The organism is uncultured Rhodoblastus sp., assembly GCF_903903185.1.
In the GTDB taxonomy this organism is placed as follows: Bacteria; Pseudomonadota; Alphaproteobacteria; order Rhizobiales; family Beijerinckiaceae; genus Rhodoblastus.
In genome coordinates this window covers 1-57,671 of record NZ_CAIUXT010000136.1, presented here as the reverse complement: position 1 = coordinate 57,671, position 57,671 = coordinate 1, and the positions used below count along the sequence as shown (strand labels likewise).

The following is a 57,671-nucleotide window of genomic DNA, read 5'->3' as shown; positions in this document are numbered from 1 at the left end:
CTGGCGATGATGTGGGGCATATTCGTCGCCACTTATTCCTCGATTTTCATCTGCTCGCCGACCTTGATCTATCTCGGCCTGCGCAATGAAAACCGCGCCGCCTCCGACGAAGTCACGGGGCTGGGCGGCAAATCCGGCGCGCGGCCGCTTTCGGGCGCCTGAATTGGCGGAAGGGCGCAGATACGAGGGCTTTACCCCTGGCCTTCACCCGATCGACGGCATCGCCGCCGGCGGCTTCCAGTTCGCCGGCATGACCCATCGCGGCTCGCTGCTGGCGCTGCCGGACGGCATCCACGCCTATGCGCCCGAAACTTTCGCAGCAGTGGACGAGGCGTCGCTCGCGCCTTTGTTCGCCTTGCCGCGCGGCAGCGTCGATTTATTGCTGTTTGGATGCGGCGCAATGCTGCTGCCGGTTCCGCCGGCTCTGCGCCAGCGTCTGCGGGCGCTCGGCATCGGCTGCGACCCGATGAGCACCGCCGCCGCCTGCCAGACCTATAATATCCTGCTGGGGGAAAAGCGCCCGGTCGGCGCGGTGCTGATCGCGGCGTGATGGCGCGCCATAGCTACAATGCGAGGTACTCGGGGACTGGATACGAATTGCGCGGCATCCATTCTTGTCGCGTCGGCCCGTCGCTGCGTCGCAATTCGTTTTCAGTCCCCGACTTCCGGGACGGTTTTAGCTAGACGATTTCGAGGCTCCGATCATCGTGAATACTAAGAAGCATGAATGGATCAAAAAACTTGCTGCGGGAAGCGCCGCAATCGCCGACATGAAACTTGCTTCAGACATCCCGGATGCTGCCCTGGATGCCGACGCGTTTTCTCTCGCCAACTGTGACGCTCATTGTCGCCTGATTGCCCGAGCGATCGGAGATTTGCTAAAGAGCAACTCCACGTCGAAATCTAATGCCCGAAATTTAATTCGCCGCCTGATCTCACGAGATACATATGGCGCTTTTGCAGAACTCGCTGCGTATGATTGGCTGGCCCAGTGTCCTCTGAAGTTCACAACGGAAGTCGCCATGACCTCAAGCGACGTTTTGGCCACCGAGGGATCGACCCTCGACGGTCGGATCGAATTTGGCAGCATGTATTTTGACATCAAAGCTTTTGGCTCCAACGGGAGATTGGCTCAACGTTTGAAGGAACGATTAGAAAAAGAAATTCCCGACGAGCAGGTTCTTATCGAGGAGTCGTGGGACCTATCCTTTGATATATTTAGTGATCTGATCGAAACGGCGCCGGATATTGCCAATGAACTCAGACAGAAAGGCATGGTGAGGAAAGGTCCGATGGTGATCCGACTGGATTCCGTGAAACCTGTGACGATCATTGGTCGCAACGTTGAGCCATATCGCCTCGCAAAAGCGAACGTTCACTACCCCTTTCGCGACGCTAAGCAATTCACCCGAAATAATCCGTTTATACTAATATTGGTGGTGCATCCTTGGTTCAACTACCTTTCAATTTACAACGATTTCGCCGGGATTGATACCGCTTTTACTCGCTCGCTTGCTCGCCGCGCCTTCATGCAATTTTCCCACGACTCAACGCCTCTTACTTCCATTGCTAAAAAGGTCCCAGCCGATGTGACCATTGGCGATGCCTCGCGTCTCTTATCGGCGATTTTTTTTGTTAACGTTTGGCCAAAAGATGCGGACTCAAGCATCAAATATGCTATGCCTTCATGGTTGTATTTGAACCCGCGAGCGACACATCGTTTGACGTATTGGCACGCAAAGTTTTTTTGCGCTCAGAATCCGAACGGAACTCAAATCGATGGCTTCGCTGACGATGACTACTAGCGCCGGACGGTGGCTTTGGGTTGGCGCAATCGCAGCAACTATAACCTTTACCGCAATCGCAAGCGGCTCCGAGAAAGCTGCTCCAGTATGGAAACAGCCCGCACCTGGAACCAAAGCATTTCTTGGTGATGATGGAGGGGGCGTCAATACGGCGACCGTATGCGACACTGCGGACCGGTACCGGGATTGGCTTAAATACGAGCATCCGCCCGGATGCCAGACCTTTCAGCACGATTTGCCTGTTGTTATAGAAGTCATCACTTATAATCCTGTTGAAGACAACAAGGGTGCAATGGGGCTTCCGATTGCGAAGGTACATATTCCAACAAAAAATTTTGTAGGATATATTCTATTACTTAGCCTCCACCCGCTGGTGCCAAAAGGAACAATCGTTAATTTCAAAAAAATCGGGAACGATACACTACGGTTGTTCCCGACGGCAAGAATAGGTTCGATTGATGCTGCGACAGGGTTGGATTTAGGAGAGCGCTGCTCGGCAAGCGTCATCAGCTACGACCCGTCTAAAGACCATGAACGGGATCTGCACGTGACAATTCTCGACGGCGTCCATGCTGGGCAAAGCGGCTGGATGAGTTCTTTTGGCGCGCACGGGGACGACGGGACTCTGGTTGACCAATTCTTCCAATCCGTACTTGACAACAATGCGCGTTGACGCCTGATCTTTAGAGTAGAGGAAATTCTGTGCGCGCCAATCCATCCCGGAAGTCGGGGACAGGAAACGAATCACGACCCGATCAAAGTCGCCAAAAAGGAAAACCGCAACGCGCCATGAGTATCCAGTCCCCGCCCTTCCTCGCGCCGTGGCTGCCGAAAGTCATCCGCCGCGTCGCATCACCTCCCACAAGGGGAGAAGGGATCATGCTAAATAGCGCCCGCCGGGGGGAGGGGCCGGCGGGCGCTGAGGCGTACGAGCGATTAACACGCCCGTACGTTGACCTCGGAAGGAACGGCCAAACCTTACGGCGCCTCTATAAACGATTAACGAACTATGATCGCCCCTGGATCAGGACGGAACCCAAAAATTTTGCAAAGCAGCATTGCGATTTTTGCAAAGCAGCATAGGCCTCAGGCCGCCGCTTCCCTTGACCCGGGCCGGCGCAGCAGAACCTCCTTCAAAAACTGTCCTGTATAGGAAGCGGGTTCGCGCACGATGGCCTCCGGAGGTCCTTCGGCGACAATGGTTCCGCCGCCGTCGCCGCCTTCCGGCCCCATGTCGATCACCCAGTCCGCCGTCTTCACCACTTCGAGATTATGCTCGATCACCACCACGCTGTTGCCCTGATCGACCAGTTCATGCAGCACTTCAAGAAGCTTTTTCACGTCGTGGAAATGCAAGCCGGTAGTCGGTTCGTCGAGAATATAGAGCGTGCGCCCCGTCGAGCGCCGCGACAATTCCTTCGACAATTTGACGCGCTGGGCTTCGCCGCCGGAAAGGGTCGTGGCCTGCTGGCCGACTTTTACATAACCCAGACCGACGCGCGAAAGCGTCTGCATCTTGTCGCGGATCGACGGCACCGCCTTGAACAGGTCGGCGGCCTCTTCGACCGTCATGTCGAGCACATCGGCGATGCTGCGGTCGCGATAGCGCACTTCCAGCGTTTCGCGGTCATAGCGCCGGCCCTTGCAGACGTCGCAGGTGACATAGACGTCGGGCAGAAAATGCATTTCGATCTTGATCACGCCGTCGCCCTGGCAGGCTTCGCAACGTCCGCCCTTGACGTTGAAGGAGAAGCGTCCCGGCCCGTAACCGCGCGCCTTGGCCTCCGGCAGGCCAGCGAACCAGTCGCGGATCGGCGTGAAGGCGCCGACATAGGTGGCGGGATTGGAGCGCGGTGTGCGGCCGATCGGCGACTGGTCGATGTCGATGACCTTGTCGATATGCTCCAGCCCTTCGAGCGTGTCGAAAGGCGCCGGATGCTCCAGCGCGCCATTGAGGCGCCGCGCCACCGCCTTGTAGAGCGTATCGACCACCAGCGTCGATTTGCCGCCGCCCGAAACGCCGGTGATGCAGGTGAACAGGCCGAGCGGCAAGTTCGCCGTGACGTTGCGCAGATTGTTGCCGCGCGCGCCCGTCAGCTTCAACATGCGGCGGGGGTCGGGTTTCCGGCGTTTTTTCGGCGCGGCTACGGCGAGACGGCCGGTCAGATAGGCCCCGGTCAGCGAATTTTCATTGGCCATGATGTCGGCCGGGGTTCCCTGCGCGACGATTTCGCCGCCATGGACGCCGGCCCCGGGGCCGACATCGACGACATAATCGGCGGTCAGGATGGCGTCCTCGTCATGCTCGACGACGATCACCGAATTGCCGAGGTCGCGCAGCCGCCGCAAGGTTTCGAGCAGGCGGAAATTATCGCGCTGGTGCAGGCCGATGGAGGGTTCGTCGAGCACATACAAAACCCCGGTCAGGCCCGAGCCGATCTGCGAGGCGAGGCGGATGCGCTGGCTTTCGCCGCCCGACAGGGTCCCCGAACCGCGCGCCAGCGTCAGATAGTCGAGCCCGACATCGACGAGAAACCGCAGTCTCTCGTCGATCTCGCGTAAAATGCGCGCCGAGATCTCGTTGCGCTTGGCGTCGAGCTTTTGCGGCAGGGCGACGAACCATTGTTGCGCCTCGCGCACCGAGAGTTCGGAAATTTGGCCGATATGGGAAAAGTCGATCTTGACCGCCAGCGCCTCGGGCTTGAGGCGAAAGCCCTTGCAGGCGGCGCAGGGGCTGGCCGACATGTAGCGCGAGATTTCCTCGCGCGCCCAATCGCTTTCGGTCTCGATATAACGCCGCTCCAGATTGCGGATCACCCCCTCGAACGGCTTTCTCACCTCATAGGCGCGGGTCCCGTCGGCATAGGTGAACAGCACGTCCCGGTCGCCGGAACCATAGAAAATGGCTTTGTGCGCCTCGGCGGAAAGCGCCGACCAGCGGTCCTCCATGCGGAACTTGAAGACCTTGCCAAGCGCTTCGAGCGTCTGCGCATAATAGGGCGAGGGCGACTTGGCCCAGGGCGCGATGGCGCCCTTGCGCAGGGTCAGTTCGGGATTGGGGACGATCAATTCGGGATCGACCTTCTGCTCGAAGCCGATGCCGCCGCATTTCGGGCAGGCGCCATGGGGATTATTGAACGAAAACAGCCGCGGTTCGATTTCCGAAATCGAAAACCCGGAGACCGGGCAGGAGAATTTCGACGAAAAAACGATGCGCTCGGGCGAAGCCGTTTTTTCGCCATCGCCATCCCGGACGCCTTCGGCGAATTCGACGATGGCCAAGCCATCGGCGAGATCGAGCGCGGTCTCGAAACTCTCCGCGAGACGCGCCGAAATATCGGCGCGCACGACGATGCGGTCGACCACCACCTCGATGTCATGCTTGAGCTTCTTGTCGAGCGCCGGCGCCTCGGCGATGTCGCAGAACTGGCCGTCGATCTTCAGCCGCTGGAAGCCGCGCTTGAGAAATTCCGCGATTTCCTTGCGATATTCGCCCTTTCGGCCGCGCACCACCGGGGCGAGCAGAAACAGCCGCGTGCGCTCGGGCAGGGCCAGCACCCGATCGACCATCTGGCTCACCGTCTGGCTCTCGATCGGCAGGCCGGTGGCGGGCGAATAGGGAATGCCGACGCGCGCCCAGAGCAGGCGCATGTAATCGTTGATTTCGGTGACGGTGCCGACGGTCGAGCGCGGGTTTTTCGACGTGGTCTTCTGTTCGATCGAAATGGCCGGCGACAGGCCGTCGATATGATCGACGTCGGGCTTTTGCATCATTTCGAGAAACTGCCGCGCATAGGCGGACAGGCTCTCGACATAGCGCCGCTGGCCCTCGGCATAAATGGTGTCGAAGGCGAGCGAGGATTTGCCCGAGCCGGACAGGCCTGTGAACACCACCAGCTTGTCGCGCGGAATGGTGAGATCGACATTCTTGAGATTATGTTCCCGGGCGCCGCGCAGCGAAATCACACGGCCCTCGCCGATGCGAAACGCCGCCTGTTCGGAGGTTTCGGCGCTTTGCGCCGGCTTTTGCGGGGAGGGGCCTTTGGCGGGCTTTTTCAACAGGGATTTCTTCGGCGCGGGCTTTTTGGGGGGATTCTTTTTGGCTACGGGCTTGGCTGAATCCATGGTCACATTCCAAAAAACGCGGGGCCGCCAAAAGCGCGCGGCCGGTCCGGCGGGGGCGACGTCCGCCTGTATTTAACGTCAGCGGCCAAAATTTCCACCTTTCGCAGGCTTGCACGATTCGCGCCGATAAGCTAGAACATAAATAGAACATCCTCGGCGCCGGGGATCGGGCCCGCGACGCTGTGGATAAGGACGGATAAGGACGCGCGGCCGGTTTCGCGGGCGTATAGGATGCGCCCGCAGGCGCTGAAAGATCGCGCGTTGATCCCCTCGTACTTGGAGACGCGATGCTTCGCATCGCTTCCTGACATGAGAGGATAAATGAAATCAGTCGAGTAGCCCCCATCCTGAGGAGCGCCGCTAGGCGCGTCTCGAAGGACGAGGGCGGTTCATGGCCGGTTCGTCCAATGGGCAAGCGCCCAATCGGCATACGGCGAATGGCCTTGAGGCCGCGAAACGGACAGGTAGCGAGGAAACCATGGCGGGAAGCGTCAATAAAGTCATTTTGATCGGCAATCTCGGCCGCGATCCGGAGGTCCGGCGTTTCCCATCGGGCGACGCGGTGGTGTCCTTTTCGGTCGCCACCACCGACAGCTGGCGCGACAAGGCCACCGGCGAGCGCAAGGAACGCACCGAATGGCATAATATTTCGATTTTCAACGAGAATTTGGGGAAAGTCGCGGAGCAATACCTCAAGAAGGGCGCCAAGGTCTATATCGAGGGGCAATTGCAGACGCGCGAATTCACCGACAAGGAAGGCCACCAGCGCAAAGCCACCGACGTCGTGCTGACCAAATTCCGCGGCGAGTTGGTGCTGCTCGACGGGCGCGGCGCGCGCGGCGACGACGCCGGCTTCGGCGGCGCCTCGTCGGGCGGCGGTTCCTTTGGCCGGCAATCGCCACTGGAGCGCGGACCCTCGGAGCGCAACGAAGGCGCCGGCGGCGGAAGGGCCTCGGACACAATCGACGACGATATTCCATTCTGAACGGATTCGAAGGAAAACTCTAGAGATTCCACAAGGGATCGCCGCCATCGCGGCGCGCCTTCGCTCCGGCGCAAATATCCCATCCGTCGAGCCAGGGCGTGATTTCTTTTTTCAGGTTGGCGGCAATGTCGCGCCGGTTGGCGTCGTTGAGCTGCGAAGCCGCGTCGACTGTCGCGGCGCCGAGGCCTCCGGTTGGGTGCAGCGCGTTATTGCCCTTCGCGGTCTTGTAATGCAGCATTTCGTGGATCACGAGCGACCCGATCACGTCGCCCTGGGTGAGCTTGGCGATGATCTCGCACTTGGCCGCCGCTCCGCCTTGTTCGAGTTTGGTAAATCCCCAATGGTCGGCGAGAAGGTTGTCCTTGGTCGGCGCGCCGGCGATCGAGTGAAATTCGATCGGCAGCAGATAGACCAGAAAGTCCAGCTTGCCGGGCGCGGGTTTGGCGGCAGTGGCGATGACGATATTCGACGTGTGCGGCGGGTCGCCTTGCTTGACGCTTTTGTTGGCAAAGGCGATGCAATCGTCGAAAAGCGCCTTCACCCGAGTTGTGAGATCCTTGGCGAAGGATCCGATTTTCGTCAGTTCGAAAACGTCGGCGATGTGGATCGTCACGTTGGCCATCGGGCGTCTCTGCTAAAGGGCGAGGCTTCCAGCGTCGATTGACAATCTGGCAGAAAAGTCCGAGCTTTGAAAGCTCCATAGCCGGGTTTTGACACGGGCCTTTCGATGCTGTCGCTGCCGATCCTGCGCAATCTCAGCGCCGCTTATGTCGCAACCCGCAGGCCCGACTGCATCGTGTCCGACTTTCCGGAATATGCGACTGAGGTCGCCGGCCTGTCGGCGCAGCAGACGGCGCAGATCCGCGATCTGGCGGGGCAGGTTTTCGCAAGCCTTTCGAGGCATCCGGCGGCGCGCGCCGTAGTGGTTCTCGGTCACGCCGATGTCGCGCTGCGCGTAAATCCGCCGCAGCGGGCGGCTTTCGAGATGGACGTCAGCGTCAAGCGCGCGCAATCGGGCAAGAAGCTGTTCGAGGCGGAACTGGTCCGAAAGGCCGGCGCCCGATCGGTGCTATATATGTTGCGCCTTGAGGCCTTCGGCATGGGGTCGGCCCATCGCCTCGTGCTCAATCCGCAAAACGAGGCCGACATGCGCCGGAACCGGCGTGTCGAGTTTTTCGTCCTGACCCAGCATGTCAGCGGACCGTCCTGCGACTGCTCCGACTGAGGCGGCCCCATTTTGCAGGCGACGGGCTCTGGCCGAATCGTTTCGCCGGAGCTAACATCCCGCCGTTACCGCGCATGGTCCAAAGCCTCGCCGTCTCAACGGCTGGATCGACCGCAGGCGCGGGCCCCCCGCCCAAATCGCGCATTCCAACCTTTCGCCAGCCTCAATCGACGACCCATCACAGGAGATTTTCATGAACAGAATTCTGCGCTCGGCGGCTCTGGCCGCGTCTCTGGCGCTCGCCGGCGTGGCGATGACCTCCGCCGCCGCTCTGGCCGAGAACGCCCGCGTCAATCTGACCATTTACAAGGCCGGATTCATCGTCGGCGCGTCGGGCGGCCGGGGTACGGTCACCTTCCGCGGCAAGACCTATCCGGTCAATATCGGCGGCGTCAGCCTTGGCGCGACGATTGGCGCCTCCAAGGCGCAACTGGTTGGAACCGCCCATAATCTTCGCACCATCCGCGACATAACCGGAGTTTATACCGCGGCGGGCGCCGGCCTGGCCCTGGCCGGCGGCGGCCGCGTCGCGCAGCTGCAAAACTCCAACGGCGTCGACTTGAAACTTCAGGGCAGGCAGATCGGCTTCATGTTTTCGATCGATCTGAGCGGGCTGCAACTGTCGCTGCGATAATTTCCGCGAACAGATCAATGGGACCAGCCATCGAATGGTTTTTCGGCCGCTGGATGGGCAAATCGCCGGGAGGCGACAGCGAAGGATCGTCGCGAGGCGGTCCTTTGCCGGGTTCGGACTGGTTCATCCCGTGGCGGCGCCTCCGGATCTATCCGATTTGGGAACTCCAGGGCCGCGCTTGTGAAACTTCGGCGGGCGCCCCCTTTGGCCTTTGGGGGTTGATTTTATGCGGGCTTGTTGGCGCCGCCTTCGAAATATCGCCGCAACCTATTGAAATAAAATAATAAAATGAAATCACTGCGGGCCCGGCGAAATTGGCGTTCCGCGCGAGAATCACCTAAGAAGAATAGACCTTTCCCCTGAGCGCAAGGGTCTGTTTTGGCCGATAATAATCAAGAACCGCCGGTTCCGCCCGCCTCCGACATTCGCCCGGTCTCCATCACCGACGAAATGAAGAGCTCCTATCTCGCTTATGCGATGAGCGTGATCGTGAGCCGCGCCCTGCCGGATGTGCGCGACGGCCTCAAGCCGGTGCATCGGCGCATTCTGTTTTCGGCGCAGGAAAACAATTTTCTGCCCGATCGGTCCTATGTGAAATCGGCGCGCATCGTCGGCGAGGTGATGGGCAAGTACCATCCCCATGGCGACGCCGCGATCTACGACGCGCTCGTGCGCATGGCCCAGCCCTTTTCGATGAGCCTGCCGCTGATCGACGGCCAGGGCAATTTCGGCTCGGTGGACGGCGACCGCGCCGCCGCCATGCGGTACACCGAATCGCGGCTGGCGCGGCCCTCGCTGGCGCTGATCGAGGACATCGATTCCGACACCGTCGATTTCCACCCCAATTACGACGGCAAGGAACGCGAGCCGGCAGTGCTGCCGGCGCGGTTCCCCAATCTTCTGGTCAATGGCGCGAGCGGCATCGCCGTCGGCATGGCGACCAATATTCCGCCGCATAATCTTGGCGAGATCATCGACGCCTGCGTCGCGCTGATCGACCGCCCGGACATGACGCTCTCCGAATTGATGGAAATCGTGCCGGGGCCGGATTTCCCCACCGGCGGCGCCATTTTAGGCCGCGCCGGCATAAGGCAGGCCTACGAGACCAGCCGCGGCTCGGTGCTGATGCGCGCCATCTCGACCATTGAGACGATCCGCAAGGACCGCGAAGCCATCATCTTCACCGAAATTCCCTATCAGGTGAACAAGGCGACCTTGATCGAGAAAATCGCCGAACTGGTGCGCGACAAGAAGATCGAGGGCATTTCCGATCTGCGCGACGAATCCGACCGCGAGGGCATGCGCATCGTCATCGAGATCAAGCGCGACGCCGTGGCCGATGTCGTGCTGAACCAGCTCTACCGCTTCACCGTCCTGCAAAGCTCGTTCGGCGTCAACATGATCGCGTTGAACGGCGGCCGGCCGGAAAGCCTGACGATCATGGACTGCCTCAAGGCGTTCATCGATTTCCGCGAGGAAGTGGTCAGCCGCCGCACCAAGTTCCTGCTCAACAAGGCGCGCGACGGCGCCCATATCCAGGTCGGCCTGGCCATCGCCGTCGCCAATATCGACGAAGTGATCCGGCTGATCCGCATCTCCCCCGACGCCGCCGCCGCCCGCGAGGCGCTGATGGAGCGGCTGTGGCCGGCGCGCGAAATGGCGCCTTTGGTGGCGCTGATCGCCGACCCGCGCCACGGCATCGACGCGGACGGCAATTGCCGCCTGTCCGAAGCCCAGGCCCGCGCCATTCTCGAATTGCGCCTGCAAAGGCTGACCGCGCTCGGCCGCGACGAAATCGCCGAAGCCCTCAACCGGCTGGCGGCGGAAATCGCCGAATATCTCGCCATTCTGGCGTCGCGCGAAAAATTGTTCGGCATCGTCAAGGACGAAATGCTGGCGGTCAAGACCGCCCATGCCGTCCCGCGCCGCACCCAGATCCTCGATGTCGAAGGCGACATGATGGACGAGGACCTGATCCAGCGCGAGGACATGGTCGTCACCGTTTCGCACGCCGGCTATATCAAGCGCGTGCCGCTCTCGACCTATCGCGCGCAACGGCGTGGCGGCAAGGGCCGCTCCGGCATGCAGACGCGCGAGGAGGATTTCGTCCAGCGGCTGTTCGTCGCCTCGACCCATGCGCCGGTTCTGTTCTTCTCCTCGCTCGGCCAGGTCTACAAGGAAAAGGTCTGGAGGCTGCCGCTCGCGGCGCCCCAGGCGCGCGGCAAGGCTTTGGTCAACATGCTGCCGCTGGAGCCCGGCGAGCGCATCACCTCGATCATGGCGCTGCCCGAGGACGAGGCGCTGTGGGAAGGGCTCGACGTGATGTTCGCGACGACGCGCGGCACGGTGCGGCGCAACAAGCTGTCGGATTTCACCCAGGTCAATCGCGCCGGCAAGATCGCGATGAAGCTCGATCCCGGCGAAGGCATTGTCGATGTGCAGATCTGCACCGACGCCGACGACGTGCTGCTGACCACCGCCAAGGGCCAGTGCATCCGCTTCGCCGTCACCGAAGTGCGGGTGTTCAAGGGCCGCGATTCGATGGGCGTGCGCGGCGTGACGCTGGCCGAAGCCGATGTGGTGATCGCCATGTCGGTGCTGTTCCATGTCGAGGCGAGCGGCGAGGAGCGCGCCGCCTTCGTCAAGATGCGGCGGGCGCAGGCTGGCGAGCCGGCGGAGCCGGAAGCCGCCGAAACGGAGGAAAGCGCGGAAAGCGCGGCGCTGTCGCCGGAGCGTTTCGAGGAACTTGCCGCGCACGAACAGCAAATCTTGACCATTTCGGTCAATGGCTACGGCAAGCGCTCGTCGTCCTATGAATATCGCGTCACCGGGCGCGGCGGCAAAGGCATCGTCGCCATGGCGGTCAATTCCCGCAACGGCGATCTGATCGCCTCCATGCCGGTCGAGGCGAACGACCAGATCATGCTGGTCACCGACGGCGGGCAGTTGATCCGCTGCCCGGTCGCCGGCATTCGCGTCATCGGACGCGGCTCGCAGGGCGTGATCGTGTTCAATACCGCCGAAACCGAAAAAGTGGTTTCGGTCGAACGGATCGGCGAGGACGAAAACGGCGAAGGCGACAACGGGGAAGAGACCAATACGGAAGAGTGAGCGCGGCTCCTTTCTCCCCGCATCCAGGGAGCGCCTGTCTTCCGCCGGGACGAAATCGAAGCGCGTGCGGCGCGACATCCTCCCAACGACATTGGCCGGATCGGCCAGCCGGAGGAGATTTGGCCGGCGCCTTCGCGTTCCTGGCCAGACAGGGCCGCTGGCGGTCACGCCTGAAAAACGGAGGAGAGGACCGATGAATCTTGAACTGGAAGGCAAGCGCGCGCTCGTGACCGGCTCCTCGGCCGGTATCGGCGAGGCCATCGCCAGGGCGATCGCCGCCGAGGGCGCGACCGCGATCGTGCATGGCCGCAATGCGGCGCGCGCCAATGCCGTGGGCGAGGCGATCCGCGCCGCGGGCGGCAAGGCGGATGTGGTGCTCGGCGACCTTTCGACCGAGGAAGGCGCAGCCGCGGTCGGACGCGAGGCGCTCGCGAGCGGCCCGGTCGATATTCTCGTCAACAACGCCGGCTCCTATGATCCGACCACCTGGGACGACGCCACCAGCGAGGCATGGATCAAGACCTACGAGTCGGATGTGGTCTCGGCGTTCCGCCTCACCCAGGCGCTCATGCCGGGGATGCGCGAGCGCGGCTGGGGCCGGATCATCTTCATCGGCTCGGCCTCGGGATGGCAACCCATGGCGACGCAGCCGCAATATTGCGCGGCCAAGGGGGCGATGCTGAGCATGACGGTGTCGCTTGCGCGCCATCTGCGCGGAACGGGCGTCACCTCCAACATCGTCACGCCCGGGCTGATCGACGTCCCCTCCAACCGCGCCTTCTGGACCGAGATGAACAAGACCCGCCACTTCGGCGACAGCTGGGAGGAAATCGAGAAGGCCGTGGTGGGCGAGCTGCTGCCAAACGATGTCGGATTGATGGGCAAACCCGAAGATCTCGGCGCGATCGTCGCCTTCCTCGCCAGCCCCCTGTCCCGCTTTGTCTCCGGCGCGAACTGGCGCGTCGATGGCGGCAGCACCCTGTCGATCAACTGACGGGCGCAGTTGGCTGAAGGAAGCCTTACAGGACGGATCGCCGCCTAAAATGAACGAAAAACCCCTGCCTTTCGATCCGCTCGATCCGGCTGCCGCCGAACGCCGCGCCGCCGCGCGGAAAAGGCTCGACGCCATCGATCCGGCGAAAAATCCCGGCGCCGGGCCGGACGATCCTTACCGGCGCGACTGGTTCGAGGCGGTCTATGCTTTGGCGCAGGGCGATCCGGCGCAAGTCCCGTGGGGCAATATGGCCGCCCATCCGCTGCTGCTCGACTGGCTGGCGCAACATCCGCGTCTTGACGGAATCGCGGCGCTCGATATCGGCTGCGGCCTCGGCGACAATGCGGCGGCGCTGGCGGGGCAGGGCGCGCGCGTCACCGGTTTCGATCTGGTGTCGCGCGCCGCCGACTGGGCGCGCGGGCGTTTTGAAAACATGGGCGTGCATTTTTGCGTCGCCGACCTGTTCGACCCGCCGCCGGAATGGAACGAGGCTTTCGATTTCGTCCATGAAACCTATACGTTGCAGGCGCTGCCGCCGCAGCTTCTCGATGGCGCGCAAAAATCCATCGCCGGGTTCGTCAAGCCGGGCGGACGTCTGCTGGTCATCGCGCGCGCCCGCGACGAGAGCCCGGCGCTTGAAGGCCCCCCCTGGCCGCTGACGCGCGAAAACATCGAGTCCTTGGCCGCCCACGGTCTGGCCTTGCAGACGCTGGAGGAGTTGCCACCGGCGGCGACGCCCCATCGCCACTGGCGGGCGCTGTTGTGCAAGAACCGGCCTTGACAGGCTACTGAAAAAGTCGCGCGTCAAGTGAACCAATGAAATCAATAGAATGCCCTCATCCGTGGGAGCGCCGCGAGGCGCGTCTCGAAGGACGCGGGCGGTTCACGGCTTTTGCGGCGACCTGTCAAGTTTCAGCCGGCGTTTTCCAGCGCCTTGGCCTCGTCCCATAATACATCCATTTCGCGCAGCGGAACTTGGCCCAAAACCTTCCCCTGCGCCGCCAGACGCTGTTCGATATGGCGGAAACGGCGCTCGAATTTGGCGTTGGTCCGGCGCAGCGCGCTTTCGGCGTCGGTCCGGGCGTGGCGGGCCAGATTGGCGACGGCGAACAGCACGTCGCCGACCTCGTCGGCGACATGCGCCATGTCGCCCCGCTCCAGCGCTTCCTCGACCTCGTCGCATTCCTCGCGAATCTTCGCCAGCACGAGACGGGCGTCGTTCCAGTCGAAGCCGACTTTCGAGGCTTTTTCCTGAAGTTTTATCGCGCGGGTCAAGGCGGGCAGGGCGGAGGGAACATCGGCGAGCAGGCCCTGACGCGCCGCCTCGGGCAGGCCGGCGGCGCGCCGGGCCGCCGCCTTTTCGGCCTTTTCCTGCGCCTTGATTTCAGCCCAGACCCCTTCCACCGCTTCCGGCGTGCGCTGCTCGGGTTCGCCGAACACATGCGGATGGCGGCGGATCATCTTGGTCGTGACGGCTTCGACGACGCCGCCGAAATCGAACAACTCGCGTTCCTGAGCCATGCGGGCGTGAAAAACCACCTGCAGCAGCAGGTCGCCGAGTTCATCGCGCAGATCGACGAAATCCTCGCGTTCGATCGCATCCACGACCTCGCAGGCCTCCTCGATCGCATAGGGGGCTATGCTCCTGAAATCCTGCACCAGATCCCAGGCGCAGCCGGTTCCGGGCGTGCGCAGGGCGGCCATGATCTCCAGGAGACGAGAGAGTTCGCGCGACGGCTGCATGTAAACTCCAAAACAAAAGAGCAGGGCGCTGGCGCCCTGCTCTCGATATCACCGGCGCCTGCGCCCTGCTTTGAATAAATCCATCGAAGCCAAAAAGCTCAGACGAGCGAAATGGCGACCGCCTCGCGGCCCTTCTGGGTGTCCACGACCTTCATCGACACCGGCTGGCCTTCGGCAAGCTGCTGGATGCCGGCGGCGCCGAGGATCGAAATATGAACGAAGACGTCCTTGCCGCCGTCATTGGCCTGAACGAAACCAAAACCCTTCGCGCCGTCGAACCATTTCACCGCGCCCTCGATATCGACGGCGGAGGAAAGATCGGGAGCGCGGCGGGCCGGCGGGCGCGGCGAGTCGAACGAGCGCTGTGGCGCGCGCTCGGTGGCGCCGGCGGTATCGACTTCGAGCACGCGGGTGACCTGCTGGCCCTTGACGCCATTGGCGACGAGAACTTTCAGCTTGGCGCCCGGCGGCACGGTCTCATAACCGGCCGATTGCAGCGCACCGATGTGCAAGAAGGCGTCGCCGCTGCCATTGGCCAGTTCGACAAAGCCGAAGCCCTTGTCGCCCTTGAACCATTTGACGATGGCATCCACCGTGGCGCCGCCGCCTGCTGGCGCGGAGGCGGGAGAACTGGCAAAACCGCCTTCGCCGCCAAAGCCTCCACCCGGAGGCGGACTGCCGAACGGCGCGCGGGGCTGACGAAACTGGCGCGGGGCGTCGTACGGTGAGGGCGCGTCATCATCAAAACCGCGCTTCCTTGGTCCTCGAAAATCTCTACCTTTGCTCATGTCCGCCTATTAATCTCCGACTCATTTCATTCAGCACGCCGGGAGCCAAAAACATCCAGACGCCGCCATGCTCCCGAACCAACCCCGTGCGGTCGGTCGGAAACGCTAGCCGATGGTGTAATTTTTTTATTCCAGAGCCCGCGCAATAGCCTTTTAGCAGCAAATGGGCCGGTCTGGCTAGATTGCTTGCGGTGGAAAAACGCCGGAAGACTGACGAAAAAGCGGGCTTTCCGTGCGACAATTCGTCTTAGGGTAAGCGCCGCCGCAAATCACGGCCAAGTTCACATTTCTGTGAACGCGGCGATTTTGGCGCCGCCCTGAGGGATCGCTCGGCGACAACGGCCAACGCGGCAACGATCCGCGCCGTGGCGCGCCGGGCGCACAACGGCGTGACGCGGAAAATTCCAACTCAGCTTCGCCGCGATCGGCGTCTTCTGCGGGCGTCAAATTGCAATGCAAGCCGTCCGAGGCTTTCCAAATGGCGAGAGGCCTCGCGCATGGCGCATCGATGGCGCGAGAGCGTTTGCGCGCCATCCCGGCGCCGACATTCGCCAGGCCGACCAATCCACGAACAAGCGAACGGGGGAGGCTCCGCGCTGCGTGACCGCGCCAGATCGGCCCGCGCCGCCGCATCCTCGATTCGCATAATCAATATTATGGAACCAACCGAGTTTACAAGCTGCCGCTTTTCCAGGGATGAAAACGCAGCCTGAGAATTTGCGATTTGCATTTCGGGATTCCAAACCGCGCGGCTTGGCGTTTTGCGATCCAGGGCCGTAGACTTTTTCTTAAAAAATCGTTATAAAAGAATGAGTTGCACCTTTGCGGCGGCCTGCTGTCGGGTGGCCCCTTCCTTGCGGAAGGTGGAGCCGCGACATCGTTTTTGACGGGTCGGCGAATTGCAAAGTCAGGGTGGGCGCATGCAGGTCAAGACCATTACACGCCGTCGAAGAAACGGATCAAACTGTGCGCTGTTCTACCGCCGGGTGTGAGGCCAATGGGCCTGCCGCCGCCAATGGCTTCGGGCCGCCCCGCCAGTGACGCGAACGCATCGATCGACGACGTTTCTGCGAGAACCGCGTCGCAGAGCGTGATTGGCGAACGATTGCCGCCAATACATCCCCGGGCCTGGACCGGCGACGGCAATTGGTCGCCGAGCCCCTGAAATCTCCCTTGGCATGCCTTTGCCGTCAAAACGGCTAAGGGAAAATTACGCGACCTCATCCTTGAGGCGAACTTTGGAGGCTGAAAATGCGTAAATCGCGCCGTCTGAATTTGGCCGTGGCGGCGACCCTATGGATCGTCATGTGTCCTTCGGTTCGCGCCGCCGGATTTCTGGAATCGATTTTCGGATTTATGTCCCCCAAGGAGGAAAAGTCCGCGATTGCCCATCGATCCGCTTCGCATGTGCGCCCCTCCTGCTCCCATGGGGCATGTGGGGGGCAAATCAGAAAGGTGGCGCATCACAAACCGAAGAGTAACGCCAGCCAAAAATCCGACGGTCGGCCCAAACTGTCGGAGGACGAGAAATTTTTGAGCAGCGCGAGCTTCTCTCATCGTTTCTGCGGCTGCACGGAAACGACGCAAAAAGATACACAGGAAGCGATCGATTATTTGATCGCGCACGATGAAACTTTGCGTCGCGGCGACGTCCTGGTGACGCAGTCTGGCGCGGTGGTCTTCGATCCGGACCGGGGCGAAGACGGCAGTTTCCTTGCGGCAGACGACAGACGCGTTGCAAAGTCTTTGAGGGTGCGTCTCTCCGGTTTTGCCCAGCTTGCCAATCAATACGGCGCGTCTCTTTCCGCCGGGGCCTCGCCAGGCGGAAAAAAATACGCGGGCATCGACGGCTCCGAGATCAAGACGGAAAACCCGCTCGAACAGACCATCCAGTCACCGGATGGTCGAACGATCCGATTTGTCGGGGGCTATATGCCAGAGGAAGGTCAATCTTCGACCCACCCGGAAAACACGCTTCGGGTCACGCCTTCCCGTCGGAAATGACGCCGCAACCGGGCCGGCAGCAGAAGAAATCCTGTCGATCGGTCGCGATCTCGTAAGCCGGCGCCGGCATAGGCTCTCGTGCGCCCACGACGTGCGCAGCCGCCCTGCTCTGTTTCGCGATCGGATTCCGGCGATAAAGCTTTGAACGCCATCGGTGGCGCTTTCGACCAATTGCGAACCTCGCCTGTGCAGCGCCCCAATTACCCTCGCGATCCGGGTTCGAGGCCGCGCAGGATCAGGCCTCGACCGTTTCACGCCGATTGGCCCGGCGCATCGCCGCGCCCACGCCGCCGAAACCGAGCAGCAGCAAAGCCCAGCTCGCGGGCTCCGGCACGCCGGTGGTCGGGGGTGTGTAGCCGTTGATATCGAGGATCAGCGTGTCGCCGGTGTTGAAGGTTACGCCGGCGAGGCCGACCCATAGGTTAAGACTGTTGAAATAGGCTCCGGCCCCGGTGACCGTCGAGGCCGGATCGATCGTCAGGCTGGTCAAAGTCGGCGCGCTCAGCTGGAAGTGCAAGCCGTTGAATACGTAAGGCGCCCCCGTAAAAAAATCGCTGCTGAGGAACGTCACCGAAGAACTCGAATCCAGATTGGTCAAGGTGATCTGCTGATCGGTATAGATTGCAGTCAGAAACGTAGCTCCGGTCGGGCTGCTGTTCGGAGCGATCGTGTAATATACCGTGCCGTCAAGGACGTTGCCCAGCGTGTCCTCACTATGAGTGTTCACGCCGATCGTCTGGCCGTCGAGCACCGCCGCTTCCGCGGCGGGAGCAAACAGCGACGCCCCGCCGATGGCGACGACCATTCCCATGCGGACCAGCGATGATCTCAAGTCGTTGACAAGCATGACGGTTCCCCCAAGCGAAGAGTGGCTCAATAGTTTTGCTTTGACCCCGATGCCCGCAGGAAACGCCAAATTTTTTCCTGCATCGTTGTTAATAATTAACACGGCCTCAGGGCGCCGCCAAGAGTCGGGCCGGACTTTTTCAGTTAAAGGACTCCAAAGTCTTGGACAAGCATGGGCGTGACGGCTTCGTTAAACTAACTTCCGAGCCATAGTTTCGGGCGGCGTCGAGCTTGAAACGACCCGGGCGAAATGCCAGGCTGTTCTTTCCCGGCTCGCGGCGGATCGCAGCGCAACCCCTTGGGGCTATCGATGAAACTTTATTCAATGCCGGGCACTTGCGCCCTCTCCGTGCATATTGCGCTCGAATGGATCGGCGAGCCCTATGAGCTGGTTTTGATGAAACACGGCGATAACCTTGCGCCCGATTATCTGGCGATCAATCCCGGCGGCAAGGTTCCCGCCGTGGCGCTGGACGATGGCCGCGTCTTCACCCAGGCCGCCGCGATCCTGACCTGGCTGGTCGACCGCCATCCGCAGGCCGGCATTGGCGCGCCCGTTGGCGACTCGCTCGCCCGCTTCGCGCTTTACGAAACCTTGTCCTATCTGACGAGCGAAGTTCACGTCGCTTTCGGACCGTTTTTTGCGCCGCAGCGCTTTTTCGACGACGAAAGCAGGTTCGACCGGGTGAAGCGCAAATCGCTTGAGCAGGTCGCCGCGCACATGGCGACGCTCGATGCGCGGCTGGCGGGGCGCAACACCCTGTTCGGCCATCGCTCGGTCGCCGACGCCTATCTTTATGTCCTGACCCGCTGGGTGGACAACCTCCCCGGGGGCATAAGGACTTTTGCCAATCTGGCAAGGTTCCGCGCGGCGATGGAACAGGACGCCGGCGTCGCGCGCGCGTTGGGGGGCCAAGGCATGAAGCCGCTTGGCGCCGGTTGAAGGCCATGCGGCCGTTACCGGCCCTGTTCCCATTCCATCGTCGCCGGAACGTGACCGCCGGTCGGCGGCCCGCGATCCTTGGTTCTGTATCGGTTCAGACATCAGCGCGCGCTTGGCGCTTTTTGCGTTGCGCCGCGAAGCCGAGAACGGCGAAGCCGATCATCATCATAGCCCACGTCGAAGGCTCGGGCGCCGCGGTAGGCAAGTCGAGCGCCTTGACCTGAGAGTTCCATGTCCTGCCAGGATTGGTGATATTGTCGTTGTTGGTCCACTGAAGGACATAATCGCCCGTCAGCGTGAAATCGCCAGGGGCAACGCCGGTGAACAACGCGATCGTCGTGTCGCCGTTGGCGGCGTAAACTTGGCTTCCGTGCGCCGAAAGCAACGAGTCGACATTCTGGTTCGTCACACTCGTATCGGTGAACTTCAAGTTGTCGATCGTGAAGCCGTCGCTGAGCAGGTGGCCGCTTGGCGCAACGGAACGGGCGCGAAGCTCAAAGCTGGTCGCCTGACCGAAGTAGTCCGCGGTTGCGCTCGTCCAGGTCGCGGTAGCCCCGCCCGGGTAGGCGAGCGTGTAGGTCACCGTCTGGCCGCTACGGCTCAGTGAGAAAGGCACGACCTGGCCGCCGCCGTTTGTCCAGGCGGTATATGTCGCGAACGATCCGACTACCGAGCCGCCGCCGTTCGTGCCGTTGCCGACGGGCGGATGGTTCGTCAGCGCTGAGGTCACGCCCGTCCCGTCGGGCGCCGGGAAGCCCGAAGCCGTGGTCGGCACGAAGAGCCCGTTGGAATTGTTGCCGCTGACCTGGCCGACGAAGCGCTCGGTCGGCGTGAGACCGGCGCCAAATGTCGAATTGAGAAAGTTCTCGTAATCGACATCCGTGGTCGTGCCGGACTGATAAAAACTCAACGCAACCGTCGCGTTGGCCTGCGCGGCAGCGCCACAGCCCAGCGCCAGGGTCAGCGCCAGGGCAGACAAATTTTGCGCAGATGTCTTCATTTCAATACCCCCCGATTCCGGACTCGATGAGCCGCCTCCGACAATACTCCCACGAAGCTCCAGGTCATTGATTCTGCTGTGACTGTTTTCGTAAACGTCACGGACGTTCAGAAATGCAGCTTGAAACTTTATGTAAGACTACCGAAGCTCTCGCATCGAGACTGCATAGTATAATGCTATCAGGCGTCCTGGACCTGATCAAGAGGCGCCGATACCGCGCGCCAAAAGACCCTAAACCGCTCCCGCTCACCGGGTTAGATCATCGAAAAGAATCGGCGACGGAAGCTCTGGGCGCGCTCGGCGGACCTGGTTCAAGTGCAACAGGTCACCGCTAGAGAGGGTCGCCTTTCGCTGGCGACCCCTGCTCTCACACAATCGCCCCCGGCGGCTGGCTCGTCTGGCGTTGCTCTGGACTATCGGCGTCCGGTTTCCATATCATCTCGCGCAGGCAATCTTGAGGGGGCGGCATGGCGACGATTGCGGAAAATACGCGGACCGATCTGGAGCGTGAACGGGCATTTTTTCTTGCGATGGCGGCGGGGATCGCGGCGACGGTGGTGGCCGGGTTCGGACTGCAATTTGCAATGGGCCGGTCGAGCCTGGCCTCGCCATGGTGGGTCCATCTGCACGGGGTGACCTTTGCGGGCTGGGTTGGCTTCTATCTGCTCCAGAACGCCCTCGTCTATCGGGGCGCGGTGGCCCGGCACCGCACATTGGGCTGGCTCGGGTTCGCCTGGGCAACCACGATGATTCCGGTTGCAGTCTTGGTTACGTGCTCCTCGCTGGCGTCCCACCGGGTCCCACCGTTTTTTCAGCCCAACTTTTTCCTGGCGATGGACCTGATCACGGTGTTCACTTTCTATGCCTTTACCGTTGCCGCCATCAGGCTGCGGCAGCGGACCGACTGGCATCGGCGGCTGATGCTCTCGGGGACGATTTTCCTGACGGCGCCCGCCTGGGGCCGGCTGTTGCCGATGCCGCTGCTGGGCCAGGAACTGGGCGTCTGGGCGATTCTGGCGGCGCAATTGCTGCTGTTTTTTGGCTTCGCGATCCGTCACGACCTGGCCACGAGGGGGCGCATTCATCCAGCCTGGTTCTGGGGCGTCGGCGGTTCGGTCGCGGCGGTGGCGCTGATGAAGCCGATCAGCGCCCTGCCCTTTGTCGTCGCCTGGGCGGATAAATTGACGGGCTGATTTTTTTTCGCGCGCGCGCCGGCGGCCTTATGCCGGCGAAATCAGCCGCAGCTTTGGAAAGTAGCCGGCATATCGGCGCGCATCGCGCGTCAGCAGGCTGAGGCCCGAGACGGCCGCGTGGGCGCCGATGTAGAAATCCGGAAGGGGCGAGGTCCGAACCCCGCCGCGTCGGCGATATTCCACGAACGCGCGGCCGGCGACAAATCCCGCTTCATAGGGAAGCGCCAGCCGTCGAAACGCATCGGCGCCAAGGCAGCGATCAAGTTCGCGCATCGTGGCGAATCCCGAGGCAATCTCGGCGTAGATGATCGGGTTGATCGCGATGTCGTCGCTGTCGGCGGCGTCGCTCAAGGCGCTTTCGGACCACGTCCGCCATGTCGGATTCCCGGTCAGGATGTCGATGATGACGTTGGAGTCGACCAGAATCATTGCCGCGCGGGTCAGCCTTCGTCCGCAGAAGGGCCGCGCATCAAGGCCACGACTTCATCGGTCGTCATCTTGAAGTCGCCGCCTCCGCGCAGGCCCTCGACGAGCTTTTGACCCCGGGTCCGGCGACCGCGCCCAGGCTTCGCCTTGACGAGGCGCACCCCGCCAGCCTCGATTTCGAATTCGACATCGGTCCCCGGCATGAGACCGGCGCGTTCCCTTACGTCCTGAGGGATTGTGACCTGGCCCTTGGAGGTGATCCGCATGGTGCCCGCCTTTCTTACCGATACCAGTAAGAATATCGCTTTTGCGCCCAACATTCAACGCGGGGCACGGTTCACGCGTGGAGTTCTCGATCTGGTCGAACGCAGGTCGGAGACAAAGCCGTCGGCGGCGACGAGCTTCGGCTCAGCGGTTCAACTTATTTCATTGCCGATTACGTGAGCGCCCATAAGCCACCACCAAGGCGACGGCGCGCAGGGCGGGAAAGCGGCCAACCGAGGCTCATGTCGAGTCCGATTTGCCCGAATTGCAATCCTGACAGAGTGTTCGCAGATTGCCGATATCATCTGAGCCTCCCTTCGAGACCGGATGGATGTGATCGACTTCGAGCTTTGCACCGTCATGCGCAGTTGCCCCGCACACGACGCACTTGTATTCGTCGCGCTGCAATACGTTCCATCTTATTTTTAGAGAAAGTGTGGAGCGACCACCGAATATATTTCTCTGAGGCTTTTCAGTGTCGCCCGGCATAGACTTGTAACGTTGGACGGAGCGGAACCGCCAATTCCGGATTTCATTCTCACGTAATTCAATCGCCTTAATCGACTTTCCTTCCTGCACGTAGCGCCGACACTCGCTATAGCCCTGATCGTAACCACGCCGATAAGCCTGTTCGACGGTCGAGGCTTCGGGTTCATGGCCAACTACCGCGCCGTCCTCGCGTTTATGGCAGCCTGACAGGCTATCTGGCCGAAAAAACCATCCTTCATCAAGAACATCTGAGAATCCAAATTTTCTACAGGTTATTTCCAAGAGCTTTGAAACGTTTGATCGTGAGTCACGATCAAGTTGCTCGTTGATATTACAAATTTCTTCGAACGACCTGACCAATTCATCGGGGGCGTGCAGTCTCTTCAGAAGCTGAATCTGTTTTTTCAAGACCTCACTCCCACTCGATCGTCCCAGGCGGCTTGCTCGTCACGTCGTAGACCACCCGGTTGACGCCCTTGACCTCGTTGATGATGCGGGTCGCGGCGCGGCCCAGAAAATTCATGTCATAGGGAAAGAAATCCGCCGTCATGCCGTCCACCGAGGTCACGGCGCGCAGCGCCACGACGTAATCATAGGTGCGCCCGTCCCCCATCACCCCGACCGTGCGCACCGGCAGCAGCACCGCAAAGGCCTGCCAGATCTGGTCGTAAAGCCCCGCCTTGTGAATTTCATCGAGGTAAACCGCGTCGGCCTTGCGCAATATTTCGAGCTTTTCGCGGGTGACGCCGCCCGGGCAGCGGATGGCGAGGCCGGGACCGGGGAAAGGATGGCGGGCGACAAAAGCCTCGGGCAGGCCGATTTCGCGGCCGAGCGCGCGCACTTCGTCTTTAAAGAGTTCGCGCAGCGGTTCGACCAGCTTCATGTTCATGCGTTCGGGCAGGCCGCCGACATTATGGTGGCTCTTGATCGTCACCGAAGGGCCGCCGGTGAAGGAGACGCTTTCGATCACGTCGGGATAAAGCGTGCCCTGGGCAAGAAAGGCCGGCGCGCCGCGTCCGTCGGCGGCGATTTTTTTGGCCTCCGCGTCAAAAGTCTCGATGAACAGCCGGCCGATGATCTTTCTTTTGGTTTCGGGGTCCGCCTCGCCTTCGAGCGCGCCGATGAACAGGTCCTGCGCCTGAACATGGACCAGCGGAATATTGTAATGGTCGCGAAACAGCGTCACCACCTGCTCGGCTTCGCCCTGCCGCAACATACCGTGATCGACGAAGACGCAGGTGAGGTTCTCGCCGATCGCCTCGTGGATCAAGACGGCGGCCACCGCCGAATCGACGCCGCCGGAAAGACCGCACAGCACCCGCCCCTGCCCGACCTGCTCACGAATCGCCTTGACCGCCTCGCCGCGAAAGGCCGCCATGGTCCAGTCGGATTTCAGCCCAGCGACCTTGTGGACGAAATTGGCGAGAAGTTTCGCGCCGTCCGGCGTATGCGCCACTTCGGGATGGAACTGGGTGGTGAAAATCCTGCGCCTTTCATCCGAAGCGACGGCGAAGGGCGCGTTTTCGCTGAGCGCCTTGACGGTGAAACCTTCGGGCAGCGCCGTAACGCGGTCGCCATGGCTCATCCACACCGGATAGGCGCCGCCGACGCTCCAGACGCCGTCGAACAAGGCGGAATTTGCGACGACTTCGACATTGGCGCGGCCGAATTCGGCGGCGTGGCCGCCTTCCACTGCGCCGCCGAGCTGCGCGGCGATGGTCTGCTGGCCATAGCAGATGGCGAGAATGGGCAGGCCGGACTCGAAGATTTTCTGCGGCGCGCGGGGCGAACCCGGCTCGGTGACCGAAGCCGGGCCGCCGGAAAGAATCACCGCCTTGGGCTGGATCAGGTCGAAAGCGCTTGCCGCCGATTGGTAGGGCGCGATTTCGCAATAGACGCCCGCCTCGCGCACCCGCCGCGCGATCAACTGAGTCACCTGCGAGCCGAAATCGACAATCAGGACCTTGTCGTGATGCCGGCGGATTTCTTCATGCAAATCGTTCATTTGGCCTGTCCTGTCGCAACGTTTCGATAAGGCGCCCGCAACGCCAAGGCAAGGCGAAGCCGCCGCCGCGGACGCTGGGCAGGGTTTTTCGGCGATCACGGAAATTTTTTGCAGATGGAGCCGTCTAAAGACGAAATTTTTCAGCTTTTCGGCAAAGGCCCCCGTGACAAGACTAATGGCTTCGACTAACGTGCAACCGATCCGAAGGGGGGCCGCAGCAGGAAATAATCCGGCGTGAGCTTGCTGTCCAAGTCATGGGAGGACGTTTTCGCATCGTTAGAGCGTCACGAGGCGCTGGGGAGTGACCGAATACGGCTTCTACGATGCGGGATGGGACAAAGCCTAGGTTGAGCGGAAAGACCAAAAGTCTTTCCGCTCTTTCGTTTTAAGAACCTCTTTCGTTTAAGAGCCTATTGTGTTTAAAATGCTCATTGGCGGGAAGACGAAAAGTCTTTCGGCAATGATGCATTTGAGTTAGCAAATGACCGATGTTAAAGAATTGGCCGAGAGTTCAGCGATAAGTGAATTTGAGATTGAGTTCGCGCCCGAGATGATCAAAGCGAGGTTTATTTTTATTGCGCGGTTTATTGATTCTGTTGTTTGTCCTGCCTCACCAACTGCGAGTAAGGCCGCCTTCGAGGTCTTTTTGACAATGGCGCGTCATTGTTCATTTAGTTACCGAATATCACCAAATATTTCATCATATCTTCTCTAAATGAGCTATGACCTTCACAGAATTCATGTAGATTTACACCGCTGTGGGGTCTGGCGCGCTTGCTACCTGTCCAGGTGTCAAATTTGGCCTCAAAATCGTTTTCGCGTATTCCATATATTATAGAGCAGCGGATTAAATCGTTTCGATTACCGGATATGTTTGTTATTTGCTCAGCGCACCATAAAACTTCATCATAAAACGCTGCTTTTGTTAAGTCTTTGTCGCGTTTTCTGTTTTTCAAAAAGTCAGATTTAGCTTGCAGCGCCGCCGAAAGAATTTGGCGCTGGGATAAGGTCGCTCTTAAGGGCGTTCCAAATGGGGTATCCAATCATCGGCGGTTGCCCGCATAGCCCGGCAAAATAACTTGCAAATTGGTCGTGAATTCGCCCCCATGCGCGCACGTATTTGCCTATTTCCGCGTTGAGGGAATGGCTGGATTCCTCAATTTTTTTCTGTATGGCTTCGTATTCCTCTTTTGTATGCGGGCATGGGACGACAACAGGCTTCGACATGGGAGACTCCAAGAACGAAAGGATTTCTGACAACGAAATTGAGGAGCGTATCGCTGTTGCGCTCGCCAGACTGTTGGCCATGCCGCCCGATCATAGACCCAGTCTATTCCTCCGCCGGCTCGCCGCCCCTGCCCCAGTCTTCTTTGGTCCGACGGCGAAAATCGCCGAAACTTCCCTGCGCGATCGCGGCGCGCATGCCCGCCATCAGCTCCTGATAATAGGCGAGATTGACCCAGCTCAGCAGCATCATCCCCAATATTTCCTCGCAGCGCATCAGATGGTGCAGATAGGCGCGCGAATAATCGCGCGCCGCCGGGCAGGAGGAGTGCGCGTCGAGCGGACGCACATCGTCGGCGTGGCGGGCGTTGCGCAGGTTGATTTTGCCGAAACGCGTATAGGCGAGGCCGTGGCGCCCGGCCCGCGTCGGCATGACGCAATCGAACATGTCGATGCCGCGCGCCGCCGATTCGATGAGGTCGTCGGGCGAGCCGACGCCCATCAGATAATGCGGCTTGTCGTCCGGCAGATGCGGCATCACCGTTTCGATCATCGCCAGCATGATCTCCTGCGGCTCGCCGACCGCGAGGCCGCCGACGGCGATGCCGTGAAAATCCATCTCCGCCAGCGCCTTGGCGCTTTCGATGCGCAGTCCGGGCTCGGCGCCGCCCTGCACGATGCCGAAACAGGCGTGGCCCGGCTGCGAGCCGAACGCCTTGCGCGACCTTTCCGCCCAGCGCAGCGACAGCCGCATGGCGCGCTCCGCCTCCTCATGCGAACAGGGCAATGGCACGCATTCATCGAACTGCATCTGGATGTCGGAGCCGAGCAGGCGCTGGATTTCCATCGACAATTCCGGCGTCAGCACATGGGTCGAGCCGTCGATATGGGACTGGAAGGTGACGCCGTTCTCGTCGATCTTGCGCAGCTTGGCCAGCGACATGACCTGGAAGCCGCCGCTGTCGGTGAGAATGGGCCAGGGCCAGTTCATGAACTGGTGAAGGCCGCCGAGCGAGGCGACGCGCTCCGCGCCGGGCCGCAGCATGAGATGATAGGTATTGCCGAGCACCACATCGGCGCCGAGTTCGCGGACCTGGTCCGGATACATGGCCTTGACGGTGGCGGCGGTGCCGACCGGCATGAAGGCGGGCGTCCGGATGACTCCGCGCGGCGTAAAAATTTCTCCGAGCCGGGCGGCGCCGTCGCGCGCAAGCAGGCGATATTGGAAATCCTGGATCACGGCAGCCTCAACTCGGTTTCAGGGCGGCGCGGGCGGCGTTTTCCGCCTCCGCGAGGTGAGAAAAAACGATCAGCACGAAGGCCCTTTTGTCGAGATTGAAAATCTCGAGGTCGCGCGCCTCGCGCTCCAGACTCTCCCAGGCGGTCGCGTAAGGCGCGAGGACGCGAGGCCCCTGCCCCTCGTGGCGGCGCAGCGCGGCGGCGAGCCAGCCGAACATGGCCTGAAGAAAGGCGTCATATTCGGTCTCGCGCTCGCGCCCGGTCACCCGGTCGGCAAGCCGATGGATCAGGCGCCAGTCTACCCGCGGCAGGGGCGCCAGACTGCCTTCGACGAGCGCGTCGAAATCGGCGTCGGCGCGCGACAACAGCCGCAAGGCCTCGCGGACCGACCCATCGGCCCTGGCGCAGGCGCGCAAAAGATCAGCCTCGACGACCTTTTCTTCCGCCGCTTCAAGGGCGGCGCGCGCGGCGGCGGCAAGGTCGTGCGGCGCCAGCCCCTGCATCATCAGCCGGCGGCAGCGCGAGGCGATGGTCGGCAGGATGCGGCCGGGCTGATGCGCGACGATCAGGAACAGGCAGCGCGGCGGCGGCTCCTCGATCAGTTTCAACAGCGCATTGGCGCTGCTGGCGTTGAAATCGTCGGCGCTGTCGATGAGCGCCATGCGCCAGCCGCCCTCCCCCGCCGCCTGTTCGAAGATATGGATCGCGCGGCGCACCTCGTCCACCCCGATGCGCGTCGCGTGTTTCTTGTTTTTTTCCTGCCATTCTCGCCGCAGCAGCGCAAGATCGCCAAACGACAGCGCCGAAATTTTCCGCGCCGCCGGATGGTCCGGATCGACGTCAAGCGTTTGCGCATTCTGCACGGCGGGCGCGGCCGGGTCGGGATGGGCGGCGAGAAAGCGCGCCATCCGCCAGGCCAGCGTCGCCTTGCCTATGCCCTGCGGGCCCCCAAAAATCCAGGCCTGCGGCAGCCGCCCGACGCGATAGGCGTCGAGCAATTCGGCCTCCGCCTTGCGGTGGCCGAAAAAGCCGAACGTGTCGCGCGGATGCGGCGCGGGCGCGAAGCGGTCGCTTTCGGGCGGCGCCTCAACGGCATATTTCACGCCCATTGCCGGGCTTCCGCTGAACGGCCGAGAAATTTTTCATCAACCGCCCGCCAGATTTGCGCCGCGACCTTTTCGGGGGGCATGGCGGCGGCGATCACCCGGCAGCGCTGCGGTTCGGCCTCGGCGATGGCGAGGAATCTTTCGCGCAATTGCGCATGGAAGGACAGGTCCTCGCCCTCGAAGCGATCGGCCTCGTCCGCGCCGCGCCGCCGCCTGGCCCGCTCCAGCCCCATTTCTGGCGGCAGGTCGAGAATGAAGGTCAGATCGGGGGCGAGCGCGCCGAGCGCGACCTTCTCCATCGCCTTGAGCAAGCCGGCGTCTACTCCGCCCTTCGCGCCCTGATAAGCGAGGGTCGAATCGGCGAAACGGTCGCAGAGCACGAAGGCGCCGCGCCGCAAGGCCGGACCGATGATGCGGTCGATATGGTCGATTCGGGCGGCGGAAAACAGCAGCGCCTCGCCGAGCGGACCCAATTGCCGCGCTCCGCCGGAAAGAATCACCGCGCGCAATTTTTCCGCCAGCGGCGTGCCGCCGGGTTCGCGCGTCACCACCACTTCCCGCCTCGCGTCGGGCGCCATCTGCCGCAGCCGCTCGGCAAGCAGGCGAATCTGCGTCGTCTTGCCGGCGCCCTCGCCGCCTTCGAATGTGATGAACCGAGCGTGATGCAACGATGTCCCGCCAAGATGTCCCGCCTGGAGCGTTTTTCCGATCCGATTGAACGGAAATGGGGCTCCAGCTTATTGTTTTTGCGCGTATTCTTCACGCGAACCGCTATCCGCTTCGCTGGAAAACGCTCCAGTCCACCTGTCATAACGCGAAACGCGCGCCGGTCCTAGGGCCGTGGCGAACGGGAACAAAACATCCATCGCCTGGCGATGCGCGCCCGCTTTTGACGCAATCGGGCTTTGCCTTATTTCGCCGGCGCGGGAGGATCGCAGAGGCTGACGTCGGCGCGCCCGCGGCGGAGCAACCGGTAGTCGCCGTAGCTCGCGTCGAGGTCGAAGCCCTTGTTCAGCGCCGCCTCGAAAGCGACCTTTTCCGGGGGCGATGAATCGGTCATCGCCGGAAAGACATAGCGATAATAAGCGGTCGAGTTGACGTTGCGGTCGTCAACCACCCATTGCGCCCCCGCCATGATTTCACGGCAGGTTTGATCGAATTGCGACGGCGTGTTGAATTGCGGCATGAGCAGATCGAGGCGAGCGGGATGATGCCGTCCGGTCAAATAGGGCACCATCGGGCCAAATGGATAGAAAAAGACGCTGTCTTGCTTCGGAAGCGTGTCAAGCCGTTCGATAAGCTGCAACATTCCGTTTGGCGGAATGGCGAGGACTCGCCCGGCGCGGGTGTCGCGGCTCGACGCATGCGTCACCCAGTCGATGCTGTGGAGAAGTTGCTTGAAAGGCAACACGATCGCGATAAGGACGAAGGCGCAAGCCGCAAGCGAGGTCCATCGCTGCGGCAGCAGAACCGACACCAGGGCGCAGAGCAAAGGCAGAGCGAGCACCATGCCAAAAGTGATGTGAGCGGTGTCGGGCCGCGGGAAACACCCCAGAAACCCGGCAAGGGCGAACCAACTGGCGGCGATCCAGTGGGGCCGGCGCAACAGGCCAAACCCTTCGCGGGCGATCGCGACGGCCAGCAGCACGGCGACCAACGGAAAGACGGCTACCGTGAACAGGTGCTGGATGTCCAGGAACGCGCCAAAAGGCATGCCCTGAATCTGCGAATAATTATGAAACGTCCAAACGATGACCTGATCGATCGCAGGCCCCAGGCTGCCCTGCGACCAGAGGAAGCCGACGACGGCGAAAAGCAGCGCCGCGCCGCCCGCCGCATAGATCAGCACATCCTTGACCGACCGACGCGAAAGGATCGAGAGCAACCCCGCCACGACGGCGAGCCCGCCCCTGCTCGTTGTCACCAGCGCCGCCGCGGAGGCCGCCAGACCGGCGAGAAACAGCCGCCCGGGTTTCGCCTGCGCCGTCATGATCGCCCAAAGCGTCAACATGGAAAAGCAACTGGTGAACCAGTGATGGTTGACCGAGGTCCAGAAGATGTGAAAGGCGGCGATCCACGTCAGCGCCAGCGACGCCGCTAATCCGCGATGGCCGGAGATGATGCGGCAGCAATCGTAGGCAAGCCAGGCCGTCAGGGAGATGAACAGCGCGGTCAAAATGCGCGCCGCCATCAGCGATGGACCGAACAGGGCGGTCCAGCCGGACACGATCAGAAAGCCGACCGGTGGATGGAATTCGAAAAAATCGCGGTACAAAATCTGACCGTCGCTCATGCGCATGGCCGCATGCAGCCAGACCCCCTCATCCTGCTGGATAAGAAAGACATTCATGACCACCAGACAACGCAGCAGGGCGACCAGCGCTACGAAAAGTCCGAGGAAGCGCGCCAGGAAATTCCAGGGCTGCGCCTCCGGATCGGTCGCCGCATTGAGGCCTGGAGCCCAGCCGGAATTCACCGAATCGACCGTTAGCGGATTCTTGACCACCATTGTTTCTCCCAAACTTCGGGCAAGCCAGGGCGACTTCGCCAAGGCTCAGAACAGGATTTGGCGCAAAGTCAGGTTTGATCGGAGCTGGCGATCGCCGGACTTGGGTCCCGACCCTGGCTATCGACAGTCGAGCGGGGCTCGATCCGCTCCGCCAGCCGGCGCGCGATCTTGCGTCCTTCGCGTATGGCGTAATTGGTGCCTCGATCCTCGGGATAAATCTGCGCCATGGAGCAGATGTGGAACCCGGGCGCCGGGCCGTCCTGCGATGGGATCAGCCGGCTGTAATATTTCCCGACGACCGGCTGCGACCAGCGCGCGCGCCAGATATGATGCGCCAGTATCCAGCTTCGATCGAAATCCGGGAACATTTTTTGCAGGAAAGGCAGCGCGTAATCGAGGAAACCGTCGGCGTCCATGCGGTAAAGGGCGTCGGTGTGCGGCAGATATTTCGAAAGATAGACGATATGCCTGCCGCCGTAATTGGCGGGTCCCTCGAAATTGGTATGCTCGATGACGCCGACAAAAGGAAAGCTCGGATCGTTGACATTGAGCCAATAGGTATTCGACAGCGAGCGGCTCAATTCCAGTACGAGGCAGACGTTGCCGATATAGTCGATTTTTTCGAGGCTCGCGACATAGGTGGGCTCCGCCCATTCGCGGATCATGTCGGCGACCAGCGGCAGCGCGGTTGTCGCGATCACATGCGGGGAGGTAACGACGCCCTTCGCCGTTTCGGTCCGCCAGTTCGCGCCGTCACGGCGCAGCGCCGAGACCGGGGCGCCGGTCTCGATTCGACCTCCAAGCTCGCGGATGCGTTTCGCCATGGCGTCGGCCAGCGAGACGAATCCGCCCTTGAAATAGGCCAGCCGCTCCTCGCCGGCCTTGCCACGGCTGCCGCCGCGCAATTTCAACTTGTTCCAGAACCAGACAGCCGAGACGTCGTCGGCATAGGGGCCGAACTTGCCCTTCAGCAGAGGCCGCCACACGACCTCGAAAACCTTTTCTCCGCCGAGTTCGCGCAACCATTCGCTCGCGGTCTTGCTCTCCAGCTGTTCCCAATGCGCGACCCGGCGCGCGCGTAGCGCGAGCAGACCGAGCCGAATTCGGTCGACGACGCCAAGCGCCGAAAAATTCAACAGATCCCAGGGCGTGGAAAGCCTGAAAATCCGATTGGCGTAATAGACGCCGGTATTGGTCGGGTTGATCGCCACCTGGTCGGCCACGCCCAGTTCCTCGATGACGCCCATCACGTCCAGATCGCTGGTGAACCAATGGTGATAGAAGCGATCCAGCCGGGTGCCCCCTACCTTGAAGGCCGAGGCGAGGCCGCCGATTTCGGTTTCGGCTTCGAGAACCGTGACCTTGATTCCCCGTTTGGCCAGTTCATAGGCGGCCGCGAGACCGGTGAAGCCGCCGCCGACGATTGCGACCTGCGTCGCGTGCGAGACGTCGGTCAAATCGGGGACCTGAGTCCTATCGGAAACGCTCATGTGCGACGGGCCTTCAAAGCGCCTTTCAGCGGGTGGATAAGTGCATAGAGGCCGCCGGTCACGGTTGGCGGCAGCCAAAGCAGGATATGAACCAGAACGGCAAAAGCCGCCGCGGCGTTTTCGCTGTTGCCGAGTTCGGTCATCGCCTGGACCACGAAATAGTCGAAGGTTCCGACAAAGCCGGGCGTGCTCGGGATCAAGGTCGCAAGCGTTCCGACCGGCAAGGCCAGCCAGGCGCCAAGAGGCTGGGCGACGGCGGGCAAGGCTTTCGCGGCGCAAAGGAACACCAGCCCTTCGAACAGCCACGTCAGCACGGACAGCAAGACCAGCCTCGCCATGGTCCGACGGCTGCCGACATGTTCCAGCGTGACCACGACCTTGTGCAATTCCAGCGCGAGTCTTGCGCCAAGTCCGGGCGCGAAACGCCGGACCAGTCTGACGCCCGAAGCCGCCACGCGCTCGAAGTTTTCCGGAAACAGCAGCAGCGCGAGCAGGGTCGCCGCGCCGAGAACCGGAACGAGGCTGGCGTATCTCAACTTTTCGGTCGTTGCGCCGCCCAGGGCCACCAGCGCGATGGTGAAGAAAATCAAGATCACCACCAGATCGAGCAGGCGCTCCACAACGAGCGTGGTCAGGGCGACGCTGGTCGATATGCCAAGCCTGCGGTTGAAGGCGAAGGCGCGCACCACGTCGCCGGCTCGAAAGGGAAGGACATTATTGGCGGCGACGCTGGCGAACATCGGCCCCGCGCAATCGACCCAGGCGAGCGCGGGATTGTCGTTCATCAGCATCTCCCGCCAGCGCTCGATCCGGCAGGAATAGCCCAGGAAGAAGACGACGACGCCGGCCAGCACCCACGAAGGGCTCGCGCCCCGGATCGCCGCCCAGACGCTTGCCGGGTCGATCTGCCGAAAGACCAGCCAGCCGAAAAAAACCGCGAGCGCGCACCCCACCAGCAGCTGAATTGAGTGCTTCAGACTCATCGCCGGTTCACTTTCGGGGTGCGGAAACCGACCTGGCTCGCCATGCCGCGCAAAATACGGTCGCTTTCAGGCATGGTATTGTCTTCCGTTGCTGCGATAGAACATAGTTGAGTGATGGTTTCGACGATGACATGCCCGTTATCGTATGGAATGTCCATCTAAATGGAGGGACGTACGGAGGAAGTCATTATTGTCACCGCGATTTGAATTTTGCCGATTGCGAAGATAGCAACACCCGCAAGTCCATGAAGCCGCCTCGGCACGACGGATTAACCGAAATTTTACCACGCGTTTCATACGTCAGCACCGATCAAGCTTATTACACCAGAAATGGTTTGAGGTCCACTTCGCATCGAATTGACACTCTGCCAAGGGCAATTTGCATGCTGAACCTTCGGCGCATCTCTCGACGCGCGGGCGGGACCGGTTCGTGACCGCCTCCGCCGGGCGCTCCCGATCCGATGGCGACGAATCCCGGTCTCGATATCCTTAATTGTTCGCGCTTTCGAGACGAGACAATGCCTCCGCTTCGCCGGAAGGCGCCAGCAAATTGTTTTAAAGGCTTTTTTCTGTCTGCGAAGACCCCCGTTTCAGGGGAACGGGCGCACGCGCGTCGCTTCTTCCGAAAATGACAAAAAGTTCATGTTGCGGAAACGGAATCGTAAAAATCAGGTTGCTAGTATGACACTCGAAACAAGCGGCGTGATAAACCCCCGTCACGAAATCGGGCTGCTGCGATCGGAGTCTTGAAAAAGAACCATCGCAAATGTCGAGTACCGCTATTTCATTTGCGCGCCGGGCAGCCGAAAGGCTTTCGCCCGGCGCAAAAATGTTGGGCTCCTAAAATATTGCCCTCCCTGCGGAGGCCGTTTTTTTGAGACTTTGCCGCCAGACTGCGAAAGCGTCATGGCGAAGCCGGATTGGCGTCCTTTTTCTGCACGGCCTGAACGGCGCTGGCCATGCCCTTGTGAAAAAGCTGCAACCCGAGTTCCAGCGCCGCATCCCTGGCGCGCTGGGTTAGCGGTCCCAGTTCGACCGCTCCGGCGGTCTTGAGCGGCGCGTCGAGCGCCAGCGACGCGCCGCGATAGATCTTGAGCCGCGCGACGGTCTGTCCGGCCGGGACCGGCGCGATCAGCGGACCGGTATAGACGATCTTGCCGGAGAGCTTTTCAGCCGAGCCGCGCGGCGTCAGCACCCGCAATTCGCTGTCGGAAACCAGCGCAACCTCGGCCAGCGCGCCCCCAAAGACCTTGGCCGTCCCGACCGTCTCATTGGCGTCATAGAGCTTTTTGGCGTCGAAACCGCGGAAACCCCAGTTGAAGATGCGGCGCGCCTCCTCGGCGCGGTCCTTGGCGGTCCTGGCGTCGAGAATCACCACGATCAGCCTCTGGCCGGCGTTCACCGCCGAGCCGACCAGATTGTAACAGCAGTCCGGCAGGTTGCCGACCTTGAGCCCGTCGCCGGCGACATCGACGAACAGGATCGGATTGCGGTTGAGCTGGCGGATCTTGCTCCAGGTGAATTCCTTCTCGCCGAAGTAATGATAATATTCTGGATAGGTCTTGATCAGATGTGCGGCGAGAGTCGCCATGTCGCGCGCGCTCACCACTTGCGCCGGGTCGGGCGAGCCCCAGGCGTCGGTGAAATGCGATTTGCCGAGGCCGATTTCCAAAGCCCGGACATTCATCATCGCGGCGAAATTTTCCTCCGAGCCGCCGAGACCTTCGGCCAGCGCAATGGCCGCGTCATTGCCCGACTGGACGATCAGCCCGCGCAACAGATCCTCGACCCGGATCTTGGTATTGACCCGGGCGAACATCGAGGAGCCGCTCGAACCGGCCTTCCAGGCGCGTTCGGAAATATAGAACGGCGTATCGAGCGTGATCGCGCCTTTCCTGAGGTCGCGAAACACCAGTTCCGCCGTCATCAATTTGGCGACAGAGGCCGGCGCGACCGGATCGTCGGCGGCCTTTTCGAGCAGAATGGTCTGGCTGTCCAGATCCATCGCCAAGACATGCGGCGCCGTGGTCGTAAAGTTTTGCGCCATGGCGGCGCCGGCCTGCGGCAGCAGGATCGCGGCGAGACCGAGGCGGAGCAGAAAGGGCGCGTAAACCAATTGCGGGCGAACTCCGTTGTCGTTGCGGGCGGCGCTGGAGCATATTCCCGAAAATGGCGAACTTTTGTTCCGCCAACAATATCCGGCTGAACAAACGGCCGAAGCCGCCTAGCGGCGGGCGATGGCGATCTGCGCGTCGGCGCCGGGAATCGTGCCGAGATCGAACGGCCTTTGCGGCGGCAGCGGCGGATTTTTCGGCAGCGGCGCGGCGGCTTCGCTCATTTCGGCCAGCGCCTGCCGTTCCGACGCCGCCTCGGACTCAGGCCTTTCGCCGGGCCGCGAAGGCGGCATGGGCGCGGCTTGCTGCTCGCCGCGCTGGTCGCCCCTCGCGTGGCCCACGCTCTCGGGCTGTTCCAGCGCCGCAAGTTCGGTCGCCCGATCGACGCGCGATGGCGGCGCGGAGCGCGGCAGGTCGCGCTGTTCGGCAATGCGGGTCGAGGAAAAGGCGAAATCGTCGAGTTGCGCCGGCTGGCCGTCGACCCGCAGGGTCGCCAGCAATTTGCGGTCGTCGGAGCCCGATATGGCGGCGCGGCCGACATATTCGACCTTCACTTTGGCGGTGCCGATATGCTTGTATTCGAGCGCTTCCGCGGCCTTGGCCGAAAGGTCCATCACCCGGCCGCCGTGATAGGGGCCGCGATCATTGACGCGCACGATGATCGAGTGATTGTTGCGCAGATTGGTGACCCGCGCATAGCTCGGCAAAGGCATGGTGGGATGGGCCGCCGAAACCGCGTACTTGTCGTAGATCTCGCCATTGGCGGTGCGCCGTCCGTGAAAGGCGTCGCCATACCAGGAGGCGAGGCCGACGGCGGCGAATTTGCGCTCGCTCGGCACATAGGTCTTTCCCGCCACCGTATAGGGATGGCCGACGAGATATTGCCCGCCGCCCTTGGGCACGTCCTCGCCCTCGGCGACGACGCGGGCGCTGGCGGGGCCATAAATGCTCGACGGAAAATATTCCTTCGAATGGCGGGCCTGCTGGTGGCCGACCGGCGCTTGCGCGCAACCGCCAAGCGCGGCGGCGCCGAACAGCCCGAGCAGGCCGAAAGCGGGCTTTCGCCAAAATGTTGGGAATGAAGGACTCATGCTGCGCACGCGCCCCGGAAAGGTTTCTGAAAAGTCGAAATTGCGGCGAACAGGCTCATCGGCTGACACATTGCGCCCTCGAAGTGACCAATTGATTGAGGCAAATGGTAAACTCCCCGTTTCGGCCTTTTATCCTGTTAATCCCCTCGCCCAGCCTTGACGCGCAGCGGGCCGGTGAGGCAGCTAGGCCTCGATATTGAGGCAGAAATGCGACGCGTGGCCGCATTGTGGCGCGAAGCGGCATGTTTTCGTGGCGGCTGTGACGTTAAAGCATCACATTCTAGGCGAAGTCGATTGCGCGTTTTTGGCCCGATGTTTTTCGCAACGTGCAAATTTTGGTTTTTTGAACGGAACACGGTGCGATTCCGTCCAGTCGGATTTCGCCCGGTCTCACTTCTGCTGGCGCCAGCCGCCCTCTTCGGTTTCCGCCCAATAGGACAATTTGACGTCGCGGGCGCGCAAGGTTTTCCATTGCGCGCGGGCTTGTTCGAGAATTTCGTCGTCGCGCCCGTCGAACAGCAGGATCAGCCTTTCGTAACCGGCCTCGGCGAAGGGTTCGGCTTCGACGCCTTCGACGAGAAAGCGGACTTGCGCGCCATTGGGATTATCCGCGCCAAGGGTCAGCCAGACGGCCTGCAGCGGGGCGTCGCCCTCGGCGGCCGATCCGTGCGGCAGAAAGCTCTCCTCCGCATAGGTCCACAACAGATCGTCGATGGCGGCCAGACGCTCCGGCGTCTTCGCCTGAACGACGGCCCGCCAGCCGCGTTGCAGCGTCCGCTCGATCAGATTCGGCAGAACCTGTTCGAGCCTGCGCCGCTGCAATTGATAAAACCAGATTTCGGGCATGGGACTGAAAAAGTCCGCTTCCTATGGCCCATGGTTCGAGACGCCGCTTTCAGCGGCTCCTCACCATGAGGCGGAATCTATAAAAGCAGCCCTCACGCGCAGACTGCCAGGCAGCCGTCTCGAAGCACGAGGGCGGTCTGCGTGTTTCTCCGCAGCCCTGCAAGAACTATTTTTCATAATTATCCTTTACCAGCCGATCCAGCAGGCGCACGCCAAAGCCCGAGCCCCAGCTCTGGTTGAGGTCGCCGGTCGGCGAGCCCATGCCGGTTCCGGCGATGTCGAGATGCGCCCAGGGCGTGTCGTTGACGAAGCGCTGCAAGAATTGCGCGGCGGTGATCGATCCGGCATGGCGGCCGCCGGTGTTCTTCATGTCGGCGAATTTGGAATCGACGAGCTTGTCATAGGTCGGCCCCATCGGCAGGCGCCAGAGTTTCTCGCCGGTCGCCGTCCCGGCCTTGATCAGGTTCTCGGCCAATTCGTCGTTATTGCTGAACAGGCCGGCATATTCCTGCCCCAGCGCCACCAGGATCGCGCCGGTCAGGGTGGCGAGATCGACCATGAATTTCGGCTTGAAGGCGTTTTGGACGTGCCACAGCACGTCGGCCAGCACCAGCCGCCCTTCGGCGTCGGTATTGATGATCTCGATGGTCTGGCCGGACATCGAGGCGACAATGTCGCCCGGCCTTTGCGCCTTGCCGCCCGGCATGTTTTCGACGAGGCCGATGGCCCCGATCACATTGGCCGCCGCCTTGCGCGACGCCAGCGCGTGCATGAGGCCGACGACGCAGGCGGCGCCCGCCATGTCGCCCTTCATGTCCTCCATGCCGGCGCCCGGCTTGATCGATATCCCGCCGGAATCGAAACACACGCCCTTGCCGATGAAGGCCAGGGGCGGCTCGCCCTCGGGCCCGCCGTTCCAGCGCATCAGGACGACGCGGCTCGACCGCGCCGAACCCTGCCCGACGCCGAGCAGCGCGCGCATTCCGAGCGCCTCCAGCGCCGGCACATCGAGAATCTCGACGCCGACGCCAAGTTTCGCCAGTTCGCCGGCTTTTTCGGCGAAGGATTCGGGATAGAGCAGGTTCGGCGGCAGGTTGACCAGGGTGCGCGCGAGATCGACGCCCTCGGCGAGGCCCTCGATCCTGGCCGCCGCCGCTTCGAGAACGCCGGGCGAGGCCGGATCGGCGCCGGCGAGCCGGATGGAAAGCGGACCGGAGGAGTCGGCCTCGTCCTTCTGACTCTTCTTGGTCTTGAACTGGTCGAATTTATAGGCGCGCAGCCGCAATCCCAGCGCGAAATCCGCCGCCGCCGCCGAAAAATCCTCCGGCGGCGCGGCGAAATCGAACAGGATCGCCGCCTTCCTCGCCTTGCCGAGCTGGGCTGCGGCAAGGCCGCCGAGCCGCAGATAATCGACGCTGGCGGCGTCCTTTTCGGCCTTTTCGGCCTTGTCGGCGTTTTCCGCCTTTTCCGCCTTGTCCGGCGCGGTCCCGAGCACCAGCAACCGGGGCGCTTTGATCCCGGCGGGCGCGAGAATATCGAGGGCGGAGCCGATCTTGCCCTTGAAGCCCGCGACTTCGGCGGCGCGGGCAATCAGCGCGGCGGCTTCGCCGAGCGCATGGCTGGTCGCCTCGCCCAGACCGAGCCCGGCGCCCGCAAAGACGATCAGGACCTCGCCGCCCTGATCGGCCGGAGGCGACAGCGCCTCGGCAAAACGGACGACGCCAATGGAAACGGACCCGGACATGCCAAACCTCATGCGTGTCGACGCCCGGCCTGCGCGCGGGAGGCGCGCGACGACTGGCGGAAGCCGATAAAATTCTCCCGCCGGCGGAACGCGGCGGGAGACAATGGCGACACTATGCGCTCGCCCGGCGAAAAGGGTCAATGTTTACGTCCCGAACCTCTGCTTAGCTTGCACAAAAATTGTTGTTTTGCGCGCTGTCGCGCGGACATTGAAATGCCGCCATTTCCGGCCAGACACGATACCCAAACGACACAGGCTTGAAATATCTTCGGCGGGAGCTTTTCAGGCGAGGTTTATGCGCTAGAAAGATCAAGGTCGGTCGGCGCTGGCCTCAACCGATGCGTCAGGTGAGGTTTATGGCATAAAATATTGATTTATATAGCTTATAGCGTATCCCGCCGGCCTTGGCCGCGAAACCCGAGGAAGAATGACCCTCTTTGAGCGCTATATTTTCAGGATCGCGGCCTCGGCCTTCCTCGCCGCACTTGGCATCCTGACGGCGGTGATCTGGCTGACCCAGGCGATGAAGGATTTCGATCTGATGACCACCAAGGGCCAGTCGCTGATCGTGTTCTTTCACATCACCAGCCTGATCGTGCCGTCGCTGGTCATGGTGATCGCGCCGATCGCGCTGTTCATCGCCACCCTGTTCTCGCTCAACAAGCTCAATGGCGACAGCGAACTGGTGGTTTCGGCCGCCGCCGGCCTGTCGCCATTTCAATTGTTCCGGCCCTATGCCGCGCTGATCGTCGCGGCGGCGATTTTTTCCGGCCTGATGTCGCTCTGGGCCATGCCCTGGAGCTTTCGCATCATGCGCGACGCGTTGAGCGAGGTGCAGTCGGACTTTCTGACCCGAATCGTCCGTCCGGGAGCGTTCAACATGCTCGAACCAGGCCTGACGTTCCATTACCGCGACCGCGGGCCGGGCGGCGCCCTGCTCGGCATTTTCATGCTCGACCGGCGCGAAGCGGGCCAGAACAATGTCTATCTCGCCGAAACCGGCATTGCCGCCAAGGCCGGCGACCAGAATTATCTGGTGCTGGAGACCGGCACGATCCAGCGCCAGGACAAGGACGCCAAGACCCCGGCGATGATCGTGTTCGATTCCTATGCGCTCGATCTGAGCCATTTCGGCGCGCGCGCCGACGGAACGCCGTTGCGCCCGCGCGAGAGATCGACGCCGGCGCTGCTCGTCTTCGACCCCGCCGACGCCTATGTGAAGGCAAATGAGGGGCGATTCCGCGCCGAACTGCATGAGCGGTTCATCGCGCCACTCTATGCGCTTGCCATGGGCATGATCGCTTTCGCGGCGCTGGGCGCGCCACGCACCACCCGGCAGAATCGCGGCGCGGCCATGGCCGCCGCCGTCGGCTGCGCGCTGGCGCTGCGGGTCGGCGGTTTCGGCGCTTCCGCCCTGATGGCGCGCGAGGCCGCCGCCGTTCCGCTCGCCTATTTCCTGCCGCTGTTCGGCTGCGCGCTCGCCGCGCTTTACGCCTTCCGCTTCGCCTTCGAAAATCCGTTCCGCCGGGTCCGGGCAGGACTTGCGGAGGCCTGAGGGAGCCTGACATCGTGACCGGCGCAACATCGTGATTGAAAGGGCCCCATGACAGGGAGGACGAGATGATCGGCAAAACTCTTGGCCTCTACATCGGGTCGCGCTTCGTCAAAAGCGTCGCGGTGGTGTTTTTCACGATATTCGGTCTGATCTACATGGTCGATTTCGTCGAAATGCTGCGCCGCGCCGGCGATAATCCCCATGCCAGCGCCGGTCTGGTGGCGGCGCTGTCGTTTTTGCGTACGCCGGCGGTCTCCGAACAGGTGCTGCCCTTCGCCGTGCTGTTCGGGGCGATGGCCGCCTTCATCAATCTGACCCGCAAGCTGGAGTTGGTGGTGGCGCGCGCCGCCGGCGTCTCGGTCTGGCAGTTCCTGACCCCGCCCCTGCTCGGCGCCCTCGCCATCGGCGTGCTGGCGATCGGAATCTACAATCCGGTTTCGGCGTTGATGCGCCAGCGCGCCGACGCGATCGAGACCAATCTTTTCAAATCGAAGCTTTTTTTGAACGATTCGAGCCTGTGGATCCGGCAGAAAAGCCGGGACGGCCAGTCGATTCTGCGCGCCGAGACGTCGGCCGAACAGGGTCTTTCGCTTGGCGCGGTATCGGCCTATGTGTTTGACAACAAAGGAAAGTTCATTGAACGGGTGGACGCCGACAACGCCCGGTTGGTTGGGCCGGAATGGCGCCTGAGCCATGCAACCGTCACTTCGCCGGGGCTCGATCCGCGGTTGACGGAAATTTACCTTCTTGCGACTAATCTGTCGCCAAGTCAGGTCGTTCAGAGTTTCGTCTCGCCCGAATCCGTGCCTTTCTGGTCCCTGCCGCGCGTGGTGCGGGACACGGAAGGCGCCGGGCTTGACGCCGTGGGGTATCGTTTGCGTTTTCAGTCGCTTCTCGCTCTGCCTCTGCTGCTCGCGGCCATGGTCCTCATTGCCGCGTCGTTCTCGTTGAAGCTTTCGCGCATGGGCGGCGTGGGCGTTCTGGTCATGGGTGGCGTCGGCGCCGGCTTTGTGCTTTATGTCGCAACAAAACTGGTGTCCGATCTTGGCGGCGCGGGGGTATTGAGCGCGCCCGTCGCCGCATGGTCGCCGGCCATTGTCGCAAACATGTTGGGCGCATTGGCGCTTTTGAACCGCGAGGACGGCTGATGGCGCATGGATCGCATCGCCGCAAACAGGTCCGCGCGGCTGTCGGCCGGGCTGCGGGAATGTTTCGGCGCGTCCGCGTTCCGGCGTCACTTGCCGTTGCACTGGTTTTTCTCGTCGCCCTGTCCGCTTTTGTCGCCCGGACCCAGGCCCAGACCCCGCCGCCGGCCGCCCCGAGCCGTACGCTCAACGACCGTTTCGCCGCCGGCGCCAACAGCGGCGACAAGAAGAGCCCGATGGTGGTCGAGGCCGACCGCGTCGTCTATGACGACAAGGCCCATACCGTCACCGCCGAGGGCGATGCGCAAATCTATTATCAGGGCAAGGTGCTCGAGGCGGATCGGGTCACCTATTTTCGCGAAAGCGGGCGGGTTCTCGCCGAAGGCGCGGTCAAGCTCACCGAGCCCGACGGCGGGCTCACCCATGCCGACCGGATGGAGCTGACCGGCGATTTCAAACAGGGTTTCGTCGATACGGTGCGCGCCGACACCAAGGAAAAGACCCATTTGAGCGCCACGCGCTCGGAAAAGCGCGACGAGAACACCACCGTGTTCGAGAAGGGAACCTACACCGCCTGCCCGAGTTGCGCCGAGCACCCGGAAAGGCCGCCGCTGTGGCGGCTGCGCGCCGAGAAGATCATCCACAAGAACGCCGAACAGATGCTCTATTACGAGCACGCCTGGTTCGAGCTTTATGGCGTGCCGATCGCCTATATCCCCTTTCTTTCGACCGCCGATCCGAGCGTGACGCGCCAGTCCGGCTTCCTCGCGCCGCGCCTGACCTATCGCTCGACCACCGGCTTTGGCGCCGGCGTTCCCTATTTCTGGGCCATCGCGCCGAACATGGACGTGACCCTGACGCCGATGTACATGACGCGCCAGGGCCTGTTCGGCGAAGTCGAATTCCGCCATCGCCTCGAAAACGGCTATTACCAGATCATGGCGAGCGGCATTCACCAGCGGCAGGACGAGGCCTTCGCCTCCGAACCCTGGGGTTCGGGCGACCGCACCAATCGCGGCGCCGTCGAATCGCTCGGCGCGATCTGGCTCAGCCCGATGTGGAAATTCGGCTGGGACATCGCGCGCGTGTCCGACAAATGGTTCCTCAACGATTATGGCCTGCCGAGCGGCAATCTGACCGGCAGCGCCCTGAGCGGCAATTTCTTCCGGGAGACCTCCTCGACGGTCTATCTGACCGGCCAGGGCGAGCGCGGCTATTTCGACCTGCGCGGGTTCTCGTTCCAGGGCATGGCCAATTCAGACCTTCAGCCGCAGCTCGCCGCCGTCTGGCCGATCCTCGATTACAACAAGACCATCGACATCAAGCCGGAGCAAACCCTCGGCATCGGCGGCCAGCTCGAAATCGACGGCAATCTCACCAGTTCTTCGGCGGGGCTCGCCTCCTATCAGCAGATCGGCGCGGTGACGCTCGATCGCCAATATGGCCTGTACAACGTCTGCCGCAATCCGGTCACCGGCAAGCCCGATTACAACCAGGGCTCCTGCCTGATGAATGGCATCGGCGGCGATTACACCACCGCCACCCTGCAGCTGTCGTGGCAGCGCAAGCTGATCGACCCGATCGGCGACGTCTGGACGCCCTTCGTCTTCGCGCGCGCCAACGGCAATTTCCTGAACTACAAAACGACCGGCGAGGCGATCTATTTCGGGACCGACAACGGCATCGCCGTCACCGACATCATTCCGAACGCCGCCCAGGGCGCCTTCCTCTCCACCAACAACCAGTTCAACGGCTATGTGACGCCCGGCGTTGGCGTGGATTGGCGCTATCCGCTGCTGGCGAAAACCGCCATCGGCAATCTGGTCATCGAGCCGATCGCGCAGGTCATCGCCCGGCCGAACGGCCAGAACGCCAATACGCTGGTCAACATGGACGCGCAGAGCCTGGTGTTCGACGACACCAACCTGTTCGAATGGAACAAATATTCCGGCTACGATCGGTTCGAGACCGGCGTGCGCGCCAATTACGGCGCGCAATTCACGCTCGACATGGACAAGAACGGCTATGCCAGCGCCATGTTCGGCCAGTCGCAGCAATTGGCGGGAATCAATTCCTACGCCACGCCCGACATGGCCAATATCGGGCTGTCGTCGGGCCTCGACACCAGGGCTTCGGACTACATCTCGCGCGTCAGCTATTCGCCGAACTCCAATTACACCCTCGTCGTCAAGTCGCGGTTCGACGAGAATACCTGGGCGATGCGGCGCCTGGACGCGGCGGCGACCGCCCATTACGGGCCGGTCTCGTTTGGCGCGCAATTCGCCAATTACGAGCAGCAGCCGCTGATCGGCTATGTCTATCGGCGCGAAGGCCTGCAATTCAATACGCGCTATGACGTGCTCGAACATTACTACGTGTCCGGCAACGTCAATTTCGATCTCGGACGGCATTATTACAACGCCTTCCTTGCCCAGCCCGCTCCGGTCTTCGCCGTGGCCTCCTTCGTCGCCGGCGTCGGCTATGCCGACGACTGCACCAAACTGACGCTGAATTACATCAACGCCCTGTCCGACAATTACGGCTATCCGGCGACCTATACGCGCAACCAGACGGTGCTGCTGACCCTCGATCTGCGCACCCTGGGCAGCATCAAGGCGCCTTTCGCGCTGTCGCCGTCGCAGATCCAGGATGGCGTCCGATATAATTGACGCGGGACTCCGGCGCCCGACGGGCAAGCCGACGCCGCAACAAAAACACAGTCCGATTCCATGGGAAGGCGGGGTTGGATTATTGGACGGGCAGCGCCGATCGCGCGGGAGAAGCCGGGCGCTTCACCCAATCGGCAATTTGACGGGCGGATGACAGGAATGACGATCGGATCGAGGTTTTTTTTCGTTCATGCGCGCGCCATCGCCGTGACGCTGGCCGTTCTGGCTTTTTCGCCGGAAGCCGGCCTGCTGGCATGCGTCCCGGCCCACGCGCAGTCGATCGTCGCCACGGTCAACGGCGAGCCGATCACCACGTTCGACATCGCGGAGCGGGAAAAGCTGTTGAGCGCCCTCGGCCAGCCCTCCTCGGCGTCGGCGGCGATGGAAAGCATGATCAAGTCGCGGCTGGAGGCCGGCGAAATCAACAAATACGGCATCAAGATCAGCGCCAGCGAATTCGGCCCGGCGGTGCAATATTACGCCGATCGCGCCCATATCTCCGCCGACGCGCTCAGCGCGCGGCTGCAAAATTCGCGGGTGGACAAGAAGCACATGGAGAATTTCTTCTCCATCCATACCGGATTCAACATGTATACCCGCGCCCGCAACCGCGCCGTCGAAGTCAGCCAGAGCGACATCGATGCTGAAATCGCCCGCGACAAGAAGCTGTCGAACCAGCAGACCTATGTCATTCGTCAGGTCCTGATCGCGGTGTCCGCCGAATCCGGCGCGGCCGGACTGCAACAGGCGGCCAAGCAGATGGAATCGCTGCACGCCCGGTTCACCGACTGCGAAACCGGCGCCAAGCTGGTGGCGGAATATCCGAATCTCGTGGTCCGCGAACCGCTCACCCGCACCTCGTCGCAATTGGGCGACCAGTTGACCGCCCTGCTCGACAAAATGCCGGTCGGCCACCTGACGCCGGCGAGCCGCGATCCGAGCGGCGTCGCCGCGCTCGCCCTGTGCTCGCGCTCGGCCTCCAAGAGCGACGCCACGCGGGAAGCTGCGCAGAACCGGATCCTGTCGCGCAAGGTCCAGCAGGAAGCCGACAAGCTCTACGAGGAAATCCGCTCCCACGCCGCCATCGTCACAGCCAGGAAATGACGGGCTTTCAGCCGCCGCTTTGCATGACGCAAGGCGATCCTTCCGGGATCGGTCCCGATCTGGCGCTGGCGCTCTACGCCGCGATGCGCGCCGGCGAGGCTCCGCTTGAACCTTTCATCCTGATCGCTGACCCCGGATTGCTGCATCGGCGCGCGAAACAGTTGAAAATTGCCGTCGAGATCGTCGAATCGACGCCGGAAGAAGCGGCCTCGGCCTTCGAGGCCGGACTGCCGGCAGCGAGGCTGCAAGCGCCGGTCCTGGGCGAACCGGGCCGCCCCGATCCAGCCGATGGGCCGGCGACCGTCGAGGCGATCGCCCGCGCCGTCGAATGGGTCGCCAGCGGCCGGGCGAGCGCCATCGTCACCAATCCGATCGCCAAATCCGTGCTCTATCGGTCGGGCTTCGCCCATCCCGGACATACCGAATTTCTCGGCGAACTGGCGGGACGCCATTTCGGCGGCTCCTTTCGCCCCGTCATGCTGCTGTGGTCGCGCGAACTGGCGGTGGTCCCCGCCACCGTCCATGTGCCGCTGGCGCGGGTCCCGTCGCTCCTCAACACCGACGATCTGGTCGCCATTGGCGAGATCGCCGCCGCCGCATTCACCCACGACTTCGGCATCGCCGCGCCGCGCCTGGTGTTCAGCGGGCTCAATCCGCACGCCGGCGAGGAGGGCGCGATCGGGCGGGAGGAAATCGAAACCATCGCCCCGGCGGTCGCGCGCCTCGCGGCGCAAGGCATCGACGCCAAAGGACCGTTTTCCGCCGATACCTTGTTTCATGCGCAGGCGCGCGACGGTTACGACGTCGCTGTCTGCATGTATCACGATCAGGCGCTGATCCCGATCAAGACGCTGGCCTTCGACAGCGGCGTCAATGTCACGCTGGGCCTGCCGTTCATCCGCACCTCGCCCGATCACGGCACGGCTTTCGACCTCGCCGGAACGGGCCGGGCCAGACTGACCAGCCTGCGCGAGGCGGTAACGCTGGCCGCGCGCATGGCGCGGGCGCGGGCGTGAGCGACTCCCAGCCGCGCGTGACCCCCTTGCCGGATTTGCCGCCCCTGCCGCCTTTGCGCGAAGTGGTCGCGACTCACGGTCTGGCGGCGAAGAAATCGCTCGGCCAGAATTTCCTGTTCGACCTCAACCTGACCGGAAAAATCGCCCGCGCCGCTGGACCGCTCAGCGAGGCGACGATTCTCGAAATCGGCCCTGGACCGGGCGGCCTGACCCGCGCGCTGCTGGCTTCGGGCGCGAAAAGGGTGATCGCGGTGGAGCGCGACGAGCGCTGCCTGCCGGCGCTGGCCGAAATCGCGGCGCATTATCCCGGCCGTCTCGACGTGGTCGCCGCCGACGCGTTGACGCTCGACTATCCGACATTTCTCGGCGCGCACAACGTCGCCGGCCCTGTGCGCATCTGCGCCAACCTGCCCTATAATATCGGCACGCCGCTGCTCGCCGGCTGGCTGACGCAACCGGACTGGCCGCCCTTCTATGAGCGCATGGTGCTGATGTTCCAGCGCGAGGTGGCCAAGCGCATCGTCGCCACGCCGCTCGAGCGCGCCGATTACGGGCGGCTCGGCGTGCTCTCCGGCTGGCGCTGCGCGGCGCGGATTTTGTTCGATGTGCCGCCTTCCGCCTTCACGCCGCCGCCAAAGATCACCTCCAGCGTGGTCGAACTCGTTCCGCGCGAAAAACCGTTAAAATGTTCGGTCAAGGCGCTGGAGGCGTTGACGCTGGCGGCTTTCGGCCAAAGGCGCAAGATGCTGCGGCAATCGCTCAAAAGCCTGCCGCTGCCCGTCGATGTGCTGGATTTGCTGGCGCAGGCCGGGATCGAGCCGACCCGCCGCGCCGAGGAAGTCGAAATCGCCGGATTTTGCGCGCTGGCGCGCGCCTATGCCGTAAACACCGGCCAGATTTGATCGTCCATCCTCTACGCCCGTTCGACGCGCCGGTCCGGTCAACGCAGATCCCCACCAGGGTTTGAAGTTCGCTTTCGAGGAGCCCGGCGTAAAAGGCGCGCAAGGCGAACACGCTGCGCTCGATCGGCAAGCATCGCCCCTACCGGCGCGAATGGCGGAAATCCGGGCCGACGTGGAAACCTCTTTACTTGCGCGATATTGGGTGGACAATGCCGCCGTTGGGGTCGGGCATGGGCGCGGCGCCCGATGTTGCGGGAAAGAAAGAACAGGAAACGAAATGAGACTTTTTCTCGCCGCGGCCTTTTCTTTCGCCGCCCTGGGGAGCGTCTGCGCGCAGGAGCGCGCCAATCCGCCCCAGTCCACGAACGAGGCGGCGGCCGTCGGCGGCCAGGAAGACCTCGCGGACATCATGCACGCGACGCAATTGCGCCATCTCAAACTGTCCTACGCCGGCTCGGTGAAGAACTGGGATCTCGCGAATTATGAAGTGGCGCGGATCGGCAAGAGTTTTCGCAAGGCGGCCCAGCTCTATCCCGTGTTCGAGAACGTTCCGCTGGCCAGAATGATTGCCGATATCAGCAAGCCGGCGCTGGCGGAGGTCGAAAAGTCGATCAAGGAGCGCGACAGCGACGCTTTCCACAAATCCTTGAACAAGCTCACCGCCGCCTGCAATTCCTGCCATCAGCAGGCCAAGGTCGGTTTCATCAGGTTGCGGGCGCCGACGGCCTCGCCCTTCAGCAATCAGGTTTTCCCGCCGGCCAAGAACTGAGGCGGATGATCGGAGGCCGCCAGCTTCGAGGGCGGCGAGCCCACGGGGCATAAATGGCGTTTAGCCCGACCAGCGCTGCGAGCCGAAAACCCGCGCAATGGCCAGGGCGCGGGCTTCGCGCAATTCGTCCTCTCCGTTCGTCCCGGCAAAGCCGCCGCCGTCGATTTCAGCGCAGGCCGCCAGGGCCGTCTCCAGCAATTCCGCCTTGGGATAGTTTTGGCCCGAGCGCTCGCCATAGGCGCGGTAGTCGCAGGCGCAGACCGTCATCAGCTCGCGGAATCGCTGCGGGGCGTCGAACCCGCCCAGCCGTTCGAGCATCAGCGCGATGGGTCCGGCCCGCGCCTTCGAGGCGCGATGCACCCGCTCATGTTCCGCCGCCGCCGCCAGCGCCAGCTCGCGGCAGTCTTGCGGCGCGCCGAGCCGCGCGCAGATGGCGTCGATGCGCGGCAGGCCGCGTTCGATGTGGCGATAATGCAGGGGCAGGTGTTCGCGCGGCGAATCCGCCTTGCCGACATTCATCAAGAGCAAAGCGACGCGCACCGGCAAGGGCGCCGCGCAGAGCGCCGCCTCATGCAGCGAATCGAGCAGATGCGCGCCGAGATCGACCGGCGCCGGTTCGTCGGCGAGTTGCGGAACGCCGAACAAGGCCTCGGCCTCGGGCAGAACCTGGGCGAGCGCGCCGCAATCGCGCAGCGTCCGAATCATTTTCGCCGGCGAACGCGCCATCAGGCCGCGCGCCAGTTCGGGCCAGATTTCGGCGGGCGCGACGTCGAGCAGGAACCCGGCGTCGACCTGTTCGAACAACAGGTCGAGCGCGTCGTCATCGGGTTCGGCTTCGGCTTCCGCGAGCAGGGCCGCAAGGCGCAGCAGGCCCAGCGCGGGATGAGTCTGAGCGAGATCCGCCAGTTGCGCGTCGAATTTGCGATCCATCGCCACAACAAAGCAAATTTCGGGCCTTTGCAGGCCCGTTCAATATTTCGCCGCCACCGGCGGTTGCGCGACATTGAACTTGTAGCTCAGGCCAAGCGTCACGACATTGTCGTTGAGGCTGGCCTGGGTCTGCTGAATCCAGCCATTGCCGGGGTAGTTCCAGCCGCCGAAATAATAATAGCGATATTCGAGGCGGCCGATCACATTATCGGTAAAGCCATATTCGACGCCGCCGCCGACATCGAAGCCGGTATAGGCGTGGGAGACGCTGACGCTGGTCGGCAGGCCAAGGCCGGCGGCGAGCGGCGCGAGGGACGGCCCCGCGGTGAACCGGCTCGCGCCCTGCGTGAAGGCGACGCCGCCGAGCGCATAGAACTGGGTGCGATAGACGGCATAGCCGAGATGGCCGTTGATCGCGGCGAGCCAGTCCTGATTGCGATTGAGAGTCAGGTCCGCGTCGGGGAAATATTTGTCGGCGCCGATGCCGGCGCCGTAAAAATCACCTTCGAGGCCGATCACAAGCTGGTCGAGCTGCGCGTTATAGCCGATGCGCGCGCCGCCGATCACGCCGCTGGCCGAACTGTTGAAGCTTCCCAGAGCCGAGTTGGCGTTGAGATTGGCGACGCCGCCGCCGATGTCGGCGCCGATATAAAAGCCGCTCCACGAAAAATAAGGCGGCGGGTCGAGGAAAACCGGATTCTGGCGGGCCGAATAAGGATCGGCGGCGCAAGCCGGGCTTATGAGCCCGGCGAGCGCGAGCGTGGTGAGCAGATGGCGCATTGGAACTTTCCCTTTGGAGCCGAAAACGTGAAACCGAACGGGTTCCACTGTTCGGCCCCAGGGCTTGCGCCGGGCTGACTCGCCGCTATCCTTGGTTTTCGGGCCGGCTCCGCGCGCGCAACAGCGCGAGCAAGGCCCCGACCAGCGCGACGAGGCTGGCGGTCAGCCGGAGGTTGCGCGCCGCGAAATGCAGCGCTCTCGGCGCGACCAGAGCCACGGCGCTCGTTTTGATCCCGGTCTTGACCCGATCGACGGTGCGGCCGGCCAGACGCATCGACAAGGCCAGCGCGATCCAGGCGATCAGGCCCGAGACGGCGGCGACGCTCAGCGCCGCCTGCCAGGGCGGCAGGTGGTCGAGCAGCGCCAGATAGGCGGCGAGAGCCAGAAAGCCCAGCGCCAGCGCGACAAACACCCCGCCGAGCGCCGAGCCGGCGACGACCGCGAGAAACTTGCGCGACAGCAGCGCGCCTTCCAGAGCCGGCGGAAAAGGGTCGCTCATGACCGCCCGCCGCGATTGTTCCACAGGCCGACGATCAGTCCCACGCCGACGGCGATCGACAGCGCGGCGAGGGGATTTTTCCGGACGGCGGCGCTGAGCTCTTCAAGCCGGGCGCGGCTGAACGCGCCGGCTTCGTCCTTGAGATCATGGGCCAGATCGTCGATATGTTCGCCCGCCGCCTTGCCGGCTTCCTTCAACGCCGAAGCCGCTTCCGGGCCATGGCCGCGCAGCAGTTCCGTCAATTCTTCCACTGCCTTGCGGACGGCGTCCACGGCGTTTGACGCCAGGGCGTTATCCTCCCCGGCCTTGACGTCCTCGCCCGCGACCCCGGAGGCCGCTTCGGATGCTTTCAAATCGGGTTTCTTGCCGGCGTTCATGCAACTACTCCCTGTTGCCTCCCCTCCCCGGTGTGAACCTAGGGCATTTTGTTTTTGACGGATATGCCTATCCTTGGCGTCCGCCGCATTTGGCGACAGGCGCGGTCGCGCCAAAAACAATTGCGGAGGCTAAACCGGTTCCGCGAGCAGGCGCGCGACGAATTCCGCCATGCCAGCCGCCGCGCGCGGGCGGCGCAGGCGCTCGGCTCGCAATATCGCCTGCAAGTCGTCGAAAGTGGTCTGGATGTCGTCATTGACCAGCACGAAATCATAATCCGCCCAGCGGCCGATCTCGTGGCGGGCGTTGTCCAGCCGCCGTTTGATCGTGTCCGAACTGTCTTCGGCGCGCCGCTCCAGCCGCGCGCGCAATTCGCGCATCGAGGGCGGCAGGATGAAGACGGTGACGACATCCTGCGGGATTTTCTCGCGCACCTGCCGCGCACCCTGGTAATCGATGTCGAACAGGACGTCCCGCCCGCTGGCCAATATGGCCTCGACCGGCGCGCGCGGCGTGCCGTAGAAATTGCCGTGCACCTCGGCATATTCGAGCAATTCGCCGGCGTCGCGGCGGCGCTCGAATTCGGCATGGTCGATGAAATGATAATGAATGCCGTCGGCTTCGCTCGACCGCCTCTTGCGCGTGGTCAGCGAGATCGAAAGGGTGAGGTCGAGCCCCTGTTTCTGCAGCAGCATCCGCGTCAGCGTGGTCTTGCCCGCGCCCGACGGCGAGGACAGAATCAGCATCAGCCCCCGGCGCCCGCGCCCCTGCCCCTGCCCGACCGCGTCCCTGTTCATCGCGTCACTCGATATTCTGCGCCTGTTCGCGCAATTGCTCGACTTCGACCTTGAGTTCGAGACCGAGCGAAGTCAACGCGGCGTCGTTGGACTTGGCGCACAGCGTATTGGATTCGCGCCCGAATTCCTGCGCCAGGAAATCGAGCCGCCGCCCGACCCCGCCGCCCTCGCCCAAAAGTTTGCGCGCGGCGCCGACATGGGAATATAGCCGGTCCAGCTCCTCGCGGATATCGGCCCTGCCGGCGAGCAGCACCGCCTCCTGATGGAGCCGCGTCTCGTCGAAGCGCCCGAGTTCGCAAATCTGCGCCACCGCCTGCCGCAATTTCTCCTTGACCGCCTCCGGCTGGCGCCCGGGACAGGCGTCGGCGGCTTTGGTCAGGGCCTCGATACGGTCGATCCGCTGAGTCAAAAAGGCCGCCAGCGCCGCGCCCTCGGCCCGCCGCATCGCCTGCAATTGGACCAGCGCCGCGTCGAGACCCGCGAGAATGATTTTTTGCGCGGCGGCCAGCGCGGCCTCGTCCTCTTCCGCCTCGCCGGTTTCGACCACGCCGCGCAGGCCGAGCAGGCCGTCGAGGGTCGGCGGGCCGATATTTGCGGGACGCGGCAGGCTGGCGAGCGTCTCCATCAGATGGGCGAGCAATTCGCGGTTGATTTTCGCCGTCACCGTCGGGCTTTCGCGCGTCACCGACAGATTGGCGTGGCAGGCGCCGCGCGACAGCGCCTTGGAGATGGCCCCGCGGGCGGGAATATCGAGCGCGTCGAAACCGGGCGGCAGCCGCAGGCGCAGGTCGAGCCCCTTGGAATTGACCGTTTTCAACTCCCAGCGCCAGTGAAACGGCGCGCAAAAGCCGACGCCTTGCGCAAACCCGGTCATGCTCGAAATGGCCATGCTCAAAAGACTCCCGGCGACGCGCCCGATCGAAAGAGAGCGGCGGATCGTCCAGAGCGGGATACGCGCGCCGTCGATGGATTAAACCCAAATCCCGCAGGTGGAAAGCCGCGGGATCGGGTCAGGCGCGAATGCGCCGAAAAGCCCGTCGTCGGACGGGCGTCTCTCGACGCCCTCTTGGGCCTATGCGAAGCGTTCTTGATCGCTACAAGCCGCAATCGAGCAAAAACGCGTCTGTCCGATTAACGCGGACGGACAACATTTAGACGGGGTTTGGACTGGATGCGACGGTAGCCTTCCGCTCGAAGCTGAAGTCCGAGAGACCGCTGCAACCATTTCCATCGAATCCCGTCACAAAAACGTGGCTTATCGTTCGTCAGTCATCGAGAAACAGATGGGTTACGGCCACTATGCTCAATGCGGATGAAATGTCGGGCAATGTCCCATTTCAGATCAGGCTTGCACTTTTTTGCCTCGGCTGCGCCTAGCTTTTGCAGAACCGCCTTTTCATAATCGGCAACGGTCATGCCGTCGCGATAGCAGTCGAACCGAAGGCGGCTTTTGCCGCTCTTCGGGTTCTCGCGAATTAGAAGTCGAATGACGTCGGATGAAATTGGGACCATTTCTTGAACAACATCTTCTCTCTTAATAGTTAAAGAACGCCGCGAATCTGCTGCAATGGCATTTACGGCCTCTCGTTGACCAACCACTCCTAGTTTCGCGAATGCGAAAATTTCTTTGGCAGCATTAACACGTTCTCGCTTCACCGAATCTGTCGCCGCTCGTGATCGGTTCCATACAATAATCTTGGGCAAAGAGAGTCCGGTCATCTCTAAGATCGACAGCACTCTCGCTTTTCCCATCGCCACAATCAAGCAAGGGTTTAATTCCTCGATGAGTGGGCGCACGTAGAACTCTGCAGCTTTTCGGGCTACATTTTCACTGAAGCTGGATTCGCTAGCGGTTCTCCATGGCAGGCAGTTCGAATATCCAATTTGCTCGAATGAGAGCTTTCCAGATCCAAGAACTTCAGCGCAGTGTCGCTGCCAAACTGGCCACGACCGACATTCGCTCATGTACGCCCGCGTCGCTTGAACATAATTTAATTCGGTCGGGTTTTGAGCGAAGCGTAGAAGTTCAGGCATCATTCGCTCGTCTGCAGGCGTCCGAAAGTCGTTTCGTGGCCCATTGCCGGGGTTGATCCCCAGCAGAAGTATATTTGTCGACGAATATTGCGCGCCAACATATCCAAACTGAGGTGTTAGGTCGTCTCGACTCAGAAGCGCAGAACGGCCGAGAGGTAAGTCAGATTCGTGATCGGGGAAAAAAGCGGATCGTCCCATCTCAACAACTTGTTTTGCGGCCAAAAATCCGAGCATTTTTTGTCCCCTTTACAATTCTTCGCCAATACCGCAGCCGTTGAAAGAGTAATGATGAAAGGCGGGAGCGTCAAAAACGGTGAGGCGGTTCCGGTGAAAAAATCAAGAAATCTAGTCCGCCCGTCGGATCGACCAATTCGCTTGAGCAATAATCGATTACGAAAAGTTGCGGGCATACGGCCATATCGATCGCCTGATCCCCGCCTCTTCCCGCCGATCAGGCGGCCCAGATATGGCTCCCCGCCAAGTCCTTATGTTGATGGTGTCCGCGGCAACCGAACAGCAGACAAAAGGCTAAAATCAATCCCCGGAGCGGCGCGGGAGCCAAAGCAGCGGGCGCGTCGCCGTTACTTTCCACCCGGTGTTGGGGCAGAAGACTTGAGATAGACCGGATCGATGGTTTTCGGGCTGTTGAGGTCCCAGCTCTTGTTGAGCAGCGGGTCGAGCGCAGTGCCTTCCGAGGCGTCGAGAATGCGCGGCTTGCCATTGGGCGCGGCATGGACCGCCGGACCGACATAGCCAAGGGCGCTGTTTTCGACCGGGGCGGCCGGCCCGTCGAGCGCGGCGGCGCTTTCCGGCGCGGGGCCGTCGAGATTGCCGGCCGCGACCGTGATCACGCCAAGCTCGGCATCGTCGAGCGTACGGGCCTCGGCGAGCGTCGGACCGGGCCGTTTGACCGCGACATAATCGGCGACCTGGCGCGGCGGCTCCGGCGCGTCGGGCATGACCGGCGCAAGCCGCGCGATGGCGTCGGGATCGGGCGCGAGGCGCGGCCGGGGCGCGAAGGGGGCGAGACGGGCGTAGACTTCCGGCCCGACCGGCGCCGCGCCATAGGGCGACAGCAGGTTTTCGGTGCGGTCGTCATGGTTGGGCAGCGTGGCGCCGGGCGGCGCCGTGGCCTTGGCCTTGTTGGACTGCTCGCGCCAATGCTGGACATTGCGGTTATGCGCGTCGAGCGAATCGGAAAACACATGGCCGCCCGAGCCATCCGCGACGAAATAGAGATCCTGCGTGCGCGAGGGATTGGCCACGGCTTCGAGCGCGGCGCGGCCGGGATTGGCGATCGGCCCCGGCGGCAGCCCGTCGATCAGATAGGTGTTGTAAACCGTCTTCGATTCGACATCCGCATGGGTCAGGGACCGGCCGAGCGGCCCCTGCCCGCCGACGAGGCCATAGACGATGGTCGGGTCGGATTGCAGGCGCATGTGCTTGCGCAGGCGGTTGATGAACACGCCGGCGACGCGCGGACGTTCGTCGGCCTTGCCGGTCTCCTTCTCGACGATCGAGGCGAGCGTGACGAGATCGTAGGGCGAGGCCAGCGGCAGGTCGCGCGCGCGGCGCTTCCAGATTTCGTCGAGCAGCTGGTTCTGGTCGCGCGCCATTTTCTGCAACAGCTTGTCGCGGCTGTCGCCGCGCTGGAATTTATAGGTTTCCGGCAGCAGCGCGCCCTCGCGCGGGATTTCGTGAATATCGCCGGCCAGCGCGTCGTTGTCGCGCAGGCGCTGGACGATCTGCTGGCTGGTCAGACCCTCGGGAATGGTCAGCGAATGCAGGATCGCCCGGCCCTGCACCATGGTGTCGATCACCTCCTGCAAGGAGGCGTTCTGCTTGAACAAATATTCGCCGGCCTTGAGTTTTGCGCGCGCGCCTTCGGCAAACAGCGCCAGCGAGAACAACAGCGGGCTCTCGATCACCCCCTGGTCCTGCAACTGGGTGGTGATTTCATCGACGTCGAGACCCTGCGCGATCATCACCGCCTTGTCGCTCGAAAGCGGCCCCGGCTGGCGCACGGCGTGGCCGGCATAGAAGGCCCCGGCGCCGGCGACGAGGCCGAACGCCAGCAGAAAGCTCAGAAAGCCGGAAAAAGCTTCGAGCGCCGGGCGCTTGCGCCGGACCGGCGGCGGCGGGGCGTTGTCGGGAAGCAAAGCCTCTGCCGGGCTCTGCGCCACGCGGCGCCCGAACAGGCGCCCCCTTTCGCCCCGGCGCGGCTCCGGCGCCCCGCGGGGGGCGGGCTGCGGGGTTTCGTCCTGTTCGCCGTAGTGCGGATCTTCGCTCATGTTCCCTAAGGCCGCCCTGGTTTGCGCCGATTTCGGCTTCCTGCCGGCTCAAGCCGGCTCCCGACCGCGAAAATGGGCTAAAGTCGCAGTTTGCCTGCCAATGTGGCGAAATCAGGATCAAGCCGCCCAGGCCCTCGCCGAAAGCAGGGCGAAAACAATCCGATCATCGACGCCGGCGCTTTCGCGGACCTGACGCCTCGCCGCCGGCAAGGCTCAGAACCGGCGCAGCACCAGCGACGCGTTGGTGCCGCCAAAGCCGAAGGAATTCGAAAGCACCGTGTCGATCTTGCGCGGACGCGGCTTGTGCGGCACGAGGTCGATCGCCGTCTCCACCGAGGGGTTGTCGAGATTGAGCGTGGCCGGAGCGATCTGGTCGCGGATCGCCAGCAGGCAGAAAATCGCCTCGACCGCGCCGGCCGCGCCAAGCAGATGACCGATCGAACTTTTGGTCGAGGACATGGAAATGGTCGAGGCCGCCGCGCCGACGACGCGCTCGACCGCCGCCAGTTCGATGCCGTCGGCCATGGTCGAGGTGCCGTGGGCGTTGACGTAATCGATGTCGGCCGGGACAATCCCGGCGCGCTTGATCGCCGAATTCATGCAGCGGAAGGCGCCGTCGCCATCCTCGGCCGGGGCGGTGATGTGGTAGGCGTCGCCCGACATGCCGTAGCCGATCACTTCGGCATAGATGCGGGCGCCGCGCGCCTGGGCATGTTCGAGCGCTTACAGCACCACCGCGCCGGCGCCCTCGCCAATGACGAAACCGTCTCGGTCGCGGTCATAGGGGCGCGAGGCCGCCTTGGGATTGTCGTTGAAGGCGGTCGCGAGCGCCTTGCAGGCGGCGAATCCGGCGATGCCGATCCGGTTGCAGGCGGATTCGGCGCCGCCCGCCACCATCACTTCGGCGTCGCCGAGCATGATCAGCCGCGCCGCGTCGCCAATGGCGTGGGCGCCCGTCGAACAGGCGGTGACGACAGCGTGATTGGGGCCTTTCAGTCCGTGCATGATCGAGACATGGCCGCTGATCAGATTGATCAGCCGGCCCGGCACGAAAAACGGCGACACCCGGCGCGGGCCTTTTTCGTGCAGGACGATGGCGGTTTCGCAGATGCCGCCGAGACCGCCGATGCCGGAGCCCATCAACACGCCGGTTTCGATCTGGTCCTGATAGGTTTTCGGGGCCCAGCCGGCGTCCTTGAGCGCCTGGGTCGCCGCCGCGACGCCAAAAACGATGAAATCGTCGACCTTGCGCTGTTCCTTGGGCTCCATCCAGTCGTCGGGATGGAAGGCGTCGGGCGCGTCGCCGCGCGGAACCTGCATGGCGATCTTGCAGGCGAGGTCGGACGCCTCGAACCCCTCGATCGGCCCGGCGCCGCTCTCGCAGGCCAGCAGCCTCTTCCAGGTCTCCTCCACGCCGCAGGCCAGCGGCGAAACCATGCCCAATCCCGTAACGACTACCCTGCGCATAGGCTCCCTCGGGCTTTTGCTGTCGGAACCCGCCGACGCTTCATCAAAACGTCAGGCTGCTCCCGCATATGGTTCGGGCTCAATCCTTTTGCGACCGGCGCCAAGGTCAAGACCCCCTTGCCGGTTCGCGCCGCCGGAGAAGCCCGATCGGATCCAAAACCATCGAATCGCGGCTCCCGCCGAACAATCCTACCCGCCTTCAGGCCCCTGAGCGAACGCCGCCCGGCGAAGCCGACATTTGCGCTGCAGCGCGAAGCCGAATTTGTCGCTGCAGCGCGAAGCCGGCGTCAGCGCTGCAACGGCAAGCCGCGAATCGCCCCCTGGCGGCTTTCGCGCGGCCCCACCATTCAAGTCATCGGCGCTTGCGTCAACGGGTTTCGCGCCTGGAGTCGATGGCGATTCGGTTGAATCG

The 57,671-nt window shown here is 62.6% G+C and carries 49 protein-coding genes and 1 pseudogene (1 of these 50 running past the window's edge); 20 read left to right on the top strand and 30 right to left on the bottom strand.

The genetic code is table 11. From position 1 onward, the window contains the following. The 4 genes from secF to QZY01_RS12600 all read left to right on the top strand — a co-directional run. Positions 1-162: the 3' end of a protein translocase subunit SecF gene (secF, locus tag QZY01_RS12615; RefSeq protein WP_294537636.1), read on the top strand. It extends 804 nt beyond the left edge of the window; only the last 162 of its 966 coding nucleotides appear in the window; its start codon lies off the left edge, out of view; the stop codon is at positions 160-162. 1 nt (position 163) lies between these two features. Then, the gene (locus QZY01_RS12610) at positions 164-550 is read left to right on the top strand and encodes an Mth938-like domain-containing protein (RefSeq protein WP_294537634.1); all 387 of its coding nucleotides are present in this window, start codon (positions 164-166) and stop codon (positions 548-550) included. A gap of 157 nt (positions 551-707) precedes the next feature. Continuing rightward, on the top strand, positions 708-1,805 hold the full coding sequence (locus QZY01_RS12605) for a hypothetical protein (protein WP_294537631.1): 1,098 nt from the start codon (positions 708-710) through the stop codon (positions 1,803-1,805). Next, positions 1,780-2,478 carry a hypothetical protein gene (locus QZY01_RS12600; protein ID WP_294537627.1) on the top strand — a complete coding sequence of 233 codons (699 nt, stop codon included), beginning with the start codon at positions 1,780-1,782 and terminating at the stop codon, positions 2,476-2,478. Before QZY01_RS12605 ends, QZY01_RS12600 begins: the two co-directional genes overlap by 26 nt. A gap of 413 nt (positions 2,479-2,891) precedes the next feature. Here QZY01_RS12600 and uvrA read toward each other — a convergent pair whose 3' ends face one another. Continuing rightward, a complete protein-coding gene (gene uvrA / locus QZY01_RS12595) occupies positions 2,892-5,930 on the bottom strand; it encodes an excinuclease ABC subunit UvrA (protein WP_294537625.1) in 3,039 nt (1,012 codons plus the stop codon). 478 nt (positions 5,931-6,408) lie between these two features. On the opposite strand from uvrA, the gene ssb reads away from it, so the two are divergent. Continuing rightward, the gene (ssb, locus tag QZY01_RS12590; protein ID WP_294537624.1) at positions 6,409-6,915 is read left to right on the top strand and encodes a single-stranded DNA-binding protein; all 507 of its coding nucleotides are present in this window, start codon (positions 6,409-6,411) and stop codon (positions 6,913-6,915) included. A 19-nt stretch (positions 6,916-6,934) separates the two neighbouring features. On the opposite strand, the gene QZY01_RS12585 is transcribed toward ssb, so the two are convergent. Beyond that, positions 6,935-7,537 (bottom strand): hypothetical protein, encoded by a 603-nt coding sequence (locus QZY01_RS12585; RefSeq protein WP_294537622.1) that lies wholly within the window; start codon positions 7,535-7,537, stop codon positions 6,935-6,937. A 105-nt stretch (positions 7,538-7,642) separates the two neighbouring features. On the opposite strand from QZY01_RS12585, the gene QZY01_RS12580 reads away from it, so the two are divergent. From QZY01_RS12580 to QZY01_RS12560, 5 genes are all read left to right on the top strand, one after another. Beyond that, positions 7,643-8,140, top strand: a complete 498-nt coding sequence (locus QZY01_RS12580; protein WP_294537621.1) for a hypothetical protein — start codon at positions 7,643-7,645, stop codon at positions 8,138-8,140. A 193-nt stretch (positions 8,141-8,333) separates the two neighbouring features. After that, complete coding sequence (locus QZY01_RS12575) at positions 8,334-8,774, top strand: hypothetical protein (RefSeq protein WP_294537619.1); 441 nt, start codon at positions 8,334-8,336, stop codon at positions 8,772-8,774. Between the two features lie 378 nt (positions 8,775-9,152). Further along, positions 9,153-11,885: a DNA gyrase subunit A gene (gene gyrA / locus QZY01_RS12570; protein WP_294537617.1), complete on the top strand. Its 2,733-nt coding sequence runs from the start codon at positions 9,153-9,155 to the stop codon at positions 11,883-11,885. Positions 11,886-12,078: 193 nt separating this feature from the next. Then, on the top strand, positions 12,079-12,879 hold the full coding sequence (locus QZY01_RS12565) for an SDR family NAD(P)-dependent oxidoreductase (RefSeq protein WP_294537616.1): 801 nt from the start codon (positions 12,079-12,081) through the stop codon (positions 12,877-12,879). A 49-nt stretch (positions 12,880-12,928) separates the two neighbouring features. Beyond that, positions 12,929-13,660 (top strand): class I SAM-dependent methyltransferase, encoded by a 732-nt coding sequence (locus tag QZY01_RS12560; protein WP_294537614.1) that lies wholly within the window; start codon positions 12,929-12,931, stop codon positions 13,658-13,660. 131 nt (positions 13,661-13,791) lie between these two features. Here the strand turns inward: QZY01_RS12560 and mazG are convergent, their stop codons facing one another. Together mazG and QZY01_RS12550 are read right to left on the bottom strand one after the other, a co-directional pair. Beyond that, positions 13,792-14,622 (bottom strand): nucleoside triphosphate pyrophosphohydrolase, encoded by an 831-nt coding sequence (gene mazG, locus QZY01_RS12555; protein ID WP_294537612.1) that lies wholly within the window; start codon positions 14,620-14,622, stop codon positions 13,792-13,794. A gap of 98 nt (positions 14,623-14,720) precedes the next feature. Beyond that, positions 14,721-15,410 (bottom strand): cold-shock protein, encoded by a 690-nt coding sequence (locus QZY01_RS12550; protein WP_294537610.1) that lies wholly within the window; start codon positions 15,408-15,410, stop codon positions 14,721-14,723. A 1,251-nt stretch (positions 15,411-16,661) separates the two neighbouring features. Here QZY01_RS12550 and QZY01_RS12545 point away from each other — a divergent pair. Next, a complete protein-coding gene (locus QZY01_RS12545; RefSeq protein ID WP_294537608.1) occupies positions 16,662-17,414 on the top strand; it encodes a hypothetical protein in 753 nt (250 codons plus the stop codon). A 235-nt stretch (positions 17,415-17,649) separates the two neighbouring features. Here the strand turns inward: QZY01_RS12545 and QZY01_RS12540 are convergent, their stop codons facing one another. Continuing rightward, positions 17,650-18,261, bottom strand: a complete 612-nt coding sequence (locus tag QZY01_RS12540) for a PEPxxWA-CTERM sorting domain-containing protein (protein ID WP_294537606.1) — start codon at positions 18,259-18,261, stop codon at positions 17,650-17,652. 309 nt (positions 18,262-18,570) lie between these two features. Between QZY01_RS12540 and QZY01_RS12535 the strand changes: the two genes are divergently transcribed. Continuing rightward, positions 18,571-19,203: a glutathione S-transferase N-terminal domain-containing protein gene (locus QZY01_RS12535; RefSeq protein ID WP_294537605.1), complete on the top strand. Its 633-nt coding sequence runs from the start codon at positions 18,571-18,573 to the stop codon at positions 19,201-19,203. A gap of 94 nt (positions 19,204-19,297) precedes the next feature. Here the strand turns inward: QZY01_RS12535 and QZY01_RS12530 are convergent, their stop codons facing one another. Next, positions 19,298-20,203, bottom strand: coding sequence for a PEPxxWA-CTERM sorting domain-containing protein (locus QZY01_RS12530; RefSeq protein ID WP_294537604.1), 906 nt, complete (start codon positions 20,201-20,203; stop codon positions 19,298-19,300). A 467-nt stretch (positions 20,204-20,670) separates the two neighbouring features. On the opposite strand from QZY01_RS12530, the gene QZY01_RS12525 reads away from it, so the two are divergent. Beyond that, positions 20,671-21,396, top strand: coding sequence for a hypothetical protein (locus tag QZY01_RS12525; RefSeq protein ID WP_294537603.1), 726 nt, complete (start codon positions 20,671-20,673; stop codon positions 21,394-21,396). Between the two features lie 27 nt (positions 21,397-21,423). Here QZY01_RS12525 and QZY01_RS12520 read toward each other — a convergent pair whose 3' ends face one another. The 15 genes from QZY01_RS12520 to QZY01_RS12450 form a co-directional block, all read right to left on the bottom strand. Beyond that, positions 21,424-21,825 (bottom strand): type II toxin-antitoxin system VapC family toxin, encoded by a 402-nt coding sequence (locus tag QZY01_RS12520; protein WP_294537602.1) that lies wholly within the window; start codon positions 21,823-21,825, stop codon positions 21,424-21,426. An 11-nt stretch (positions 21,826-21,836) separates the two neighbouring features. Continuing rightward, positions 21,837-22,088, bottom strand: a complete 252-nt coding sequence (locus QZY01_RS12515) for an AbrB/MazE/SpoVT family DNA-binding domain-containing protein (RefSeq protein ID WP_294537600.1) — start codon at positions 22,086-22,088, stop codon at positions 21,837-21,839. 238 nt (positions 22,089-22,326) lie between these two features. After that, positions 22,327-22,983, bottom strand: coding sequence for an HNH endonuclease (locus tag QZY01_RS12510; RefSeq protein WP_294537598.1), 657 nt, complete (start codon positions 22,981-22,983; stop codon positions 22,327-22,329). Positions 22,984-22,987: 4 nt separating this feature from the next. After that, a complete protein-coding gene (gene guaA, locus QZY01_RS12505; protein ID WP_294537597.1) occupies positions 22,988-24,580 on the bottom strand; it encodes a glutamine-hydrolyzing GMP synthase in 1,593 nt (530 codons plus the stop codon). 966 nt (positions 24,581-25,546) lie between these two features. Continuing rightward, on the bottom strand, positions 25,547-25,807 hold the full coding sequence (locus QZY01_RS12500) for a hypothetical protein (protein ID WP_294537596.1): 261 nt from the start codon (positions 25,805-25,807) through the stop codon (positions 25,547-25,549). A gap of 103 nt (positions 25,808-25,910) precedes the next feature. After that, positions 25,911-27,044, bottom strand: coding sequence for a tRNA guanosine(34) transglycosylase Tgt (gene tgt, locus QZY01_RS12495; protein ID WP_294537594.1), 1,134 nt, complete (start codon positions 27,042-27,044; stop codon positions 25,911-25,913). Between the two features lie 7 nt (positions 27,045-27,051). Continuing rightward, positions 27,052-28,152 carry a DNA polymerase III subunit delta' gene (locus QZY01_RS12490; RefSeq protein ID WP_294537592.1) on the bottom strand — a complete coding sequence of 367 codons (1,101 nt, stop codon included), beginning with the start codon at positions 28,150-28,152 and terminating at the stop codon, positions 27,052-27,054. Then, positions 28,143-28,817, bottom strand: coding sequence for a dTMP kinase (gene tmk / locus QZY01_RS12485; protein WP_294537591.1), 675 nt, complete (start codon positions 28,815-28,817; stop codon positions 28,143-28,145). The genes QZY01_RS12490 and tmk overlap by 10 nt, the downstream gene beginning before the upstream one ends. A gap of 242 nt (positions 28,818-29,059) precedes the next feature. After that, on the bottom strand, positions 29,060-30,658 hold the full coding sequence (locus QZY01_RS12480) for a glycosyltransferase family 39 protein (protein WP_294537589.1): 1,599 nt from the start codon (positions 30,656-30,658) through the stop codon (positions 29,060-29,062). A gap of 68 nt (positions 30,659-30,726) precedes the next feature. Further along, positions 30,727-32,148, bottom strand: a complete 1,422-nt coding sequence (locus QZY01_RS12475) for an NAD(P)/FAD-dependent oxidoreductase (protein ID WP_294537588.1) — start codon at positions 32,146-32,148, stop codon at positions 30,727-30,729. After that, positions 32,145-33,131: a lysylphosphatidylglycerol synthase transmembrane domain-containing protein gene (locus QZY01_RS12470; protein ID WP_294537587.1), complete on the bottom strand. Its 987-nt coding sequence runs from the start codon at positions 33,129-33,131 to the stop codon at positions 32,145-32,147. The genes QZY01_RS12475 and QZY01_RS12470 overlap by 4 nt, the downstream gene beginning before the upstream one ends. 904 nt (positions 33,132-34,035) lie before the next feature. Next, a complete protein-coding gene (locus QZY01_RS12465) occupies positions 34,036-35,247 on the bottom strand; it encodes a D-alanyl-D-alanine carboxypeptidase family protein (protein ID WP_294537586.1) in 1,212 nt (403 codons plus the stop codon). A 108-nt stretch (positions 35,248-35,355) separates the two neighbouring features. Continuing rightward, a complete protein-coding gene (locus tag QZY01_RS12460) occupies positions 35,356-36,336 on the bottom strand; it encodes a septal ring lytic transglycosylase RlpA family protein (RefSeq protein ID WP_294537585.1) in 981 nt (326 codons plus the stop codon). A gap of 390 nt (positions 36,337-36,726) precedes the next feature. Next, on the bottom strand, positions 36,727-37,182 hold the full coding sequence (locus QZY01_RS12455; RefSeq protein WP_294537583.1) for a DNA polymerase III subunit chi: 456 nt from the start codon (positions 37,180-37,182) through the stop codon (positions 36,727-36,729). A 166-nt stretch (positions 37,183-37,348) separates the two neighbouring features. After that, on the bottom strand, positions 37,349-38,926 hold the full coding sequence (locus QZY01_RS12450) for a leucyl aminopeptidase (protein ID WP_294537582.1): 1,578 nt from the start codon (positions 38,924-38,926) through the stop codon (positions 37,349-37,351). Between the two features lie 427 nt (positions 38,927-39,353). On the opposite strand from QZY01_RS12450, the gene lptF reads away from it, so the two are divergent. From lptF to QZY01_RS12415, 7 genes are all read left to right on the top strand, one after another. Next, positions 39,354-40,481, top strand: coding sequence for an LPS export ABC transporter permease LptF (gene lptF / locus QZY01_RS12445; RefSeq protein ID WP_294537581.1), 1,128 nt, complete (start codon positions 39,354-39,356; stop codon positions 40,479-40,481). Between the two features lie 65 nt (positions 40,482-40,546). Further along, positions 40,547-41,629: an LPS export ABC transporter permease LptG gene (lptG, locus tag QZY01_RS12440; RefSeq protein ID WP_294537580.1), complete on the top strand. Its 1,083-nt coding sequence runs from the start codon at positions 40,547-40,549 to the stop codon at positions 41,627-41,629. Positions 41,630-41,688: 59 nt separating this feature from the next. Continuing rightward, entirely contained in the window at positions 41,689-44,295 is a 2,607-nt protein-coding gene (gene lptD / locus QZY01_RS12435; protein WP_294537579.1) for an LPS assembly protein LptD, read from the top strand. A 159-nt stretch (positions 44,296-44,454) separates the two neighbouring features. Beyond that, positions 44,455-45,399, top strand: coding sequence for a hypothetical protein (locus QZY01_RS12430; RefSeq protein ID WP_294537578.1), 945 nt, complete (start codon positions 44,455-44,457; stop codon positions 45,397-45,399). Continuing rightward, positions 45,396-46,415, top strand: a complete 1,020-nt coding sequence (pdxA, locus tag QZY01_RS12425) for a 4-hydroxythreonine-4-phosphate dehydrogenase PdxA (RefSeq protein WP_294537577.1) — start codon at positions 45,396-45,398, stop codon at positions 46,413-46,415. The genes QZY01_RS12430 and pdxA overlap by 4 nt, the downstream gene beginning before the upstream one ends. Then, positions 46,412-47,317 carry a 16S rRNA (adenine(1518)-N(6)/adenine(1519)-N(6))-dimethyltransferase RsmA gene (gene rsmA, locus QZY01_RS12420; protein WP_294537576.1) on the top strand — a complete coding sequence of 302 codons (906 nt, stop codon included), beginning with the start codon at positions 46,412-46,414 and terminating at the stop codon, positions 47,315-47,317. The genes pdxA and rsmA overlap by 4 nt, the downstream gene beginning before the upstream one ends. 277 nt (positions 47,318-47,594) lie before the next feature. Further along, entirely contained in the window at positions 47,595-48,086 is a 492-nt protein-coding gene (locus QZY01_RS12415) for a hypothetical protein (RefSeq protein WP_294537575.1), read from the top strand. Between the two features lie 60 nt (positions 48,087-48,146). On the opposite strand, the gene QZY01_RS12410 is transcribed toward QZY01_RS12415, so the two are convergent. From QZY01_RS12410 to fabF, 9 genes and pseudogenes are all read right to left on the bottom strand, one after another. After that, positions 48,147-49,016 carry a tRNA nucleotidyltransferase gene (locus QZY01_RS12410; protein WP_294537651.1) on the bottom strand — a complete coding sequence of 290 codons (870 nt, stop codon included), beginning with the start codon at positions 49,014-49,016 and terminating at the stop codon, positions 48,147-48,149. A gap of 39 nt (positions 49,017-49,055) precedes the next feature. After that, the gene (locus tag QZY01_RS12405; protein WP_294537574.1) at positions 49,056-49,796 is read right to left on the bottom strand and encodes an outer membrane beta-barrel protein; all 741 of its coding nucleotides are present in this window, start codon (positions 49,794-49,796) and stop codon (positions 49,056-49,058) included. An 85-nt stretch (positions 49,797-49,881) separates the two neighbouring features. Beyond that, positions 49,882-50,295 carry a hypothetical protein gene (locus QZY01_RS12400; RefSeq protein WP_294537573.1) on the bottom strand — a complete coding sequence of 138 codons (414 nt, stop codon included), beginning with the start codon at positions 50,293-50,295 and terminating at the stop codon, positions 49,882-49,884. Next, entirely contained in the window at positions 50,292-50,672 is a 381-nt protein-coding gene (locus tag QZY01_RS12395; RefSeq protein WP_294537572.1) for a hypothetical protein, read from the bottom strand. Before QZY01_RS12395 ends, QZY01_RS12400 begins: the two co-directional genes overlap by 4 nt. A 129-nt stretch (positions 50,673-50,801) precedes the next feature. Then, complete coding sequence (gene gmk / locus QZY01_RS12390) at positions 50,802-51,467, bottom strand: guanylate kinase (protein ID WP_294537571.1); 666 nt, start codon at positions 51,465-51,467, stop codon at positions 50,802-50,804. Between the two features lie 4 nt (positions 51,468-51,471). Beyond that, entirely contained in the window at positions 51,472-52,356 is an 885-nt protein-coding gene (locus tag QZY01_RS12385) for a YicC/YloC family endoribonuclease (protein WP_294537570.1), read from the bottom strand. Positions 52,357-52,736: 380 nt separating this feature from the next. Further along, entirely contained in the window at positions 52,737-53,735 is a 999-nt protein-coding gene (locus QZY01_RS12380) for a hypothetical protein (protein WP_294537569.1), read from the bottom strand. A gap of 347 nt (positions 53,736-54,082) precedes the next feature. Then, entirely contained in the window at positions 54,083-55,792 is a 1,710-nt protein-coding gene (gene mltG, locus QZY01_RS12375) for an endolytic transglycosylase MltG (protein WP_294537568.1), read from the bottom strand. A 213-nt stretch (positions 55,793-56,005) separates the two neighbouring features. Further along, a pseudogene (fabF, locus tag QZY01_RS12370) lies at positions 56,006-57,259 on the bottom strand (beta-ketoacyl-ACP synthase II). Positions 57,260-57,671 lie beyond the last annotated feature (412 nt).

Bases quoted from the DNA above. Each gene is read 5' to 3' on its own strand.
- QZY01_RS12600 (WP_294537627.1), top strand. From the start codon at position 1,780: ATGGCTTCGCTGACGATGACTACTAGCGCCGGACGGTGGCTTTGGGTT.
- uvrA (WP_294537625.1), bottom strand. From the start codon at position 5,930: ATGGATTCAGCCAAGCCCGTAGCCAAAAAGAATCCCCCCAAAAAGCCC.
- ssb (WP_294537624.1), top strand. From the start codon at position 6,409: ATGGCGGGAAGCGTCAATAAAGTCATTTTGATCGGCAATCTCGGCCGC.
- QZY01_RS12585 (WP_294537622.1), bottom strand. From the start codon at position 7,537: ATGGCCAACGTGACGATCCACATCGCCGACGTTTTCGAACTGACGAAA.
- QZY01_RS12580 (WP_294537621.1), top strand. From the start codon at position 7,643: ATGCTGTCGCTGCCGATCCTGCGCAATCTCAGCGCCGCTTATGTCGCA.
- QZY01_RS12575 (WP_294537619.1), top strand. From the start codon at position 8,334: ATGAACAGAATTCTGCGCTCGGCGGCTCTGGCCGCGTCTCTGGCGCTC.
- QZY01_RS12565 (WP_294537616.1), top strand. From the start codon at position 12,079: ATGAATCTTGAACTGGAAGGCAAGCGCGCGCTCGTGACCGGCTCCTCG.
- QZY01_RS12560 (WP_294537614.1), top strand. From the start codon at position 12,929: ATGAACGAAAAACCCCTGCCTTTCGATCCGCTCGATCCGGCTGCCGCC.
- mazG (WP_294537612.1), bottom strand. From the start codon at position 14,622: ATGCAGCCGTCGCGCGAACTCTCTCGTCTCCTGGAGATCATGGCCGCC.
- QZY01_RS12550 (WP_294537610.1), bottom strand. From the start codon at position 15,410: ATGAGCAAAGGTAGAGATTTTCGAGGACCAAGGAAGCGCGGTTTTGAT.
- QZY01_RS12545 (WP_294537608.1), top strand. From the start codon at position 16,662: ATGCGTAAATCGCGCCGTCTGAATTTGGCCGTGGCGGCGACCCTATGG.
- QZY01_RS12540 (WP_294537606.1), bottom strand. From the start codon at position 18,261: ATGCTTGTCAACGACTTGAGATCATCGCTGGTCCGCATGGGAATGGTC.
- QZY01_RS12535 (WP_294537605.1), top strand. From the start codon at position 18,571: ATGAAACTTTATTCAATGCCGGGCACTTGCGCCCTCTCCGTGCATATT.
- QZY01_RS12530 (WP_294537604.1), bottom strand. From the start codon at position 20,203: ATGAAGACATCTGCGCAAAATTTGTCTGCCCTGGCGCTGACCCTGGCG.
- QZY01_RS12525 (WP_294537603.1), top strand. From the start codon at position 20,671: ATGGCGACGATTGCGGAAAATACGCGGACCGATCTGGAGCGTGAACGG.
- QZY01_RS12520 (WP_294537602.1), bottom strand. From the start codon at position 21,825: ATGATTCTGGTCGACTCCAACGTCATCATCGACATCCTGACCGGGAAT.
- QZY01_RS12515 (WP_294537600.1), bottom strand. From the start codon at position 22,088: ATGCGGATCACCTCCAAGGGCCAGGTCACAATCCCTCAGGACGTAAGG.
- guaA (WP_294537597.1), bottom strand. From the start codon at position 24,580: ATGAACGATTTGCATGAAGAAATCCGCCGGCATCACGACAAGGTCCTG.
- QZY01_RS12500 (WP_294537596.1), bottom strand. From the start codon at position 25,807: ATGTCGAAGCCTGTTGTCGTCCCATGCCCGCATACAAAAGAGGAATAC.
- QZY01_RS12490 (WP_294537592.1), bottom strand. From the start codon at position 28,152: ATGGGCGTGAAATATGCCGTTGAGGCGCCGCCCGAAAGCGACCGCTTC.
- QZY01_RS12480 (WP_294537589.1), bottom strand. From the start codon at position 30,658: ATGGTGGTCAAGAATCCGCTAACGGTCGATTCGGTGAATTCCGGCTGG.
- QZY01_RS12475 (WP_294537588.1), bottom strand. From the start codon at position 32,148: ATGAGCGTTTCCGATAGGACTCAGGTCCCCGATTTGACCGACGTCTCG.
- QZY01_RS12470 (WP_294537587.1), bottom strand. From the start codon at position 33,131: ATGAGTCTGAAGCACTCAATTCAGCTGCTGGTGGGGTGCGCGCTCGCG.
- QZY01_RS12460 (WP_294537585.1), bottom strand. From the start codon at position 36,336: ATGAGTCCTTCATTCCCAACATTTTGGCGAAAGCCCGCTTTCGGCCTG.
- QZY01_RS12455 (WP_294537583.1), bottom strand. From the start codon at position 37,182: ATGCCCGAAATCTGGTTTTATCAATTGCAGCGGCGCAGGCTCGAACAG.
- QZY01_RS12450 (WP_294537582.1), bottom strand. From the start codon at position 38,926: ATGTCCGGGTCCGTTTCCATTGGCGTCGTCCGTTTTGCCGAGGCGCTG.
- lptF (WP_294537581.1), top strand. From the start codon at position 39,354: ATGACCCTCTTTGAGCGCTATATTTTCAGGATCGCGGCCTCGGCCTTC.
- lptG (WP_294537580.1), top strand. From the start codon at position 40,547: ATGATCGGCAAAACTCTTGGCCTCTACATCGGGTCGCGCTTCGTCAAA.
- lptD (WP_294537579.1), top strand. From the start codon at position 41,689: ATGTTTCGGCGCGTCCGCGTTCCGGCGTCACTTGCCGTTGCACTGGTT.
- QZY01_RS12430 (WP_294537578.1), top strand. From the start codon at position 44,455: ATGACGATCGGATCGAGGTTTTTTTTCGTTCATGCGCGCGCCATCGCC.
- pdxA (WP_294537577.1), top strand. From the start codon at position 45,396: ATGACGGGCTTTCAGCCGCCGCTTTGCATGACGCAAGGCGATCCTTCC.
- QZY01_RS12415 (WP_294537575.1), top strand. From the start codon at position 47,595: ATGAGACTTTTTCTCGCCGCGGCCTTTTCTTTCGCCGCCCTGGGGAGC.
- QZY01_RS12410 (WP_294537651.1), bottom strand. From the start codon at position 49,016: ATGGATCGCAAATTCGACGCGCAACTGGCGGATCTCGCTCAGACTCAT.
- QZY01_RS12405 (WP_294537574.1), bottom strand. From the start codon at position 49,796: ATGCGCCATCTGCTCACCACGCTCGCGCTCGCCGGGCTCATAAGCCCG.
- QZY01_RS12400 (WP_294537573.1), bottom strand. From the start codon at position 50,295: ATGAGCGACCCTTTTCCGCCGGCTCTGGAAGGCGCGCTGCTGTCGCGC.
- QZY01_RS12395 (WP_294537572.1), bottom strand. From the start codon at position 50,672: ATGAACGCCGGCAAGAAACCCGATTTGAAAGCATCCGAAGCGGCCTCC.
- gmk (WP_294537571.1), bottom strand. From the start codon at position 51,467: ATGAACAGGGACGCGGTCGGGCAGGGGCAGGGGCGCGGGCGCCGGGGG.
- QZY01_RS12385 (WP_294537570.1), bottom strand. From the start codon at position 52,356: ATGGCCATTTCGAGCATGACCGGGTTTGCGCAAGGCGTCGGCTTTTGC.
- QZY01_RS12380 (WP_294537569.1), bottom strand. From the start codon at position 53,735: ATGCTCGGATTTTTGGCCGCAAAACAAGTTGTTGAGATGGGACGATCC.
- mltG (WP_294537568.1), bottom strand. From the start codon at position 55,792: ATGAGCGAAGATCCGCACTACGGCGAACAGGACGAAACCCCGCAGCCC.